Below are 42,861 nucleotides of genomic sequence, written 5' to 3'. Positions count from 1 at the left end.
CTGGATTGCTTCGCTGCGCTCGCAATGACGACGTGGATGCAGACGAGCAGGTCAGACACAGCTAAAGGAAGGGACAGCACATGCCAGCCATTCTCGGCACCGGCGAGCACCGCTATCGCGTCGTCGAAGATTTTGCAAAGCTGCCGAACGGCTGGCAGCTCACCGATGTCGCCTCGGTCGCGGTCGACAGCAAGGACCGCATCTACGTCTTCAACCGCGGCGAACATCCGATGGTGGTGCTGGACCGCGAGGGCAATTTCCTGCGCAGTTTTGGCGAGGGCCTGTTCTCACGTGCGCACGGCCTGCATATCGATGCCGACGACAATCTCTACTGCACCGACGACGGCGACCACACCGTGCGCAAATGCACCACCGACGGCAAGGTGCTGCTGACGATCGGAATCCCCGCAAAGCCTGCGCCGTTCATGAGCGGCGAGCCGTTTCACCGGTGCACCCACACCGCGCTGTCGCCGAAAGGCGAGATTTACGTCTCCGACGGCTATGGCAATGCGCGCGTGCACAAATACACGCCCGACGGCAAGCTGATCAAAAGCTGGGGCGAGCCCGGCACCGATCCCGGCCAGTTCAACATCGTGCACAATATCGCCACCGACGCCGACGGCTGGGTCTATGTCGCCGATCGCGAAAACCATCGCGTGCAGGTGTTCAACGGCGAGGGCAAGTACGAGACCCAGTGGAACAATCTGCACCGCCCCTGCGCGCTGTGCTGCTGCAGCGGGGCCAAGAACCCGACCTTCGTGATCGGCGAGCTCGGTCCCGGCCTCGACATCAACCGCAAAGTACCCAATCTTGGCCCGCGGCTATCGATCGTCGATGCGCAAGGCAAACGCATCGCGCGACTCGGCGGCGAGGAAGGCCCGGGCATTGCCAGCGGCAAATTCCTGGCGCCGCACGGCATCGCACTGGATTCGAAGGGCGACATCTACGTGGGCGAGGTCGGCGTCACCAACTGGACAACGAGTTTCCCGGGCGAGGAGATGCCGGCCGTCGTCCGCGCGACGCGGTGCTTGCAGAAGCTGGAGCGGGTGCGGGAATGACAGTTACTCCACCTTCACTCCCGACGCCCTGATGATCGGCCACCAGCGCTCGGCCTCTTCCTGCTGATAGTTGCGCAGGGCGTCCGGCGACTGCTGCACGAGCGGCGAGACCTGGATGCCGAGTTCGGCGAAGCGCTGCGTCACCTGCGGGCTTGCCAAAATCTGCACCATGGCGGCGTTGAGCTTTGCGGTGATGTCCTTCGACGTCCCCTTCGGCACCCACAATCCGTACCAGAGCGAGGCGGAATAGCCTGATAGGCCCGCTTCATCCGCGGTCGGAATGTCCGGCCAGGATGGCGAACGTGCCTTGCTGGTGACTGCAAACGTCTTGATGTTGCCTGCGCCGACCAACGCCTTGAAGTTCGAGGCCGGCTCGATCATCGCATCGATCTGGCCGGCGACAAGGTCCTGCATCGCAGGACCGTTGCCGCGATACGGCACGAACTGGAATTGCGTACCGGTCTCCTTCTGGAGCGCGATGCCGGCGAGATGGCCGGTGGCGCCGACGCCGGCGATGCCGACCGATGCCTTGTCCGGATTGGCCTTCAGCCACGCGATCAATTGTTTGAGATCATCAGCGGGAAGATCCTTGCGGCCGACGATCAAAAGCGGCTCGCTGCCGATCAGGATGACCGGCTCGAGATCGCGGAGCAGATCGAACGGCAGCGCGTAGAGCCCGCCGGTCAGCATGTGCGTTGTCGAGGTTCCGATCGACAGCGTGTAGCCGTCGGGGCTGGCGCGCACGGCGCGGCCGACGCCGAGCGAGCCGGCCGCGCCGCCGACATTCTCGATCACCACCGGCTGCTTCAGCACAGCGTTGAGGCGCTCGCCGAGGAACCGCGCCAGGGTATCGGTGGCGCCGCCCGCCGGGAATGGCACGATCATGGTGACGGGTCGCGTCGGATAATCCTCAGCCGCAGCAAGGCAAATCGGCGCCGCGCCGAGCATGGCCGCGAGCAGCGCGGCGAGCCAGCCTCGCATGGTCTCCTCCCCTGACCGCGGCGTTTTTGAGCGTTTTGCCACCCCGCCGCCGCATTGCCTGCGCCTGAATAAGTCGCTCAACGGGCTTCACAATCCCGTCACGCTGCATGTAGTATGTCAACACATGCTGCTTCGCAGCGTATATTGGAGGCCGGGAGCGTTACTTGAACGCACATGTCTCGCAAGGCAGTTGGCCGGTGCTGGTCCTGAACGCGGACTTCCGGCCGCTGAGTTACTACCCACTGTCTCTGTGGTCGTGGCAGGACGCGATCAAGGCGGTGTTTCTCGATCGCGTCAACATCGTCGCGCACTACGATCAGGCGGTCCACAGCCCCACGCTGCAAATGCAGCTGCCGAGCGTCGTCTCGCTCAAATCCTTCGTCAAGCCGACCACGCACCCTGCCTTCACCCGGTTCAACGTCTTCCTGCGCGATCGCTTCGCCTGCCAATATTGCGGCTCGCCCGAAGACCTCACCTTCGATCACATCATCCCGCGCAGCAAGGGCGGCCAGACCACCTGGGAGAACGTGGTCGCGGCGTGCTCGCCCTGTAATCTGCGCAAGGGCAATCTCACGCCGGCACAGGCAAAAATGTTCCCGCGCCAGAGCGCGTTCGCGCCGACCGTGCACCAGCTCCACCGCAACGGCCGCCTGTTCCCGCCGAACTATCTGCACGATAGCTGGCTGGACTATCTGTACTGGGATACGGAGCTGGATCCGTAGGGCGGAAGCCAGCGATGCGGTTCGACGTTCCTCGTAGCATTCGACCAGCCATCTTGCTTGCCGCTTTGGGAATTGGGTGGCCGGTCACTGTCCATGGATTGGATTGTGGGCTTCCGTATCCCGCTTTTTTCGAATCAATCAACGAGAACGTCGATCCAGCCAAGAGAGCCGTTGATCTCGAAGCGCGTGTCGCTCTTGAAACTCTGAGCCCGATTGTCTTCAGTGGCCGCCTCGTCAGCCTCCGTCCCGTTTCCGGGGCAGATACGGGGATCGAGCTGCTTGGATTCAAGGACGTCACAGTCCTGAAGGGTGCTCTTCGTCGCAGCAAAATCGATCGGCAAGCGACGGTCGCGTACTATAGATGGTGTGATAGTGGTTGCGCTCACCGGCCGCTGGAGTGGGCTCCCGGCGCGTTGCTCACGATCGGGGTTTCGCCCAGCCCCGACAAAGTCATAAGCGACGGCAAGACACTGTATCGAGGGCGGGTCGATGGCCAGTTCGGACCTTGCCGTGGAGGCCCGCTTTCGCCGCTCAAGTTGCTGCTGCTGACAGCGCCGCCGGAGGAAATCTCTCGCCTCGAGCGCGACTACCCGCCGCGCAAGCGTCCCTGAGCGGAGCCTCACACCCCGATCGCATTTCGCATCACCACATCCCGATAGAACGCCGCGCTCAGCTTCGGCACGCGCGCTTGCGTCTCGAAGTCGACCCGGTAGAGCCCGAACCGCTTGCCGTAGCCGAAGATCCATTCAAAGTTGTCCATCAGGCTCCAGAGGAAATAGCCACGGATCGGGACGCCCTCGGCGGTGGCGCGCTGCATTTGGGTCAGATAGTTGCGCAGGAACATGATGCGGTCGAGGTCGTAGACCTGGCCGTCGGCGGCGATCTTGTCGTCCGACGAGGTGCCGTTCTCGCTGATGTAGATGGTCTCGATATTCCAGATCTTTGCCGCAAGGCGCGGCGCCCAGTAGATCACCTCGGGCCCGACCCGCAGCCATTCCGAATTCATGTGCGGAAACGAAGTCGGGAACGGCAGCACGTGGAAGCCGGGCGCACGGTCGGAGGCGGTGACGTAGAACTGCGGCGCGTAGATGTTGAGGCCGACAAAATCGTTCGGCGCGCCGATGATCTTCAGCTCATCAGGCGTGAACTTCGGCGCGTCCGCGCCGGCATAGGCAAGATAGCCGTCGGTGTACTTGCCTTCCAGCACCACGCCGAGGAAGCCGGCGTTGAGCTCGCGCGTCGCGATCTCGGCGGCGCGGATGTTTTCCGGCGTTGCGATCGCCGGCACGCAGGCCGCGATGTTCTCGGCCGCACCGACGCGGGTGCCGGCACGCCCGGACGCACGGATCGCCTGCACGGCGAGCCCATGCGCCAGCGCCACGTGATGCCGCGCCTGGTTGAGCTGCGCGGTCGGCAGCTTGAGGCCGGGCGCGTCGATGCCCCAGCCATAGCCGAAATTCAGGAAGCGCCCGACCTCGTTCACGGTGAAGATGGTCTTGACGCGATCGGTCAGGCGCGTGGCCACATGGGCGGCATAATCGGCAAACGCCTTTGACGTATCGCTCGACTGCCAGCCGCCGACGCGGTCCTGAAGCGCCTGCGGCAGGTCCCAATGATAGAGCGTCGCACAGGGCTCGATGCCGTTCGCAAGCAGCTCGTCGACGAGACGGTCATAGAAATCGAGCCCTTTGGGATTGGGCTGGCCTGTTCCTTCCGGAAACACCCGCGGCCACGCAATCGAGAACCGATAGGCCCTGACGCCGAGTGCCTTGATCAGCGCGACGTCTTCCCTGTAGCGACGATAATGCTCGTTGGCCCGGTCGCCGGTCGAGCCGTCCTCGATCTTGCCGGGCGTGTGGCTAAAAGTGTCCCAGATCGATTTGCCGCGTCCGTCCTCATTGACGGCGCCCTCGATCTGGTAGGACGAGGTCGCCGTGCCCCAGAGAAAGTCCTTCGGAAAGGCCGCGGGCGCGTGGCGGTCGGCCGCAGCGTCCGCCGCAGCTCTCGCGCCCGACGCGGCGCCAAGCGCGGCGAGGCCCGCGAATCTGGCAAAATCGCGCCGTGAGAATTTTGCGAACATGCCTATCTCCGCGCCTGCTCCATGTCGATCTGATAGACGGAAATCCGGTCGATCTCGAACGCGACGCTCGGCGGCGATTCTGCATCGACCGGGCTGACGCCGGGAAAGAATTTCGACCCGATCGCGAGATTGACGATCATGTACATGGGATCGTCGAAGCCGATCGGCACCTTGATGTCGGACACCGGCCTGCGGTCGATGAAATAGACCAAGCGGTCCTCCTCCCACAGCACACCGTAATTGTGAAATGCACTCGAAGCATCGCCGACCGCGAAGTCGAAGCCGCAGGACTGGATCTTCTGGGTCGACGGAATCCGCCAATGCGTCGTCATCACGAGATCGCCGGGCCGCTCGCCGCGGCCCTCCAGCACGTCGACCTCGGGCGGCCAGCCGCCATCGTCCGCCAGCATCCAGAACGCCGGCCACACGGCATGGCCGACCGGCACCTTGGCACGGATTTCGAAGTAGCCGTGCTTCTGCGCGAACGTGCCCTGCGTGGTCAGGATTCCCGAGATGTACTCGTTGTTGAACAGCACGGGCTTCAATTCCGGCGGCGTGCGGCTGGCGACGATCGAGAGCACGCCATCCCTCACCCTGAACGGATCGAGCCCGAGCGGCGTCCCCGCACGCCCCGCGTAGCGCGGGTCGACATAGATCTGCTGCTCGCCATTGGCGCTGGTCTTGCGCTTGAAGTCGGAGCCGTCGCCGCCCCAGTAGCGCGCCTCCGGCCACGCCGCGCCGCCGGCGTAGTGCGGCACCCAGCGCCCTCCGGCGAGCGGATGCTCGTTGAAGTCGTCGTTGAATGTCCGGCGCAGCGGCAGGAACGCGAGCGAGGCCGGATTGACCGCCTCCAGCTTGCGGCATTCGATCATGGACGGATCGGTCGTCACCTGCAGCGACATCATGCCGGGCGCGCCACCGAGATCGTCCTGCGCGACGCCCGATGCAGGCGTGGCGGACAGGCCGATTGCGACCAGAGCGCTCCTCGTCCAACGGTCGATCATCACCGCACATCGAAGGTGCCGGGAAACGGTTGAGGCTAACTCGCCCGCATCGGAGCGAGCAAGGGCAGCCATCCCGCGGACCCCGCATTTGCGGAGGCCGACCGCTCACGCGAGCCATATTTTCGTGCGCTTCCACAAACTGGGACCCCTGCCCCGATCCTTGTCCTTTCCTGATCGTGCTTTGCGCCTTGGACGGGCAATCTCGGCGGCGGCGACACCGATCATGGAAACGACCGGGAACCCGAGCCGCGGGCGGCCGTTCACAGTGAAGGCCCAACGCTCTCGAAGACGCAGTGAGAGCCGTATCCGGCCCGCCACAACATAAGGGGAGACGCACCATGCCCACAGCCGAGAAGGATCACGTCTACAAGATCCTCGAACTGGTCGGATCATCCGAAACCTCGATCGAGGATGCGATCAAGAACGCGATCAGCCGCGCCGCCAAGACCATCCGCGAAATGAAATGGTTCGAGGTGGTGCAGACGCGCGGCCACGTCGAGAACAACGCCGTACGCCACTATCAGGTGACGCTGCGCGTCGGATTTACACTGGAGGAGTGAGGCGGGAACGCCGCCGCGCCGGCCCGTGAGACCGGCGTGGTTAACGCGCTCCGACGATAACCCTCGGAAACATCGAGCACCGGTTCCGGCTGAATACGGGATTCGCGCAATCTGCCGGGATGACGCAACAGGCCGTTAAGGCCAAAGTGAAAGGTTTGCGCCGAAATGGAGCAAGCCTGATGCATACGGGCCGCGAATTCGGAAAGACGCGTCTTCCGCTCTGGGCGGCGAGTTTCGTGGCGCTGGCCTGCTTCGCCATCCTTGGCTTGAGCGGCTGGCGCGAATGGGAAACGCGCAACGCCGACCTCAGAACCGCCGAAGTCGACGTCGCCAATCTCGCGCATTCGCTGGTCCAGCATGCAGACGACACGTTCGAACTCGTGGATACCATCCTGGTCGGGCTGGTCCACCGGCTCGAGATCGATGGAACGGGTCCGGACACGATCGCAAAACTCCAGGCCTATCTGCCGACCCGGAAATCGTCGGACCGCATCCGCGGCATCTTCATCTATGACGCCACGGGCCGGTGGCTTGCCACGACCGAGCGCGTGGACTTCTCCAGGCTGAACAACAGCGACCGCGAATACTTCCAGCACCATCGGGACTCGACGGATCCCGGCACGCTGATCGGAAGCCCGGTCAAGAGCCGCGCCGGGGGTCAATGGATCATCACCGCGTCCCGCCGGATCAATGATCCCGACGGCGGCTTCGCCGGCGTTGCCCTGATCACGATCGACGTCGGCTATTTCGTCAAGTTCTACGAGCGCTTCGATTTCGGCCCGAACGGCTCGACCTCGCTGCTCAGCAATGCCGGCATCATGCTGGCGCGCAGCCGCGACGAGAGTGGCGCCTTCGTCGGGCGCGACTTGTCCAACACGCCATTGTTCAAGGGATGGGACAGCCGGCCGGCCGCGGCGGTCTACTATTTCAAGTCGCCACTCGACGGCGTGCAGCGGCTCAGCTACTACCAGCGCAGCAGCCACTATCCCCTGATGGTGCTGGCGAGCAAGTCGCAGGACGACGTGCTGGCTCCCTGGCGACGCGCGGCGACGATGCGCATGGCCTTCGTCCTCGGACTCGTCCTGCTGATCGCCGTGATCGGCTATTACCTGGTCCGCCAGCTCTCGCAGCGGCAGCGGATGGCGCACGCTTTGGTCGCCAAGGAAGCCCATTTCCGCATGTTGGCCGAGCAGTCCAGCGACATGGTGACCCGGATCGGACTGGACAACCGGCTGCTCTACGCCTCGCCGTCATGCGCGCGCATCATCGGCTGGTCTGCCGAACAACTGCTGGGCACGTCGGCGGTAGCCGGCATTCACGCCGAGGACATGGGGCGGGTCGAGCAGGCCATCGTGGCGCTGAAGAACGGCGAGGCCGAGGAGGCGCGGCTCGTCTATCGCCAGCGCCATCGCGAGAAGGGCGAGATCTGGGCCGAGGCGGCCTTGCACGTGACGCGGGACTCCGGCAGCGGCGAGGTCGACGGCGTCGTCGCGGTTGTGCGCGACATGACCGAGCAGAAGGACCTCCAGGACAAGCTCGCCTCGCTCGCAACCACCGACGGCCTGACCGGGCTCGCCAACCGGCGGACATTCGACGAGCGCCTCGCGGACGAATGGGCGCGCGCCCGACGTGACGGCACGCAACTCTCGCTGCTGCTGATCGACGTCGATCATTTCAAGGCGTTCAACGACCATTACGGGCACGTGGCCGGCGACGGCTGCTTGCGTGCGCTGGGCCGGATTCTGTCCGCCCATGCGAGGCGCCCGGCCGACCTCGCGGCGCGCTATGGCGGCGAGGAATTCGCCATCCTGTTGCCGAACACCGATGCGAACGGCTGTGCCGGGGTCGGCGAGGAGATCCGCGAGGCGCTGCACGATCTGGCCATGCTGCACGCCCAGAATCCGCCCTCGCGGCTCGTCACGGCGAGCCTCGGCGCCGCAACGGGTCTCCCGTCCCAGACCACGACGGACTGCAGCGCCCTGGTGACGGCCGCCGATCGTGCGCTCTACGCCGCAAAGGACAGCGGCCGCGACCGGCTGGTGATGTCGGGGCAGGTCGTCCCCTGGCCCGCGAAGAGCGCGTGACGAAGTCACCGGCCGGCGGCTTCGCGAGATCGCGGCGTCCGGCCTCATGCCGGGATTTGTCGCCGACATTCTCTCGGGATATGACAGCGATCATGGCCGGATGTTCGGCCAATCCGCGAGTGTTGCTGTGACTGACGGGATCAAGCTTGTCCTCTTCGACATGGACAATGTCCTCTGCGACTACGACAGGGGAAAGCGTGTCGCATGGCTGGCGGAACTTGCGGGGACGACCAGCGAGTTCGTCCACGAGGCGATCTGGGAGAGCGGCTTCGAGCTGCTCGGCGATTCCGGCACGCTCGATGCCGCCGATTATCTGCGCGGCTTCGGCGAACGCATCCGCTATCCCCTGTCGCTCGACGAGTGGGTGGAGGCGCGGCGCCGTGCGATGCAGATCGATCGCGCGATGCTGGAGATCGCCCGCCGCCTGCGTGATACCGTCGATATTGCCGTCCTGACCAACAACACCACGCTGGTCGCCGACCATATCGACACGCTGCTGCCGGAATTGCGTCCGGTGTTCGGCACCAAAATCTACACCTCGGCCCAGTTCAAGGCGGCGAAGCCGGACCCGCACTGCTATCGTCTCTGCCTGTCGGAGCTCGACGCGAAGCCCGAAACCGTCCTGTTCGTCGACGATCTCGCCGACAATGTTGCGGGAGCGCGCGAGGCGGGCCTGTTCGCGCATCACCACAATTCGGTGGAGGCCTTCAGGCGAGCCCTTCTAGAGCATGGTCTGCTTCACCACGAATGAACCGTGCGCCGCCTCAGTCGATCTCAGGCGAGATGACACGCCACGAAGTGGCCGCCCGCCCCTTCCCTCAGCTCCGGCGCGCTTTCCGCACAGCGCGGCTGGGCGATCGGGCAACGGGTGTGGAAGTGGCAGCCGGACGGCGGCTTCATCGGGCTCGGAACGTCGCCCTTGAGACGGATGCGCTCGCGCTTGAGTTTCGGATCGGGTACCGGCACCGCCGACAACAGCGCCCTGGTGTAGGGATGCTGCGGGTTGCGGTAGAGGTCGTTGGCTTTCGCGAGCTCGACGATGCGGCCGAGATACATCACCGCGACGCGGTCGGAGATGTGCTCGACCACCGAGAGATCGTGCGCGACGAAGAGATAAGTGAGGTTCAGCTCGGCCTGGAGATCCTCCAGCAGGTTGATGACCTGGGCCTGGATCGACACGTCGAGCGCGGAGACCGGCTCGTCGCAGACGATCAGCTTCGGCTCGACCGCGAGCGCGCGCGCGATCACGATGCGCTGGCGCTGGCCGCCGGAGAATTCGTGGGGGTAGCGGCGCATGTGCTCGGCCTTGAGTCCGACCTTCACGAGCAGGCTCGCGACACGATCCTCACGTTCCCTGGCCGATGATCCGAGCTTGTGAATAACAAGGGCTTCGCCGAGGATGGCGCCGATCGTCATGCGTGGATTGAGCGAGGCGAACGGGTCCTGGAACACCAACTGCATGTTCCGCCGCATCGCGCGCAGATCGTTGCCGCTGAGCTGGCGTACGTCCTGGCCGTCGAACGTAACCTCGCCGTCGGTCGGCTCGATCAGACGCAGCACGCAACGGCCCGTGGTGGACTTGCCGCAGCCGGATTCGCCGACGAGACCGAGCGTCTCGCCGCGATTGACCGAGAACGACACGCCGTCGACCGCATAGACGCTGCCGACCTGGCGCGACAGCAGGCCGCCGAGCACGGGAAAATGTTTCTTCAGGCCGCTGACGCGGAGCAAGGGTTCGCTCATGACGCGGCTCCCAACTGCGTATCTCCCAGGTGACAGGCCATGCGGTGGCCGGGCGAGACCTCGCGAAGCAGCGGCTCCTTCTCGGTGCAGACGTTCATGGCAAACTTGCAGCGCGGCGCAAACCGGCAGCCGACCGGCGGATTGATCAGGATCGGCACCGAGCCGCCGATCGCCTCGAGCCGCGTCTTGTGCTCGCTGTCGAGGTCGATGCGCGGGATCGAGCGGATCAGGCCTTGCGTATAGGGATGGCGGGGATCGCCGAACAGGTCGTCGACGGGCGCCTCCTCCACCACCTTGCCGGCATACATGACGACGACGCGCTGCGCGGTCTCGGCGACGACGCCCATGGCATGGGTGATCAGCATCACCGCCATGCCGAAGCGTTCCTTCATGTCCTGGAGCAGGTCGAGGATCTGCGCCTGGATGGTGACGTCGAGCGCAGTGGTGGGCTCGTCGGCGATGATCAGCTTCGGCTTGCAGGCCAGCGCCATCGCGATCATCACGCGCTGGCGCATGCCGCCGGAGAATTGGTGCGGATAATTGTGCACGCGGCCTTCGGCGTTGGGGATCTGCACCAGCTTCAGCATCTCGATGGTGCGCTCGAGCGCTTGCTTCCTGGTGACGTTCTCATGGCGGCGCAGGCTCTCGGCGATCTGCTCGCCGACCGTGAGCACCGGATTGAGCGAGGTCATCGGCTCCTGGAAGATGAAGCCGATTTCCTTGGCGCGGATCTCGTCGAGCTGGTTGCTCGTCAGCGGCACGAGATCGCGGCCTTCGAAGATGATCTGGCCGGCCGCGATCCGGCCCGGCGGCATCGCGATCAGCTTGAGGATCGACATCGCGGTGACGGTTTTGCCGCAGCCGGACTCGCCGACGACGCAGAGCGTCTCGCCCTTGTTGATGGTGATGTCGACGCCGTCGACGGCCTGCAGGATGCCGTCGTCGGTGGAGAAGTGGGTTTTCAGGCCCTTGATTTCGAGCAGCGGCGCCATCAGATCACCCGCCGCGCGTCGAGCGCGTCACGCAGGCCGTCGCCGATGAAGTTGATGGCGACCACCGCGATGAAGATCGCGCCACCTGGAAACAGCGCCCAGTGCGGTCCGATATCGAGGAAGTCCTTGGCATCGTACAGCAGCCGCCCCCAAGTCGGGGTATCCGGCGGGAAGCCGAGGCCGAGGAACGACAGCGTCGATTCCGCGATGATGGCGGCGGCGACGTCGATGGTGCCGGCGATGATCACCGGACCGAGCGCATTGGGCAGGATGTGGCGCACGACCTGCCGCACCGGACTGGCGCCGAGCGCACGCGCGGCTTCGACGAATTCCTTTTCGCGAATCGACAGGAACTGCGCACGCACGAGGCGCGCCACCGGCATCCAGCGCAGGCCCCCGATCACGAGCACGATCAGGATGAAGATGCCGCCCTCGGGGCCAAACGCGACCTTCAGCCCGTCGCGGAAGAGATAGATGAGCAGCAGCAGCAGCGGCAGTTGCGGCAGCGACAGGAACAGGTCGGTGAGCCACATCAATCCATGACCGAGTGCACCGCGCGACATGCCGGCGAGCGCGCCGATCAGCACACCGATAATGACCGAGACCAGCATTGCGGCGAGGCCGACCGCAAGCGAGATGCGCCCGCCATAGATCATGCGGGCCAGGATGTCCTGTCCGAGATCGTCGGTGCCGAAGGGATGGGCAAGCGACGGCCCCTGCATGCCGGCCACGATATCGATGTCGTCGATCTTGACCCGCCACAGGAAGGGGCCGGCGACCACCGCCAGGACCAGAACGAGGAGCAGGAACGCGCTGACCACGGCAAGCTTGTGGCGGCTATAGCGCCGCCACGTCTCGCGCCAGGGCGAGTAGACGCGCCGCTCAGCGGAGGGAGATGCGAGGGTCAAGCCAGCCATACAGGACGTCCGCGATGAGATTGAACAGGACCACAAGGCACGCGAAGACGAAGGTGACGGCCATCACGACCGGCGTGTCGTTGGAAAGGATGGAGGAGATCAGCAGCGAGCCGATGCCGGGAATGCGGAAGATCTGCTCCGTGACGATGGCGCCGCCGAACACGGCAGGCATCTGCAACGCGATCAGCGTGACCACCGGGATCATGGCGTTACGCATCACGTGCTTGACGATCACCTTCGCCTGCCCGAGGCCCTTGGCCCGCGCCGTGGTGACGTAGTCGAGCCTGATGACGTCGAGCATGGCCGAACGCACGAAGCGCGTCATCGACGCCGCCTGGAACAGGCCGAGCACCGCCACCGGCATGATCGCCTGACGGATCATCTCGAGCACCCAGCGGATGCCGGTGCCCTTGACGTCGGTGGTGTAGACGAAGGGCAGCCAGTCCAGCGTGACCGAGAAGATCAGGATGAACAGGATGCCGGTGAAGAAGGTCGGCAGCGAGAAGCCGACGAAGGCGAGCGTGTTCGCGATCTGGTCGAACAGCGAGTAGGGCTTCGTCGCCGCATAGACGCCGACGGGAATCGCGATCAGCAGCGCCAGGAGCTGCGCCGAGCCGATCACATAGAGTGTGGCCGGCAGGCGCTGAAGGATGAGCGTATCGACGTTCATCCGGCTGACGAAGGAGAAGCCCCAATCGCCATGCGCCATGGCGGAGAGCCAGTGCAGGTAACGCAGATAGATCGGATCGTCGAGGCCGAACCTCGCCCGAAGCGCAGCAGCGACTTCGGGCGGCACGTTCGGATTGGTCGCCAGTTCCGAGAATGGATCGCCGGGGGCAAGCGCCAGCACGACGAACAGCACCAGGGAGATTCCGAGCAAGCTCGGAATCGCGATCAAAAGACGACGCAGGACATACTGACTCATGAGGGAGAAACCCGTCTAGGCCTGCGTGATCATTCCTCCCGGTACCAGTCGAACAGGTTGTCCGTTTCGTTGGCCCAGCCCGAGATCACCGGGCGCAGCGTGTTGGCGGCCGCCTCCACCTTCAAGCGATGCTGCGCCGGGATGAAGACGGTGTCGTTGAACAGCAGATCATTGGCCTTGATGTAGAGCGCCGTACGCTTGACCGGATCCATCTCGCCGTCGGCGGCGTCGATGGCCGCGTCATAGTCCCTGTTGACCCAGCGCGGGAAATTGGTGCCCTGCCACTTGTTCTCCTTGGTCGCCACATTGCTCGAATGATAGCGGCGCATGTGCTGGGCGGGATCCGGCTGGCTCATCGGGATCTGGAACATCTCGATGTCGGCGTAGAACTTGGCGTAGGTGTCGGGGTTGGCCACGTCCGAGGAGAAGAACACCGAAGCCACGACGGACTTCAATTCCACGTCGATGCCGGCCTTCTGACAGGCCTGCTTGACGATCGCCTGGGTCTTCTGGCGCGGGCCGTTGATCGAGGTCTGGTACAGCAGCTTCAGCTTCTTGCCGTCCTTCTCGCGAATGCCGTCCGCACCCGGCTTCCAGCCGGCATCGTCCAGGATCTTCGAGGCCTTCTCGATGCTGAACTCCCAGGAGGTGTTCTTGGAGACGAACTTCTCCGGGCCGTTGAGGAAGTTCGCCGTGGTGCGGCCGGCACGGCCGTAGATGGCCTTCTTGATCGATTCGCGATCGACCAGGAACGAGAGCGCCTTGCGCACCGCCGGATCGGAGAACAGCGGATGCTTGGTCTTCATCGAGGAGCGCTCGCCGTCGACCTCGGTATTGGGATCGGTGAAGTTCAGCGCGATGAACTCGGTATCGCCGCCGACGGCGTAGATGGTTTTACCCTTGCCGCCCTTCTCCAGACGAAGCAGCACGTCGTCCTCGACCTGGATGTTCCAGCCGAAATCATATTCGCCGGTCTGGATCACCGCGCGCGCCGCCGAGACGGCATCGCCGCCACCCTTCATCTCGATCGTATCGAAATGAGGACGGTTCGCCATGTGATAGTCGGGATTGATCACGCCCCGGATGAGATCGCCGGGCTTGAACTCGACGAACTTGTACGGGCCGGTGCCGACCGGGGCGAGGTTGGTCGGGGCCTCGCGGGACTTCGAACCCTTGAACTCGGCAAACAGGTGCTTGGGCAGAATCTGTCCGGTCGCGCCGACGAAGGCGTCGGCCCAGAACGGCGTCGGCTTCTTGAAGTTGAGGCGGATCGTCAGATCATCCACCTTCTCGACCGTGATGTCGCGGTAGGTCGCGACGGTGACCGCCGCGGTCGCGGGATCGATGATGTATTCCCAGGTGAAGACCACGTCATCAGCGGTGAAGGGCTTGCCGTCGTGCCATTTGACGCCGGGCTTCAGCTTCCAGGTCACCGATTTGCCGTCGGCGGCGAGCAGGCCGTTCTGGGTCGACGGAATTTCGGTCGCCAGAACCAGCTTCATGTTGCCATCGGGATCCCAACAGGCGAGCGGCTCATAGAACAGGCGCGAGCCGTCCTGGTCCTTGGTGCCGGTGGCGAAATGCGGATTGAGCAGGGTCGGGCCCTGCCACCACAGCAGCTTCAGCGCACCGCCGCCGCCACGCTTGGTCGGCTTGTACGGCGAGGCCCCCTCGGCCATCGCGACGCCGCCGAGCGCGAGGATCTGGTTGGCCAGGGGCGCGGTGAGGCCGACAGCGGCCAGGCGCTGGATGAAGGCACGGCGATCCATCCGCCCGCCCTTCACGTCACCGATCATCGAACGCAGTTCTTTATCCAGCATGGTTGTCCCCCGTCTGGTTCCCGTATGGATGCAGGCGGCCGCGAGGCGACCGCCGGGTTTGGCTGGCGGTAGATGGCACACTGAATAGGCCGCCCGTCAACTGCGACCGTATGTATGCAAACAGTGTTCTGGCTGTCTGTTGGGCAAAACGACGTTCCACAGCCCAAGCGTTCGGCAATCCGGCGTCAAAACACGCCGGATTCCGCGTTGCACTGCGGAAAATTTGTTCGCCGGATCAGACGAAGTATCGAGACGAAATTCTACGCCACGGACATCGTCAGCGGGGGCGCGACGTGGTCGGGCAGCGGGCAAACATAAGGAGTCTTGGCGGTCCGCCTCACCAGGTCCGCCTTCGCGGCCTCGATCAGCTTCGGCTCTGTCAGGGCCTTGATGCCGAGCCCCGCCATGGCCTTGGCCGCCTGCACCATCGCCTTGTGCGCGTGTGCGCTCTTGCCCTGCGCCACCACCTGCCAAGTGTGGAACGGCGTGCCGATTGCAACCGTTGGTGCGTGAACCTGCACGGTCGGCACCACCCAGCTCACGTCGCCGACGTCGGTCGAGCCGACCAGCGGATTGCGCTTGGCATCGAGCGGCACCAGGAAGTCGGCCAGCGGCCGATCGGTCGGCTCCATGCCGATCGCGTAGTAGACCGAGGCGATGTCCTTGTCGCTCAGCGTCGCGCGGATCTGGCTGGCAAAGCCCTTGTCCGCATCGTCGAAATGCGGCGGCCCGAGCTCTTCCATGACCCGGTGCAGCGCCTGCTCCAGCGGCGTATTCGGCAGGATGTTGGAGACCGCCGAGATGATCTTCATCTCGACCTTGGTCTCGGTCATCAGCGCCGCACCCTCTGCAATCTTGCTCACGCGTCCGACCAGTTCGTTCATGCCGGGAAGATCACGGGCGCGAATCGAATAGCGCACGCGCGCATGCGCCTGCACCACGTTCGGCGCGATGCCGCCGGTGTCGAGCACCGCGTAATGCACGCGCGCGTCGCTCGGCATGTGCTCCCGCATGTAGTTGACGCCGACATTCATCAGTTCCACCGCGTCGAGCGCGGAGCGGCCGAGATGGGGCGAAGCCGCCGCATGCGAGGTGCGGCCGGTGAAGATGAAGTCGGCGCGGGTGTTGGCGAGCGACGGCGTCACCGCGACTTCCCAGAAACTGTGCGGATGCCAGGTGATGGCGATGTCGGCATCTTCGAATGCGCCGGAGCGCACCATGAACGCCTTTGCCGCGCCGCCCTCTTCGGCCGGGCAGCCGTAATAGCGCACACGGCCCGGCACCTTGTTCTGGGCCAGCCAGTCCTTCACCGCGGTCGCGGCGAGCAGCGCCGCAGAACCAAGCAGATTGTGGCCGCAGCCATGGCCATGGCCGCCGGTTTCGACCGGACGAGGCTCGGCGACGCCGGCCTCCTGGCTGAGGCCCGGCAGCGCGTCATATTCACCCATGAAGGCGATGACCGGTCCGCCCTCGCCCCATTCGCCCATCACCGCGGTCGGGATACCGGCGACGGTCTCGGTGATGCGGAAACCCTGGTGGCGCAGCTCGGCGAGATGCTCGGCGGCGGACCGCGCCTCGGTGTAGCAGACCTCCGGCATGCCCCAGACCTTGTCGCTGAGGTCGATGAAACGCGCCTTGATCGTGTCGACGCCACGCCAGATGTCGCTGCGGTTATCCATTGCTTCGGTCCGTGATCCCTTGGTCAAACGAAGCGGCAATGGTTAGCAGCTTCATTGCGGGTCGCCTAGCACCTCGCGGGACACCAGCCATGCGGCCGATGCCTGATGGAGCACCGCCTGCCACCTATGCAGGCATTGCCGTGCCTTCTCGGGATTTCGCGCTGTGTTCTCAGGAATAGTTGGGGACCAAGGCTTTCAAGACGGCCTGCTCCGGCCTAAATTATGCGTGCTTCGCGCGTCGTTCCGCCAGCCGCGGCGGCGTGATGCACTCAGCCAGGAGAACTCCATGCCCGCCCTGACCGAATGGAGAGTGCCGCCGGCCAATCAGCCGCGGGCGAGCGATTACGGTTTCGATCTCGACCGCGCGCTCGGATCCGTCGTCGGCCTGCACGCCATCATCCCGCCTGACGCCTTCAGCGCCGAGACGCTGGGCACCGAACGCGCCGGCAACGGCGTCGTGATCGACGACGGGCTGGTGCTCACCATCGGCTATCTCATCACCGAGGCGGAATCGGTGTGGCTGCATCTCGCCGACGGGCGCGTCGTCGAGGGGCATGCCCTCGGTTTCGATTCCGTCACCGGCTTCGGCCTGGTGCAGGCACTCGGCGAGCTCGACGTCGAACCACTGCCGCTCGGCAAGTCGGCAGACACGAGGCTCGGCGACCGCGTCGTGGTCGGCGGCGCCGGCGGCCGCACGCGCTCCGTCGCGAGCCAGATCGTGGCCAAGCAGGAATTCGCCGGCTATTGGGAATATCTGCTGGACGAAGCCCTGTTCACCTATCCCGCCCACCCGAACTGGGGCGGCACCGCACTGCTCAACGAGCGCGGCGAATTGATCGGCATCGGCTCGCTCCAGCTCGAGCGTGAGCGCGACGGCAAGGCCGAGCACGTCAACATGATCGTGCCGATCGATCTGTTGAAGCCGATCCTCGACGACCTCCGCAAGTTCGGCCGCGTCAACAAACCGTCGCGCCCGTGGCTCGGGCTTTATTCGACCGAGATCGACAACCGCGTGGTGGTGATCGGGATCTCCGCCAATGGTCCGGCCGCGCGCGCCGAGCTCAAGACCGGCGACGTCATCCTCGCGGTCGACGGCGACAAGGTCACGAGCCAGACCGCCTTCTACAAGAAGATGTGGGGGCTCGGCGCCGCCGGCGTCGACGTGCCGCTCACCGTGCATCATGAAGGCGTCACCTTCGACGTCACGGTGACGTCGACCGATCGCTTCAAGCTGCTCAAGGCGCCGAAGCTGCACTGACAAAACCGAACTGACCCAAGGAAGCGGCGATGACCGAGGCCGTCGTTGACGACATCGTGACCGTGCTGCCGCCGCTGCTGAACGCGCTGGAGGCGCTCGGCTTCTTCCAGCGGAATTTGCACCCGCCAGCGTTCGCCTCCGTGATGAATGAAATCGGGGCGCCGGACGAGACGCTTCAATCCGCACGCGCGGCGATCGGCGAGTGGCCCGAACAATTCGCCGGCTTGCGCAGCCGGCTCGATGCGGCCTGCAACGAGACGCTCGCGGCCTTTGCGGGGATTCGCGAGGTCGAGCGCGGCAACGGCGACCTCGTCGCCGTCTTCCGCGCGCTGCGCCATCTACCGCGCGCGCAGGAGGCCCTCTATCCGCTGGCCGTGCAGTTTCCGCCGGTGAGCAGCTTCTTCCTCAACACCGCCAATCGCGAGAACGAGGACCTGCTGGCGCGGCTGGGGACAGGTGCAAGCGAGGACACCGGTATCTTCCACGACCACAACGAGCCTGGCAGCCGCGGCGGCTTCTCGATTTACGTCCCCGAATATTACACGCACGATCGCGCCATGCCGCTGGTGATGGCGCTGCACGGCGGCAGCGGCAACGGGCGCGGCTTCCTGTGGAGCTGGCTGCGCGATGCCCGCAGTCTTGGCGCGATCCTGGTGGCGCCGACTGCGACCGGATCGACCTGGGCGCTGATGGGCGACGATGCCGACACGCCCAACCTCATGCGCATCCTGGAGACCGTGCGCAACCGCTGGACGATTGATGTCTCGCGCGTGCTGCTGACCGGCATGAGTGACGGCGGCACCTTCAGCTACGTCACCGGGCTCGACGGCGCCTCACCCTTTACGCATCTCGCCCCGGTGTCGGCGACCTTCCATCCGTTGATGGCCGAGATGGCGGATGCCTCGCGCCTGCAGGGCCTGCCTATCTTCATCACCCACGGCAAGCTCGACTGGATGTTTCCGGTGCAGACCGCGCGGCAGACGCAAGCAGCGCTCTCCGCCGCCGGCGCCGACGTCAATTATCGCGAGATCGACGATCTCAGCCACACCTATCCGCGCGAGATCAATGCGGAGCTGCTGGCGTGGCTGAACGGAAAATGAACAACCTCTCCTTAGATGCGCCGCATGGCCGCGGAACCATCACCCCGGGCCGACGTTATCGCCCGTCACCGGAGGTTGCTATGCGGACTTTTTTTGGAATGATCTTGGGCGCGCTGCTTCTTGCTGGCGGCGTCTATGTCTATGACTCCATGCAGACCTCGTCCGTCGCCAACGGCGAAGTTGCGACCAGCAATCGCACCATCGTGAACTGGGACGTGGCCAAGGCCGACTGGGATGCACTGCGCGATCGCGCGCACAAGGACTGGGTCCGGATCTCGTCGAAGTAATTTCGAAGTATTCTCGACCTGCCAGACATGAACAGGGCGCCGTCGCGGGTTCGCGGCGGCGTCCTTGTGTTGGCTGTGATCTCATACGGCCAGCGTCAGTTCATCTTGGCCTTGCGTGCATCGGCGATGACCTGCTCGAACTCGTTCATGCTGAGCACGCCCGGCACGCGGTACTTGCCGACGATGAAAGCCGGGGTGCCGCGGAAGCCGAAGGCTTCAGCCTGCTCGTTGTTGCGCTTGAGGATGGCGTCGATGTCCTTGGCGCGATCGGCGAGATCGCGCTTGAGGCGATCCATGTCGACGCCGGCGGCCGCGAGCAGCTCGTCGATGCGCGGCTCGGTCAGGCGCGAGCTGACCCCCATCATGGCATCATGGGCCTGGTGATACTTGTCCTGGAATTTCGCCGCGAGCGCGATCCGCGCCGCGGTGACCGAGACCGGCCCGAGGATCGGCCAGTCCTTCATCACCAGCCTGACCTTGCCGTCGTCCTGCACGACCTGGCGCAGTTCGGGCTCGAGCTTGCGGCAATAGGGACAATTGTAGTCCGACCATTCGACGATGGTGATATTGCCGTCGGGATTGCCCGCGACAGGCGTATCGGGATCTCGCAGCACCTTGCTTTCGGTCAGCACCTCGTCGTTGTCAGCGGCAGCCGGCACCGAAGCGAGGCCGCCCGCTGCGAGGGCGCCTGCCCCGATCAGCGTCAACGCCCTACGGCGCGTCGGCACGAGGCCCTTGTTGCCAGATCCAGCCATATCTCGTCCTGTTTCGGTCCCATCTTCGCAAATACGGCTCGGAACCGGGAATTGTTACCGATCATATAGAGGGTCGCAGCCGCAATGTCATCGCACCAGCAGCGTGACCGCCAAGGGGACCAGGAAGGAGGTCACCAAGGCGTTCAGGCTCATGGCGATGCCGGAGAACACGCCGGCGATCTCGTCGACCTGGAACGCGCGGGCGGTGCCGATGCCGTGCGCGGCAAGGCCGGCGGCAAAGCCGCGCGCGCGGTAGTCGGTAACGCCGGTCCGGTTCATCAGCGGCGTCACGATGATCGCGCCCATGATGCCGGTGAGGATGACCGCGACCGCCGCCAGCGACGGATCGGCATGCAGCGATTCGGCGATACCCATGGCGACGCCCGCCGTGACCGATTTCGGCGCCAGCGAGAGCACGACGTCGCGCGGCAGCCCGGCGAGCTCGGCGAGCAGCACGACTGAGACGATGGCCGTCACCGAACCCGCGACCAGTGCCACCAGCATCGGCACGATCGAGACAACCACGCGCTTGCGGTTCTCGTAGAGCGGCACGGCGAGCGCGACGGTGGCGGGTCCCAGCAGGAAGTGCACGAACTGCGCGCCGGCGAAATAGGTGGTGTAGGACGTACCGGTTAGAAGCAGGAACGCGCCGATGATCCACATCGCGTGCAGCACGGGATTGGCAAACGGATGCCGCCGCGTCGCCAGCGACACCGCATCGGTGCTCGCATAGACCAGCAGCGTCACGGTCAGCCAGAGCAGCGGCGACTGCGAGAGATAGACCCAGAGCGAGAATGGATTGTCCTTCATCGCGCGTCCTGTTGCTTCAACAGGCGGCTGACGAGACGGAAGGTGAGCACGGTCGCGAGCAGGGTGACGACCACCGAGAGCGCCAGCACGAGGACGATGGCAATGCCGTGCTCCGCGAGCAGATCGAGCTTCTGCACGACGCCGACGCCGGCCGGCACGAACAACAGCGACAAATGCGCGAGCAGGCCCTTGCCGGCCGTCTCCACGCCATCATTGCGCAGCGGTCCGCGCGCGAGCAGCGCAAAACGTTCGCGGGCGAGCAGCAGCATCAAAAGCAGCAACAGGCCGAGCACGGGACCCGGCAATGGCAGGCCGAGACCGCGCACGACCACTTCGCCGATCAATTGGCAGAGCAGAATGAGACCGAGACTTGCGAGCATGACCGCCGCATCAAGGGATGCGCCGGCAGGCTTGTCAATCGCCGTGCAAGGCCCGGGACATGCCCGACGGCTGCGGCGCCTGGCGCGGCAGCATCGCCATCAACGTTCCGGTCATGGTCGCGATCAGCGTGGTCTTCCCATCGTGCTCGGCAAAGGCCCTGGCCTCGCAGAAAGTGAGCGTACGACCCGGCTTGACCACCTCCGCCTTGAACACGAAACGCTCGCCGCGGGCGGGGGCCAGCAGCGTGGTCTTGAACTCCACGGTGAGGATATCGGCCTCGCGCGGCATCAGGGTGAAGGCGGCAACGCCGCAGGCGTTGTCGAGCCCCGCCGTGATGATGCCGGCATGGACAAAGCCGTTCTGCTGCGTGAATTCAGCCGAATGCAGCATGGACAGCTCGACCTCGCCCGGCGCAAGGCGGACGATCACGATGCCGAGCCTATGCATCGCCGGCTGGCGGTCGAACAAGGCGATGGCCGCGGCGCGATAGCCCGGGTTTTTCGGTTCGAACGCAGCCATGGCTCAGGCCTCGGCCGGCTCGGCAAGATGCCTGCGCGCGATCTCGCGGACCACATCTTCGAATGGCACCGATTTGCGCTGGCTGCGGTCCACGTGCACGCCCGTGATCTCGCAGGTTGCGGCGATCTCGCCGGTCTCGGCATTGACCATATCGTGCCGGAAGCGGATCGATTTTTCGCGGACCTCGAGCAGATGGCTGCGGATCTCGACGATGTCGCCGGCGAGCAGCTCGCGCTTGTAGGTGATGTTCTGCTGGACGGCGGCCATGCCGCGGCCGGAGGAGCGCAAATAGCTCGGCGTCAGCCCGAGACGGGCGAACAGATTCCAGTTGGCCTCGTCGAATTTGCCGACATACCACATGATGTTCATGTGACCGACGTGATCGCACTGCCACGGATACACCGTGCCGCGATAGGTCGCCGCCTGCTCCATCGCCATTCCCCGCCCTGTCGATTGATTCTGATACGGTAGCGTATCAGGCATGAGACGCGTTAGCAATACGGCACCGTATCAAGAACCGGTGAGGCTTCCTTCATGAGCGACGGCAAGGGCGATGTCTGGGTCGAGGCAGGGTTTACCGAGCTCGCCCGGGCGGGCGTCGAGGGCATCAGGGTCGAGGTGCTCGCAAAGAATCTCGGCGTCACCAAGGGCGGCTTCTATCGCCGCTTCGCCGACCGCGCCGCGCTGCTCGATGCGATGCTGGTGCGCTGGCGCGAGGGACGCGCGGCGTCCATCGCGCAGCAGACGAGCCTCGATGGCGAGCCCCCCCGCGAGCGGCTGAAGGCCGTGATCCAGCTCTATTCCGAGCGGCTCAATCCGGAGGGCATGGCGATCGAGCTTGCGATCCGGCAATGGGCCCGCTCGGACGAGAACGCAGCGGCGGCGGTGGCGAGCGTCGATGCGGCGCGGCTCAAGCATGTCGCCGAACTCTATCGCGCGACCGGCCTCGAGGCCGAGGCGGCCGAGGCGCAGGCCTTTCTGTTCTACTGCTTCATCTTCGGCCAGAGCCTGCTGTTCGTCGAACGCGGTCCGCGCAAACGATCGCAGCTGGTGGCGAAATCGGCCGAAAAGCTGCTGGACTGAAACGCAAGAGGCCGGAGCCAGGCTCCGGCCTCTGCATCGTATCGAAGCCTCAGGCGGCGCCCTTCAGCTTCTTGTTGCATTCGCTGTAGTAGCCGCCGCCCTTCTCGATCCACTTCATGCCGCCATTGCCGTTGGTGGTCTTGTTGGCATTGTACTGGTCGACGCAGGTATGGAGGCGTGCCTTGCCGGCGGTCTCCTTGGAATATTTCGGATCGACCGCGTTCGGGTAGATCGCGGGGCCGGCCGGCAGGGTCGGCGCGGCAGCGGGGGCGGCCTCCTTCTTCGCCTGCTTCGGCTCGGCGGGGGCCGCCGGAGCGGCCGCAGTCGGCGCAGCAGCCGGCGTCGCGTCCGCGCCGCACTGGGCCTTGCGGAAGTCATTCCACTTCGTCGTGCCGAGCGAGCCGTCCTTCTTGGCAGCCTGATATTTCGCGCTGCACTCCTGCGAAGTCAGCGCCTGGGCCGGCGCGCTCGCCACCAGCGCGGCAAAACCCGACAGCGCAACAGCACACAGCAATTTCGATTGAATGGTCATCCTGAGGTCTCCTCCTTGGTCTTTCCCGAGCTTGATCTTCCGGGGGAAGTGAAACGAGGATTGCTATCCTAGCGTGCCGGCCATCGGCGACAAGGAAGTGATGGCTCCTGCCGCCAAAATATAGTGATCCCACCGGTTCGGATTATTCATGTCGCGTTCAGCAAGACGGGCCGACGTTCCCAACCCTTCGCAATTCTCCCAAGAGTGCAACATCATGACCTTCACGTCTCGCCTCGCCGTCGTCGCCCTCGCCTCCCTGCTCGCCGCCGGCCCGGCCTTCGCGCAGACCGCCGCGCCGGCGGCCAAGACCGACACGGCTGCCACAGCCGACAAGAAGGTTACCAAGGAGCGATCGGCCGAGTCGCTCGAGTGCTCCAAGCAGGCGGACGCCAAGGGACTGAAGGGCAAGGAGCGCAAGAAATTCCGTCGCGACTGCAAGAAGGAAGCGAAGGCCGGCAATCCCGCTCCCGCCGCCGACAAGAAGTAAATCCGGCGCGATCCTTCGCGCGCCTTGGCGAGACGCGTACGCATTGCGGCATGACGAGCCAGCAATTGTGCGCCTCTCGCTGATTTGCGATAAGGTGGCGTGAAGCAAATCACCGCCTCCCTGCCGTTCGAATGGCCCAGCCGTGCCGAGATCTTGAGCACGGTGGAGACGCTCGTCATCGGCGCCGCCGGCGGCCTCGTGTTTCTGCTCGCCGGCCTTCCCGGCGGGCTGATCTCGGGCTCGATGATCGCGGTCGGTATCGCCGCGATCGCCGGACGCAAGCTCACGCTGCCGCCGATACTGACCCAGACCGTGCTGGTGCTGCTCGGCATTTCGCTGGGCTCGGTCGTCTCGCGCCACCTGATCCAGCAGGTCAGCGCCTATCCCCTCACCATCGGCCTGCTTGCGCTCGCCACCTTCTGCTCGACCTTCGGCTCGAGCTACTATCTCCAGCGCATCCATGGCTGGGATCGCACCTCGGCCTTCCTTGCCGGCAGCCCCGGCGCGCTGTCGCAGATCACCATTTTGGCGGTCGAGCGCGGCGCCGACCTGCCCGGCATCGCGGTGGTGCAGACCATGCGCGTCATCATCCTCACCGCGGCGCTGCCGATGGTGCTGGCGATCGCGGGCATCGCACCTTCCACGGCGCCGACGCTGACGACCGCGATCGCCTCGCCGCTCGACCTCGTCGAACTGGTCGCGGCCTCGCTCGCCGCGGCGCTGCTGCTGCGGCTGATCAAGTTTCCGGCAAGCTGGATGTTCGGCGCGATGATCGCCTCCAGCGTCCTGCATGGCGCAGGCTGGGTCGAGGGCGGATTGCCGGATTGGGTACGCGGCGTGGCGCTGATCGGCATCGGCGCCCTGATCGGCAGCCGCTTCGCGCGGATGCGGATCAAGACGCTGGCGGGCCACATCAATGCGGCGCTGGGCTCGTTCGCCGTGGCGATTGCCGTCTCCGCGATCTTCGTCGTCATCGTCGCGCTCACCACGCAGGTGAAGTTTTCCGACGTCGTGGTCGCCTTCGCGCCGGGCGCGATGGACGCCATGCTGGCGCTGGCCCTGACGCTGCACATCGACCCGATCTTCGTCGGCGCCCATCATCTGTCGCGCTTCGTGTTCGTGACGATCGCAACGCCGGGCATCGTGCACCTGTTCGGGCGCACGCAGGACGATGTGGACGATTAGCTAGCGCTTCGCCGTCGCCACAAATCCCGACGCCGAAATCGCGGCCATCAAGAGCGAGATCAGGACGTTGTAGCCGGCGAGCGAGAGGCCGAGGAAGCGCCATTGCACCTCGTCGCAGCGCACCACCTTCACGGTGTCGAGCTTGGACAGCAGATCGGCGGCGCTGCCGAGATTGACGACGGGACCGGAGCAATCGGTCGGCCCCTTCCAGAACCCCCATTCGACGCCGGAGTGGTAAGCGCCGAGGCCGGCATTGGCGAGCGTTGCCAGCGCGAGGATCGCGAGCCCCGCCAGCAGCAGCGGCCGCGGCGCGCCGCTCCTGGCCGCAAGCGCGGTGAGCGCACCAAGCGGGACCGCGAGGTAATAGGCGTAGCGCTGCTCGAGGCAGAGCGGACAGGGCACGATCCCGAGCACGAGCTGGAAGAACCAGGCGCCAGCGATGGTCGCCGCGGCGATCAGCGTGACGAGCAGCGCGGCAGTCAGGGCAGGGCTCGCGGCCGCCGGTTTGAATGCAGGTATTGCGGCACTCTGGGTCGTCACGGCAGCCTCTTTTCGATGGGTCGCTTCGTTAGGCTCTAACCCCGGGCCATGCAGCTGTCGAGAACGGCGGGGATCACTTTGGCGCGGGTTGACCCCGCTTTGTCCATGGCTATAGTCCCCCGGCTTCGCGACGCCCGCTTTGGGGGGCCGACCGAGGGCCCCTGTGGCGGAACTGGTAGACGCGCTCGACTCAAAATCGAGTTCCGCAAGGAGTGCTGGTTCGATTCCGGCCAGGGGCACCACGCTTCGCCCTTTGGGCTTCGCGTCGCGCAGCCGCGCTGAGCCGAAAAGGCGAGGCGTGTCCGGCGAAGCCTCTTGGCGAAGACTGACTGTCTCAGCAATCCCCTCCCCTTCCAATCTTCACATCCCGCCTGTATAAACCGGTAGCTTCTTCCGCAATTCGAAGGAGCTCATATGAACGACCTGCACGCGTGGCTTTCAGAGCAGCACCACGGCCTGCGCACCTTCCGGACATTCCAGCAAAAGCTCGAGACGCTCGGCCGGGACGATCCCGCCCAGCGCGGCCTCTGTCGCCTGCTCAGCGGTCTCATCGGCAGCTATGTCGAAGCCTTTGACGAGGCCCCGCTGCCAGTCGACATCGCCGAGGGCGCCTATCACCGCCTGCTGACGCTGGTCGAAAGCATCGACCTGACCGCCGACGCCGATCGCCGGCTCGCCGACATCAACCGCGTGGCGGAGAGCCGCCTCTGGCAGTGAAACGCGGCACGGACGTCACCATCGCGCCGGCTTGATCACGCGAGGGGCGTATAGGTCGTGTTCATCGTGTAGTCCTTGCCTGGACCCGACACCACGTGACGGATGGCAAACGTCCCATCCGGCAGGAACATGTAGGCCGACTGATACTCGTCGCGCTTGCAGAGATGTCGCGCGCACCCGCGCAGCTCTCCTCCCAAGGAGGCGGACAGCGAAATCTCGTGAAACAGCCGCGGTGGATCTTCCCTGAAGAAGACCTTGAATCCACCGGCGCTGCTGCTGAAGATGTATTCGCGTTCAGCCTGCACTGTGGTGCCGTTCGCAAGCTTCAGATCTCCCTGCTCGCGATAGGCCAGCCGCTCCCCGTCCAGTGGCGTGAAAGTCGCAAGACCCTGCATCGTCGCCTGGTTTTCGATGACCCGGCTGAGGGACCACGAGCCGATCAGCTTTTTCGTGACGTCCGAAGCGTCACCCCAGCCAACGATCCCGGCTTCGTCCATATCTTCAGGCCTGTACATTAACCAACCGGTCGAGCCCCTACAGGATCGGCAGCCGGGAGTTCGACTTCAGCGAGCCGATACCTATATCCTACCGCAACGGATAGCGATGCAGCGAGCAGCTTTGATGGCCAGGAGACGCACGACGGAAGCCGACGCCGACGACCTCCCCCGCTATTTCGTCTGGGTCCGGGGCCTCGAAGGCCCCGAGCCGCAGAAATGGACCGCGATGGATTTCGGCATCGGGGACTGGAAGCGGCCGCAAGTGCTGGCCTTCCTGGAGCTGCCGGAGGGCGAGCGGCATCTGCCGCTGTCGGCGCTGGCGCGGCGCTATCCGCCGCCGCGGGCGGATGTTTCGTCTTGATCACTCACTTCCCGCGCGCCGCGGTCGGCGTCAACCCGAACCGCCTGCGGAAGCAGCGGTTGAAATAAGAGAGATCGTTGAAGCCGCAGGCAAACGCGATGTCGCTGATGCGACCCTCGCGGTGTGCGAGCAGGTCGGCGGCCTTGCGCAGGCGCAGTTCGTTGAGGCGTGTGGTGAAGCTGGCGCCGGCCTCGAACAACAGCTCGTTGACATAGCGTTCGGACAGACCGGCGGCGACGGCGAGCTTTTGCGCGGAAAAATCCGGCTCGTGGAAGCGCATCTCCAGGATCGACAGGACGGCCTTGAGCCGCACGGCGCGCAGGCCCCGGCGCCGCGCAGCGGCGGCGATATCGCTGCGGGCGCCGAGACCGATCGCGGCGAGATCGAGCAGATGGGCGGCGATCGCCATGCCGGCCTCGTCGGCGGCGGCGGGATGGTGGAGCAGGAGATCGCTGTAATCCATCGCCAGCGACAGCGCGCCGCCGGGCTCGAGCTCGCAGCCGACGAGATCGTCGACATCGGGCACCATCGCCCGCAGCGTATCGACCGGCAGATGCACATTGGTGAAGCGCTTGTGGCTGGCACCGTCGGCGGCGAAGAACGGCTCGTCGAGCTTGAGCAGCACCATCGCGCCCGGCCGCATGGTGAATTCGCGGCCGCGATGGATCACTTGCGAGGGAAGATCACCGGTGTTGCGCGCGAGGCAAAAGCGGTCGTCGCCGGTCTCGATCACCTGGCGCTTCTCCCGCCGCACCGTGACGAAGCTGCCGTCGCAACGTCCGAGCATGGTGGTGCCGACATGGATCGAGTTCATCGCGGCGCGGAACGGAACGTCGGAGGCCGGATCGAGCTCGCCGGTGTTGGAGAAGTGCTCGAACAGTTCGGCGAAGCGGATGAAGCGCTGCCGGTCGGACAAGCCTTGCGGCAACATGTCGGTCGAGAGCGTTTTCCTGATGACGGACATCGCAAGGACTTCCAGAAAAGGCTTTTTCGAAAAATGTCGCGCGCGAAATCGGCCGAAGCTCGCAGGCCAAAGATGCATCCGTGCCGAAGGCCGTCACCACAGGCTATCAGCACGCCAACGTGAATCAAGCTGCGCCGGTCAGTCCAAACCCTCGCCCCGTCAGCGCCGGACAGTCCAAGACGCTCCGCACAAGCGGGCCCTATGCAGGCTGCGGAGGCAGCATCCCGCCACAGAGCGGACTGCATCCGGGCAAACGGGCCGCCTGACGCCCGCTGGAGGAGACAAAGACATGCGAACCTCTCTATCCCGCAGCCTCGTGCTCGGCGGCGCCATCGCGACCAGCCTCTGCATCGGTTACGCGCTGGGCGCGCAGCCGCACATGGACGAAGCCATCGCGATCCTGCAATCGGCCCACGCCGAGCTCGGCAAGGCCGAGCCGAACAAGGGCGGTCATCGCGAGAAGGCGATCGGGCTGATCGACCAGGCGATCGCAGAAGTGCGCGCCGGCATCGCCTTCGCCGCGGGCCATTGAAGCAACCCCGTTCGGGAGAACACCACATGATGCGCACTCTGTTTGCCGCGGCTCTCGCGCTCGGCGCGGTCACCGGCGCTGCCGAGGCCATGCCGCTCGCCTCGCTCGACACAAACGCGAATGGCGACGTCATCGCGATTGCCGGCGGCTGCGGCCCCGGCTGGCATCGCGGCCCCAATGGCGGCTGCCTGAGAAACTACGCCAACCCCGCCGCGCATGCCTGCCCGCGCGGCTACCATATCGGCCCCGGCGGCGCGTGCCGCGGTAATGGCAGATAGAAGCCGAACATCCCGCCTCTCCCCGTCCAACGGGAGAGGCGTCCGCCGTCACGGCTTTCTCCGAGCCCCCAGCCACACCGAGCTGCAAGACGGTTGTCTTCCGCGACCCGTCATCCCGCGGCGACCGGCCACGGCGGACCGGCGCGCTCCCGCTTGCTACCTCAGCGGGTTTGTGCACAAACTGCATCTGTATTTCATGACGCAATCATTGAGTGAATCGGGAGAGTGCTGCCCGGCTCGAGCCTGAAGCGCTTGCCCGTCAAATTGCCGGAGGGGCCCCATGTCGCACGATGATGGTGCGCGGAACGCGGATGTGCGTAGCGCGGATTCCGCCGCCAGGCCGGAGGATGCGCATGTCGCTGCGATCGCTGGCGGGACGACGGCCGCAGCACCGGCGGGACGCAAGCTGGTGCTGTTCGCCGACGGCACGGGCAACGCATTCACCACCCAGGAATCCAGCGTCTGGCGCCTCTACGAGACGCTGGACCATACCCAGCCGGACCAGATCGCGCATTACATCAAGGGTGTCGGCACCGCCGGCTGGGCACCGCTCGCCGCGCTCGACGGCGCCACCGGCATCGGCGTCCCGTCCAACGTCCGCAAGCTGTATCGCTTCCTGTGCTGGAATTGGCGTCCCGGCGACCAGATCTACATCTTCGGCTTCAGCCGCGGCGCCTTCACCGCGCGCACGCTCGCGGCGCTGATCTCGAACCAGGGCCTCGTGCCTGCGGTGATCGACAACACGCCGGTGTCGCACGCCGAGATGGAACGCAATGTCATGGCCGCCTGGCGCGAATACCGGCGCCACACCGTGCCATGGACCAGGAGCCTGCCGACGATCTGGATCACGCGCTGGATCCGCGACTTCCTGCTCTTCGTCTATCACTGGCGCCACCGCCCCTATGCCGAAGTGCGCCGCCACATGGGCGAGCGCCAGGACGTCAAGATCGAGTTCCTCGGACTGTTCGACACCGTCGAGGCGTTCGGCGTTCCGATCGAGGAGCTCCGTCGTGCCATCGACCTCGCGATCTGGCCAATCTCGTTCCGCAATCACCGGCTGTCGCCCAAGGTGAAGCAGGCCTATCACGCGCTCGCGCTGGACGATGAACGCACAACCTTCCATCCGCTGCGGATCGACCAGAGCGCTTTGGCCGAGGGTCAGGTCGTCAAGGAGGTGTGGTTCGCGGGCGTTCATTCCGACATCGGCGGCGGCTATCCGGAATCCACACTGTCTTTCGTGCCTCTGGTCTGGATGGTCGAGCAGCTCGGCGACCGGCTGCGCTTCCAGGACGGCGAGATCGACCACTTCAAGGACTATCAATCCGCCATCGGGCCGAGGCATGATTCACGCGGCGGCGCGGCGGTGCTGTACCGCTACGGACCGCGTCCGATCCTTTCGAACGCCGAGGATGGTGGCCGGCCCGTCGTCCACTTCGCCGTCATCGAGCGCATGCTGTTCGGCTGCGACGACTATGCACCGATCATGCTTCCGGCCGACTGCCTCGTGCTGCTGCCGAACGAAACGACGCTTCCGGACGAAACGGTACTGCCGGAGGGAACGGTGTTGCCCGACGGAACGACGCTACCCGACGGAACGGTGCTACCCGGCGGAACGGTGCCGCCCGACGGAGCGACCTTTCCCCGCGGAACCGTGCTGCCCGGCGGAACGCGGCTGCCGCTGCAATCGAAGAAAGAGGACGCGAACGAGAAGGAACTCGAGGAACAGGCTGCCCGCGCAATCATGAAGGTCGCCTATCTCACAAAGGCCACGGGCCCGCGCCGCGAGCTGGAGGCCAGGGCCTTCACCACGATGAGCACGCCCGACCCAGCGATGTCGACACTGACGCGCGATACCGTGTGGTGGCGGCGCGTGGCATATTTCTTTCTCCTGTTCATGGTCGCCTTCATCGCCGTGTTTCCCTGGGTCGCGCGCGGCCTGGTCGGCTCGTCCGAGGACAATGGTCTGCAGGGCACCTGGTTCTTGAGACTTATCACCGACGCCGATTGGCTGCTCAGCGCGGTCGTAGCACCGCTCACCAACATCCTGAGGAACGTGCTGCCCTCATATGCGACGCCCTGGCTCGACATCGCCACCTATTATCCCGTCCTGACATCGGCCGTACTGCTGGTCACACTTTTGGCATGGAGCAGGAATTCGGCGCTGCGCGACAACATCCAGGAACGCGCGCGGCTCGCCTGGAACACACCACGTCGCAAAGCGAGCCGGGAGCACGTTGCAACATCCAGTCGCGCGCTCACCTTCGCCAACTGGATGCGGCACCACGCCATGCCGGCCCGCAACCTGTTCGCCAGATGGGTGCTGCCGTTCGCTTTCCTCTTCATCATCTTCAGCTCGGTCTTGCTGATGGTGTCCACCAGCTACTTCACCGGCCGCGTCGCGCTCGGCAAAGTCTGTTCGCCGCCGGAGATCAAGGGCGGCAGCGGCATTCGCCTCGAACGCGGCAAGCCGGTGCTCGACGAGCCCTTGCCTGCCGGCAGCATATTCGAGACCAGGGACTTCTGCTGGTGGAGCGGATTGGCCGTCGAGAAAGGCCGCAAATACCGCGTCTGGCTCGACATCGAGGACCCCTGGTTCGACCGCACCATCATGACCGGGGTCAACGGCTTCCAGACCGACTTGCCGCGCTACATCTTCCTGCCGATGCGCCGGCTCTACGGCGCCGACTGGTTCCAGCCGGTGGTGCGCGTCGGCTCGAAAGGCGTGAACGACATTCCGCTCACAGCCGTCAACGTGACGCCGGCAGATGAACTGCCGCGCCGGAAGAATCCGACACTGCCGGCGGAGGACGACCTGACCAAGGATAGCGACCACCGGTATCCCGTTCGCGTCGAGCAGGACCCCAGGGTCGTCGATCCGCTCAAGCAGAGGCTGATCGACTTCGGAGGTTTCCAGCCGATTCCGGTGGATGACCTGCCTGCTGCCCAGGATGTGTGGAAGAAGCAGAATCTGACCGGCCGCCTCGTCGCCGAGTTCGTCGCGCCCGATTCCGGCGAGCTGTTCTTCTATGTCAACGACGCCGTCCAGATCTTTCCGACCGTGCTGCCCTGCTGCATCACTCCATGGTGGCTCGCTCCCTTCCAGGGGCGAACCGAGAAATTCTATGACAACAACAGCGGCACGGCGCGGATCAGGGTGCAACGGCTCCCGGTGCCCGGGGCGCCGCCGAAACCCGTGGAAGCACAGAAGGCAGCCGAGACGAAACCATAGTTGATGGGGAGACGAGCAAGTCGGCACGACCCGTCCAGACCGCGGGATTTTCTGCCCCATGATTATGGGTGTCGCGGCGCCCCCGCCGCGGCTAAGCTTGGCCTTGCGCCGCGGGGGACACGCGGTGCGGGACGATGATCATGAGCAAACAGGGCGAGACGGGTGAATCCATCACCATCCTCCTCGTCGAGGACGACGCACCGACCTGCTGGCGGCTCCAGGACGCGCTGGTCAAGGCCGGCTACGAGGTGCGCAGCGCGGCTACGCTTGGCGAGGCGCGTCAGGCCCTGGCCGCCGGCGCGCCACGCGTGCTGTTGACCGACCTCCGGCTGCCCGACGGCCACGGCATCGAGCTGATCCGCGAGATGAGGCAGCGCTTTCCCGACACCGAGATCATGGTGATCTCGGCGCTCGGCGACGAGGAGAGCGTGATCTCGGCGATCACGGTCGGCGCCACCGGCTATCTGCTCAAGGATGCCTTCCCGACCGACATCGCCACCACCGTCCGCGACCTGGTCGCCGGCCATTCGCCGATCTCGGCCTCGATCGCCCGCTTCATCGTACGCAGGACGCAAGGCGCCGCACAGAACGCGGCGGAGCCGCCGCCGGGCCCCGCCCTCAACACGGCAAGATTGACTCCCCGCGAGATCGACATCCTCTGGGGCATCGCAAAAGGCTTCAGCTACGCCGAGATCGCGAGCCATCTCGGCCTCTCCAAGCAGACCGTGCCCGGCCACATCAAGAACATCTATCGCAAGCTCGAGGTGCATACGCGCAGCGAGGCGGTGTTCGAGGCGGTTCAGCAGGGCCTGATCAAACTGTGAGCGAGATCGCGGCGAAGGCACCTGCACGTCCGCGGCGCCGGCTGATCGTGTCGCGCCTCGTGCCTTATCTGCTGCTCCAGGCGCTGATCGCGATCGCCACCATCCTCGGGCTGCGGCTGCTCCAGCCCAGCGACCCCGAAGACTTTGCGCTGAGCGGATTTTCGCTGCGCGAGGACGGCACGACGCGCGCGGTGACGCTGCCGCATTTCACGTCGTCGCGCTATTCGCTCGCCGACCCGCCGCTCTACGCCGGAGCCTTCACGTTCCGGCGCGCCGACGCGGCGGCGGGATGGTCGGTGTACCTGCCACGCTTCAGCAACGCGGTCGAAGTTGCCGTCAACGGCGTCGTCGTGCTCGACTCCCGCCGCGATTTCAACGCCAACCGGCCGGACCGCAACACGCCGCAGATCGCGCTCATCCCGGCCTCGCTGCTGCATGACGGCAGCAACGAGATCACGGTGCGGCTGTTCGTGTGGGGCCCGCTGAAGGGATTTCTCGACAACGTCTATGTCGGACCGGACACCGCGCTGCGTCCGTCCTACGAAACGCGCACGCTGCTGTTCGTCACGCTGCCCGTGGCGTTCTCCGCCTGGCAATCGATTCTCGCCGTCATCCTCGCGATCATGTGGCTGATGCGGCGGCGAGAGCCGGTTTATGGCGTGCTGGCCGTGGCAATGGTGCTCGGCGTCGTGCAGGCATTCTCGCCGCCGCCGGTGCCGCCGGCCACCGTGTCCCGGCTCGCCGCTGTTCTGCTCGCATCCGCGCCGATCGAGAGCGCGCTGGTCGTGGTGTTCGGCGTTCTGTTCTTCGGCTGGCGCTGGCCGCGCTACGGCGCGCTGCTGTTCGTGCCGGGGCTGGTCGTGTTCGTGGTGGGACTGATCGCGGGCCCGCCGCTGCCGCGTATTCTGTTTCTTGTTCTTGGCATCCCCACGGTCGGAATCTGCCTGTTCCTGATGGCAGGCGTCACCGCGGCCGCGGTAGTGCGGCGGCAGGACGCGGCAAGCTTTACGATCGGCTGCGCGGTGACCATCGTGTTCGTCTGCTGGGTCCATGACATGCTGGCGGCGTTCGAGATCATGACCAATGAGCGCATCTTCGTTTCGCGTCTGTCCTATTCGGCGATGCTGGTCGCGATCGGCGCGGGGCTGACCTGGCGTTTTGCGCGCGCGCTGAACCAGGTGGACAGCTTCGCCGGCCAGTTGGTGGCGCGCGTGCGCGAGGCCGAGGAGCGGTTGAAGGCGAGCTTTGCCCGCGAGGAGGAGCGCGCCCGCGCCGCCGCGCTCGCCAACGAGCGCACCCGGCTAATGCGCGACCTGCATGACGGCCTCGGCGGCCAGCTCGTCAGCATCGTCGCGCTCTCCGAGCGCGGTCATGAGGGCGCGACCATCACGGACGCCGCCCGCGCCGCGCTGAAGGATCTCCGCCTCGTCATCGATTCCATGGACGACATCGGCGGCGACCTCATGCTGGCGCTCGGCTCCTGGCGCGAGCGCGCAGCGATGCAATTGCGGCCACACGACATCGCGCTCGACTGGCGCGTGGCGACGCCGCAGGGCCTGCCGCTGCATCCGGAGCTGCGGCCCTGGCACGTGGTCCAGATTGTGCGCATCCTCGACGAGGCCGTGACCAATGCCGTCAAGCACGCGCAGGCCCGCAATATCGCGGTTGCCATCGAGACAGTGGACGGAGACCGGGGGCCGTACGGCGTGATCAGCGTGACCGACGACGGCCGTGGTTTTACGCCGACCGGCAATGACGCGGCCGGCAGCGCGGGCCAGACCGCGCGGGGCTTGCGCAACATGAGAAGCCGGGCCGCGCGCTGTGGCGCGATGCTCGATCTCAGCTCGGATGCCTCCGGCACCCGGGTGCGGCTGCAATTGCCGCAAGTGTTTCCCGACAGCGACGCGGCTGCGGGCTGAAAAGCCCCCTCCCCGAACGCGTGGGACGTACGGAGAGAGGGAACGGGCCGGATTGTTTGCCCGCGGAGGACGGGGGGTTCGTCCGCATGGCTCCTGCGCCCGAAGCGATGCAATCAACTCAATCGAACGAAATCGTCAGCGCACGCCGACGCGATTGACCGGACCGCCGCGATTCATCGGCGTGCCCGCGCGCACGCCGACGCCGGACGCACCGACGCCAGGCGTGGCGACCGCGGCCGCTGCGACCGGCGCTCCCGGCGCAACCACCACTGCCGCGGTCGGCCGCACCACGCAGCCCTTGGGCACGCCGACCGTCTTGCAATAAACCACCGCCTGCGCCGGGCTCGTGCCCAGCGACACCATCGCCGCACCTGCCAGCACCATGATCGTCAGCCCGGCGCTCAGCGCTCCCGCTTTTTTCGACATCTTGCTCTCCTGCTTCCCGTTCGGCGGCCCGATGCAATCACCGGGTTTCGCAGCCGACGTGCAGCTGTGAATGGCAAAAGACGGCGCGTGGATACATGCCATGAAGATGGGGGTGCAGCGTCCCGACAGTACGAGCCGATGCCATGAACATGGCATGGACCGGCACCGGGCCTTTGCGAGATGGTCCGGCCTGCTCGATCCCGAACGGGACCACCGACATTCCCAAAGAGGTGCTTTATGAAGATTTCGGTTCTTGCCGCGCTGCTGCTCGCCGCCACCGTCCTGCCCGCCGCAGCGCAATCCGGTCCGACGCTGCAGGAACAGATGGCCTGCCGCGGCGACGCCAGCAAATTCTGCGCCGAGCATGTGGGCAAGCCGCCGCAGATGAACGCCTGCCTGCGTGAGAACAAGTCAAAACTCTCGGACGCCTGCCGCAAGGTCGTGGAGTCGCACGGCGGCTGAGCTGGCACATGCTTCACGCTCTCCTGGAGGCCCCCTCCGGGAGAGGGTGAAGCAACGGACGACCATTCCAAAAGCACAGATCTTGCAAGCAATCCGCTGCGTAAATTTCTCGGCGGAGTGCTCCTCAATGTACGACACGATCATCGTCGGCGCCGGCTCGGCCGGCTGCGTCCTGGCCAACCGGCTGTCGGCCGATCCGCACCGCAAGGTGCTGGTGCTGGAAGCGGGCCGGGCCGCGCCGCTCGCATCCGACATTCCCTCGGATTGGCCGACCATGTTCAACACGTCGGTCGACTGGGGCTATTACACCGAGCCGCAAGCCGGCTGCCGCGGCCGGCGCATCTTCTGGCCGCGCGGCAAGATGGTCGGCGGCTCCGGCGCGATGAACGCCATGATCTATATCCGCGGCCTTCCTTCCGACTACGACGGCTGGGAGAGGGCGGGCTGCGCAGGCTGGGCCTGGCGCGACGTGCTGCCGAAATTCATCGCCTTCGAGAACAATGCGCGCTTCATCGACGATCCCCTGCACGGGAGCAGCGGCCCGCTGCACGTCGCCGACGTCCCCCATGTCGACCCGAACGAATTGAAATGGCTGGAGGCGGCACAGGCGGCGGGGCTTCCGCACAATCCCGATTTCAACGGCACCACCCAGGAAGGCGCGGGCTTCTTCCAGTTCGTGATCAGGGATGGCGAGCGCTTCGGCACCGGCAAGGCCTATCTGCGCCCGGCGCTGACGCGCGCCAACCTCACGCTGAAGACGGGCGTGCGCGTCACCCGCGTCATCATCGAGCGCGGCCGTGCGATCGGCGTCGAATATCTCGAGAACGGGCAGCCGAAGAGCGCCTTTGCCACCAGCGAAGTCGTGCTCGCCTCCGGCGCCATCGGCTCGGCGCAGCAGCTGCTGCTTTCAGGGGTCGGACCAGCTGACGAATTGAGGGCGGTCGGCGTGGACGTCGTGCACGACCTGCCGGGCGTCGGCAGGGATCTCCAGGATCACATCAACATTCCCATCACCTTTTATACCAGGGAGAAGATCGGCGTCGGCGCCTGGACGGAGGAGAGCCTGGCCGCGAGCCTTGCCGAGTGGGAAACCAGCCGCAGCGGTCCGCGCAGCTCGCCCTGGGTCGCCGCCGGCGCGCATGTGAGGAGCCGCCCGGACGTCGAACCGGACCTGCAGCTTTACGGCGCGATCAGCCCGCATCGCGACTACGTCCGCTTCCTGTCGTCGAAATCCGGCATCACCCTGCATGCGACATTGCAGCGGCCGAACAACCGCGGCCGGATCACGCTGCGTTCCGCCGACCCGATCGAGCATCCCGCGATCGACCCCGGCTATTTCATATCCGATACAGGCGGGGACGACATCGCGACCATGATCGAGGGCGTGCGCATCAACCGCCGCATCGCCGCGCAATCGCCGCTGAAGGAGATGATCGAGGGCGAGGTCACGCCGAGCGCGGAAGCGAACAGCGATGCCGAGATCGCCGATTATATTCGGGGACACTGCACCACGCTCTATCACGCCGCCGCGACCTGCCGGATGGGTACAGACGACCTCGCCGTCGTTGATCCGCAGCGGTTGCAGGTGCGCGGCGTCGACGGCCTGCACGTCGCCGACGCCTCGGTGATCCCGGTCATGATCTCAGGCAACATCCAAACGCCGACAATCCTGATTGCGGAATGTGCCGCCGCCGCGATCCTTGGCTAAGGGCTAGTCGTCGTCAGGTCCGAACAACATGATCCGCGCGCCGCGCGGACGGCTGGCAACATCCCGAGACTCGGAATCTTCGCGGACGTTACGCGCAACGTCGTCCCAATCGGTGTGGTTGCGCGTGCCGCGTTGCTCGCGGGGATCGTAGCGGCGACGGTCGGCCCAATGCTCGCGGCGATCGATCCGGCGCCGTTCGGACGCGGCACGCTTCACGTCGGAACTCCTCGCCTTGGCATAGGCGTTGTCAGGTGAGGAGGATGGCTCTGTCGCAGCCTGCTGCTCGGCTGGTTTGGCGACTGGCGCAGGAGGCGGCGCCTGTTTCGGCGGCTCGACCGCGGCCGCTTGCGATGGCTGCGGGGCTGGCGGTTCAGCGTTCGCCTGCGTGCTCTGAGCGTCGGGCTTTGCCTCGCCCTGCGCCTGCGCAGGCGCGGCGATCATCGCGCCGAAGGTTTGCGAGCCGGTGAGATATTGCACGCGCTCGGACGGCGCATTCGTGGTCGCCGGTGTGGCGGCGGCTTCGGCGCGCTGCGCCATCTTGCTGGTATCCGGCCCGTGCTTGGCCGCGATCGGATTCATGATGTTGCCGGCGACGATGCCGCCGCCAAGACCAATGGCGATGGCCGCGACGATGGTTCCGGCACCGACGAAATAGGCTGTCGAGGCGCGCATTGATCCGCTCCCTGTTTGGGGCGGGCAACGCCTGAGGATTGCCGGATGTTCCTGATATCTGCGGTTCCCTAGCGTGCTCGGGAACCACGCATCAGATCTGCTGCGCGACCTTTTCCAACCCGATGATGCGGGCGAGCTTGCGCACTTCTTCCTTCTGGTCCTCACGCAGCTGGAACAGCAACGGCATCGCCGCCGACTTCAGCTGCTGGACCTCGTCGCAATTCGGGTCGATCGGCACGCCCGGCGCATTGGGATTGGAGAGCTTGTTGGCCGAGATCTTGCGGACGACGTTGCGCAGAGCGGTTTCGACCTCAGGCCAGTAATATTCCTGCGACGATGACAGCTTCAGGCGATCCCTGATGCCCGCGATCTGCACGTCGGACAGCAGCGAATAGTTTTTCTGCGGCTGCGGCTTGGCCGTGACCTTTGGCTTGGCCGGAGCCTCCGCGGCAGCGGGCGCCTCGTTGACATTCGCCTTCGGCATCGGGAAATCGGACGGCGTGGCCGCGGCGAAGGCTTGGCGCAGCGGCTCGGTCAGAACCGGCATCTGCGACAGCTTGTCGGCCGGCACCTGGACCGGCTCGATCGCGGCCGAAGCCAGCGCCAGAGTCGGAACCAGACGGTCGGCCTTGGCGGCGCGGTTGGTGGCGAGCGGTTTCGACGGGGCCTGGGTGATCATCTCCGGGGAGACGCTGGGCACGCTGTCGCGTCCGAGAATGGCAGTGGTGGCAGCGCCGAGGACGAGGAAACAGGTCAGCACGACGATGGTGATGGCTCTGGACAAACGTCTCTCCGAAGGGGCCGGTTCACGATGTTGTCAACGGTGCCCGGGAAAATGGAACGAATTAAGGCTTGAGTGTGCTTTTGCGGCGACAATCACCATGCCTGTGGCGACGCAGCTGAAAAGCCAAGTAAAATCAAGCAGCTGAGGCCAGGTCGTAGGCATCCTGGATGTCCGCAACGATCTCGGAGGCCTCCCAGACCGCGCGCGGCTCGACCGATTGCAGCGTCACCGTCCAGTTGCCGCCCCGGCGGGTGCGGGGGACGCTGAGGATGTCGAAACGGACATTGCGGCACAGCGGGTGGCGGGCCAGCGCATGGGCCACGCGGACGCGGATTTCGTCCAGCGTCGCGGCTGTCTTGCTGTTGAGAAAGTCGAAATCCATCGCCTGTCCCTCTCGGTCCTGATTGGCGGCCGTGAGGGGATTCTTGGCGGGCGTTGGTTAATCTGCCGTTAAATGAGGGGCCTCGGAGCCATGCGGGATTAACTGTGATCGATGCGGCGCGTCTCCTCTCCTCCCCGTTCTTACGGGGTGAAGGGGTAGATTCCGCCTACCGCCTCCCTGCCTCGCGGTACTCCGCGACGGTCCGTGCAACGAGATCGTCGACTGCCAGCACATCGGTCACGCCGGACGTCGAGTGCCCGCCGCTCCAGATATCGCGCCAGCGCTTTGGCCGGTTCTCGCGCGCGGCGACGTCGATATCCTCAGCGATGTCGATCGCCCCGCGCGCCGGCAGGTCGTCGGGATCGAGGCCCGCGGCCACGATCGACGGCTTCAGCATGTTGGTCTGAAGTCCCGTGAACGCGGTGGTCAGCAGGATGTCGTCGGCGCTGCTTTCGACCAGCATCCGCTTGTAACGGACATCCGCCATGCTCTCGCGTGTCGCGATGAACTTCGTGCCCATGTAGCCGAGATCGCAGCCGAGCATCTCGGCGGCACGCAGCGCATGGCCGTCGCTGATGCCGCCCGCAAGCACGATGATGCCGTCGTAGAACGCACGCACCGCGCGGACGAAGGCGAATGGATTGAGCCAGCCGGTCTGGCCGCCCGCGCCGGCCGTGAGCAGCACGAGCCCGTCGGCCCCCGCTTCCGCGGCGCGTTCGGCGTGGCGGATCGAGGCGACGTCCGCCAGCACTAGTGCGCCGGCATCACGCAGCGGCTTGAGCACCGGTGCGGGCGAGCCGACCGAAGTGATGACGATCTCGGGCTTGTGCTGCAGCAGCACGGCGAGATCCTGCTCCAGCCGAACGTTGGAGCGATGCACGATCAGGTTCGGGCAGAGCGGCGCGGCCTTGCGGCCGGTCTGGCCTTCGTGCTGCCGCAGCCGCGCGTCGATGTCGGTGAGCCATTCGTCGAGCTGTTCCGTGCTGCGGCAATTCGCGGTGGGGAAGCTGCCGATCACGCCGCTCCGGCAGGCTGCAACCATGAGCTCGACGCCCGACACCAGAAACATCGGCGCGGCGATCAGCGGCAGGGTGAGACGATCGCAGAAAGGTTGCAGTCGATCAGACGTCACGCAAACCTCCCTGTCACGCACGCCTCCTTCGCGCGGGCTTTGGCATTCCATCCCGCATTCCCTGTGCTAGCGTTACGGCAAACATTGGCACGCCAGAAGCCGATGAGAAAGCAACGAGGAAACATATGTCCGATCCGCTCCACGCATCGTCCCCGACTTGCGCGCAGGCGCTGCGGGCACTGTCGCGCTATCCCGACCGCACCGCTTTCGCGTGGCCCGGGGGATCGCTGAGCTATCAGGGCACCATCGACCTGATCGGACGCATCCAGGCCGTGTTCATACGGCTGGGATTGCAGCCCGGTGCGCGCGTTGCCTTCCTCACCGCGAACCGCGCCGACACCTGGTGCGCCGGCGTCGCCGCGCAATTGTCGCGGCTCTGCGTCACCTGGCTGCATCCGTTGGGATCGCGGGCGGACCAGCTGTTTCAGCTCGAGGATTCCGGGGCCGAGCTGCTGGTGGTCGATGCGGCCGCCTTCCGCGATCGTGGCGGCGAGCTCGCCGCGCAGGCGGACTGGCTCAAGGCGGTCTTCACCATGGGGCCGGCCGGCTATGGCATCGACCTGTTGCAGGCGATCGAGATCGAAGGCCATGCCAGCCCGCTATGCCTTGCCGGCCCCGACGATCTCTCCACGCTGAACTACACCGGCGGCACGACCGGCAAATCCAAGGGTGCGCTGCGCTACCACCGCGAAAATGCCGGGGCCGCGGCCGCGATCCTCGCCGACTTCGAAATTCCTGATGCTGCGCGCTTTCTCGCGGTCGCGCCGATCAGCCATGTCGCCGGCACGAAGGTGCTGCCGACGCTGATGCGCGGCGGCACCGTGCACATGCTGAAGGGTTTCGATCCGGAGGCCGTGCTGGCGACGATTGCGCGCGAGCGCATCAACTTCACGCTGTTCGTGCCGACCATGATCTACGTGCTGCTCGACTATCCCGCATTGAGCAGGACCGACCTGTCCGCGCTCGAGCTGGTGCTCTATGGCGCCTCCGCGATGTCGCCGAGCCGGCTGGTCGAGGGCATTGAACGGATCGGGCCGGTGTTCTCGCAGCTCTACGGCCAGACCGAATGCTATCCGATCTCGGTGCTGCGCAAGGCGGATCACGATCCCAGAACGCCCGAACTGTTCCTGTCCTGCGGCTTTCCGATCGCGGCCTGCGAGGTGCGGATCCTCGACGACAACGACCAGGAGGTGAAGACGGGCGAAGCCGGAGAAATCTGCGTGCGTGCTCCGCATGTGATGGCGGAGTACTGGAAGCGGCCCGACGTCACCGCCGAAACGCTGAAGAACGGCTGGGTCCACACCGGCGACATCGCGCGCAAGGACGAGCGCGGCTACATGTTCATCCTCGATCGCAAGAAGGACATGATCGTCACCGGCGGCTTCAACATCTTTCCGCGCGAGATCGAGGACGTGCTGTCGCAGCACGCGGACGTGGCGATGGTCGCGGTCGTCGGCATCGCCGACGAGAAATGGGGCGAAGCCGTCACCGCCATCGTCGTGCCGCGCGAGGGCGCAAAGCCTGATCCAGACGAGCTGATCGACCTGGTGAAGACGCGAAAGGGTTCGGCGCATGCGCCGAAGCAGATCCGGTTCGTCAAGCAATTGCCGATGACCGGCGTCGGCAAGGTCGACAAGAAGGTGCTGCGCGCGGGCTTCTGGAGCGGACGAGACCGGATGGTGGGGTAAAGCCCCGGAATTCTACGGGGCCGCTGTGGCACCGGCACCACAGCGCGCGACGGAGTGCCTGCCCGGGCCGGCCAGGCGATTGCCCGCGAATCGGGGAATCAATTAGACCGCTGACGGGGCTGGGAAGCGGAGTAGGACATGAGAGTCGCTTCCCTGGAAAGTGCAGTCGCCGCGGTCACGTTGATCACGGCCATCATCGTGATGCTGTGGGAGATCAAGATCTTCTACGGCATTTGAACAGGCAGGATGCCTGCGTCGAACAAGAGACCTCGGGGCAAGACGAGGCTCGCGCCCTGGCATCCCTTCCGCGGCGGCGGAAGCCTGCCGTTCGAGCCGACGAACATCGTAGTGAAGGCACTGCCAGCAAGTGCGGCACCGCCGGTGATGTGGAACGTTCGCAGCGGGTCATTCTCGTGGCCACTCAGCCAAGCATCTGGTCGAGGCGATCGCGGAGCTGATCCTGGTGGTAGGGCTTGGCCAGCCTCGGCAGATCGAGTTGAGACCCCTCGGGCAGCTCGGCATATCCGGTGGCCAGCAGAATCGGCAATGACGGTCGCAACTGACGCGAGGCAGCCGCGAGTTCGAGCCCGGTCATGCCGGGCATGACGTGGTCGGTGACCATGAGATCGATCGGCTGCTCGCTTCGGATGACGTCGAGGGCGTGGCGCGCCGAGCTGACGCCGATCACGCGATGCCCGAGATCCTCGAGCATTTCCGTGGTCGACATCGCGATCAAGGGATCGTCGTCGACAAAAAGTATGACGGCGGATCGACCGGCCTGCCG

46 protein-coding genes and 1 tRNA gene are annotated in these 42,861 nt (G+C 65.4%); 23 read left to right on the top strand and 24 right to left on the bottom strand.

Annotated elements, in window-relative coordinates; translation table 11 throughout:
• Positions 1-80: 80 nt before the first annotated feature.
• A complete protein-coding gene (locus PMI42_RS32625; RefSeq protein ID WP_008142966.1) occupies positions 81-1,058 on the top strand; it encodes a peptidyl-alpha-hydroxyglycine alpha-amidating lyase family protein in 978 nt (325 codons plus the stop codon).
• Between the two features lie 3 nt (positions 1,059-1,061).
• Here PMI42_RS32625 and PMI42_RS32620 read toward each other — a convergent pair whose 3' ends face one another.
• Positions 1,062-2,039, bottom strand: coding sequence for a Bug family tripartite tricarboxylate transporter substrate binding protein (locus PMI42_RS32620; protein WP_008142964.1), 978 nt, complete (start codon positions 2,037-2,039; stop codon positions 1,062-1,064).
• A 164-nt stretch (positions 2,040-2,203) separates the two neighbouring features.
• On the opposite strand from PMI42_RS32620, the gene PMI42_RS32615 reads away from it, so the two are divergent.
• Both PMI42_RS32615 and PMI42_RS38255 read left to right on the top strand, forming a co-directional pair.
• Positions 2,204-2,761: an HNH endonuclease gene (locus tag PMI42_RS32615; RefSeq protein ID WP_008142962.1), complete on the top strand. Its 558-nt coding sequence runs from the start codon at positions 2,204-2,206 to the stop codon at positions 2,759-2,761.
• A gap of 14 nt (positions 2,762-2,775) precedes the next feature.
• Positions 2,776-3,372, top strand: a complete 597-nt coding sequence (locus PMI42_RS38255; RefSeq protein WP_008142960.1) for a hypothetical protein — start codon at positions 2,776-2,778, stop codon at positions 3,370-3,372.
• A gap of 8 nt (positions 3,373-3,380) precedes the next feature.
• Here the strand turns inward: PMI42_RS38255 and PMI42_RS32605 are convergent, their stop codons facing one another.
• Both PMI42_RS32605 and PMI42_RS32600 read right to left on the bottom strand, forming a co-directional pair.
• Positions 3,381-4,841: a GH1 family beta-glucosidase gene (locus tag PMI42_RS32605; protein ID WP_008142957.1), complete on the bottom strand. Its 1,461-nt coding sequence runs from the start codon at positions 4,839-4,841 to the stop codon at positions 3,381-3,383.
• A 2-nt stretch (positions 4,842-4,843) separates the two neighbouring features.
• A complete protein-coding gene (locus PMI42_RS32600) occupies positions 4,844-5,845 on the bottom strand; it encodes a glycoside hydrolase family 16 protein (RefSeq protein ID WP_008142955.1) in 1,002 nt (333 codons plus the stop codon).
• 338 nt (positions 5,846-6,183) lie between these two features.
• On the opposite strand from PMI42_RS32600, the gene PMI42_RS32595 reads away from it, so the two are divergent.
• The 3 genes from PMI42_RS32595 (at position 6,184) to PMI42_RS32585 (ending at position 9,240) form a co-directional block, all read left to right on the top strand.
• On the top strand, positions 6,184-6,405 hold the full coding sequence (locus tag PMI42_RS32595; protein ID WP_008142954.1) for a dodecin: 222 nt from the start codon (positions 6,184-6,186) through the stop codon (positions 6,403-6,405).
• A 179-nt stretch (positions 6,406-6,584) separates the two neighbouring features.
• Positions 6,585-8,489: a sensor domain-containing diguanylate cyclase gene (locus tag PMI42_RS32590; RefSeq protein WP_008142953.1), complete on the top strand. Its 1,905-nt coding sequence runs from the start codon at positions 6,585-6,587 to the stop codon at positions 8,487-8,489.
• Between the two features lie 100 nt (positions 8,490-8,589).
• Positions 8,590-9,240, top strand: a complete 651-nt coding sequence (locus PMI42_RS32585; RefSeq protein ID WP_035967285.1) for an HAD family hydrolase — start codon at positions 8,590-8,592, stop codon at positions 9,238-9,240.
• A gap of 23 nt (positions 9,241-9,263) precedes the next feature.
• Here the strand turns inward: PMI42_RS32585 and PMI42_RS32580 are convergent, their stop codons facing one another.
• The 6 genes from PMI42_RS32580 to PMI42_RS32555 all read right to left on the bottom strand — a co-directional run bounded on the left by PMI42_RS32580 (position 9,264) and on the right by PMI42_RS32555 (position 16,565).
• The gene (locus PMI42_RS32580) at positions 9,264-10,232 is read right to left on the bottom strand and encodes an ABC transporter ATP-binding protein (RefSeq protein ID WP_008142950.1); all 969 of its coding nucleotides are present in this window, start codon (positions 10,230-10,232) and stop codon (positions 9,264-9,266) included.
• Positions 10,229-11,224, bottom strand: coding sequence for an ABC transporter ATP-binding protein (locus tag PMI42_RS32575; protein ID WP_008142949.1), 996 nt, complete (start codon positions 11,222-11,224; stop codon positions 10,229-10,231). The genes PMI42_RS32580 and PMI42_RS32575 overlap by 4 nt, the downstream gene beginning before the upstream one ends.
• Entirely contained in the window at positions 11,224-12,141 is a 918-nt protein-coding gene (locus PMI42_RS32570) for an ABC transporter permease (RefSeq protein WP_008142948.1), read from the bottom strand. Before PMI42_RS32570 ends, PMI42_RS32575 begins: the two co-directional genes overlap by 1 nt.
• The gene (locus PMI42_RS32565) at positions 12,107-13,066 is read right to left on the bottom strand and encodes an ABC transporter permease (RefSeq protein ID WP_008142947.1); all 960 of its coding nucleotides are present in this window, start codon (positions 13,064-13,066) and stop codon (positions 12,107-12,109) included. Before PMI42_RS32565 ends, PMI42_RS32570 begins: the two co-directional genes overlap by 35 nt.
• A gap of 29 nt (positions 13,067-13,095) precedes the next feature.
• Positions 13,096-14,886 (bottom strand): peptide ABC transporter substrate-binding protein, encoded by a 1,791-nt coding sequence (locus tag PMI42_RS32560; protein ID WP_008142946.1) that lies wholly within the window; start codon positions 14,884-14,886, stop codon positions 13,096-13,098.
• A gap of 260 nt (positions 14,887-15,146) precedes the next feature.
• The gene (locus PMI42_RS32555) at positions 15,147-16,565 is read right to left on the bottom strand and encodes a M20 family metallopeptidase (RefSeq protein ID WP_008142944.1); all 1,419 of its coding nucleotides are present in this window, start codon (positions 16,563-16,565) and stop codon (positions 15,147-15,149) included.
• Between the two features lie 286 nt (positions 16,566-16,851).
• On the opposite strand from PMI42_RS32555, the gene PMI42_RS32550 reads away from it, so the two are divergent.
• The 3 genes from PMI42_RS32550 (at position 16,852) to PMI42_RS32540 (ending at position 19,210) form a co-directional block, all read left to right on the top strand.
• Positions 16,852-17,823, top strand: a complete 972-nt coding sequence (locus PMI42_RS32550; RefSeq protein ID WP_008142942.1) for a S1C family serine protease — start codon at positions 16,852-16,854, stop codon at positions 17,821-17,823.
• A 29-nt stretch (positions 17,824-17,852) separates the two neighbouring features.
• Entirely contained in the window at positions 17,853-18,923 is a 1,071-nt protein-coding gene (locus PMI42_RS32545; protein ID WP_008142941.1) for a carboxylesterase family protein, read from the top strand.
• An 80-nt stretch (positions 18,924-19,003) separates the two neighbouring features.
• Complete coding sequence (locus tag PMI42_RS32540) at positions 19,004-19,210, top strand: hypothetical protein (RefSeq protein ID WP_008142940.1); 207 nt, start codon at positions 19,004-19,006, stop codon at positions 19,208-19,210.
• 95 nt (positions 19,211-19,305) lie between these two features.
• On the opposite strand, the gene PMI42_RS32535 is transcribed toward PMI42_RS32540, so the two are convergent.
• From PMI42_RS32535 to PMI42_RS32515, 5 genes are all read right to left on the bottom strand, one after another.
• Positions 19,306-19,965, bottom strand: coding sequence for a DsbA family protein (locus PMI42_RS32535; protein ID WP_008142939.1), 660 nt, complete (start codon positions 19,963-19,965; stop codon positions 19,306-19,308).
• A gap of 87 nt (positions 19,966-20,052) precedes the next feature.
• Entirely contained in the window at positions 20,053-20,775 is a 723-nt protein-coding gene (locus PMI42_RS32530) for an LrgB family protein (protein ID WP_008142937.1), read from the bottom strand.
• Entirely contained in the window at positions 20,772-21,155 is a 384-nt protein-coding gene (locus PMI42_RS32525) for a CidA/LrgA family protein (RefSeq protein ID WP_008142936.1), read from the bottom strand. The genes PMI42_RS32530 and PMI42_RS32525 overlap by 4 nt, the downstream gene beginning before the upstream one ends.
• A gap of 34 nt (positions 21,156-21,189) precedes the next feature.
• Positions 21,190-21,675 carry a PaaI family thioesterase gene (locus tag PMI42_RS32520; RefSeq protein ID WP_008142935.1) on the bottom strand — a complete coding sequence of 162 codons (486 nt, stop codon included), beginning with the start codon at positions 21,673-21,675 and terminating at the stop codon, positions 21,190-21,192.
• 3 nt (positions 21,676-21,678) lie between these two features.
• A complete protein-coding gene (locus tag PMI42_RS32515; RefSeq protein ID WP_035967283.1) occupies positions 21,679-22,107 on the bottom strand; it encodes an acyl-CoA thioesterase in 429 nt (142 codons plus the stop codon).
• A 102-nt stretch (positions 22,108-22,209) separates the two neighbouring features.
• On the opposite strand from PMI42_RS32515, the gene PMI42_RS32510 reads away from it, so the two are divergent.
• Positions 22,210-22,758, top strand: coding sequence for a TetR/AcrR family transcriptional regulator (locus PMI42_RS32510; RefSeq protein ID WP_008142933.1), 549 nt, complete (start codon positions 22,210-22,212; stop codon positions 22,756-22,758).
• A gap of 49 nt (positions 22,759-22,807) precedes the next feature.
• On the opposite strand, the gene PMI42_RS32505 is transcribed toward PMI42_RS32510, so the two are convergent.
• Positions 22,808-23,290 (bottom strand): hypothetical protein, encoded by a 483-nt coding sequence (locus PMI42_RS32505; protein WP_008142931.1) that lies wholly within the window; start codon positions 23,288-23,290, stop codon positions 22,808-22,810.
• A 214-nt stretch (positions 23,291-23,504) separates the two neighbouring features.
• Here PMI42_RS32505 and PMI42_RS32500 point away from each other — a divergent pair, with 214 nt between their 5' ends.
• On the top strand, positions 23,505-23,777 hold the full coding sequence (locus tag PMI42_RS32500) for a PsiF family protein (RefSeq protein WP_008142930.1): 273 nt from the start codon (positions 23,505-23,507) through the stop codon (positions 23,775-23,777).
• A 99-nt stretch (positions 23,778-23,876) separates the two neighbouring features.
• Positions 23,877-24,962 (top strand): AbrB family transcriptional regulator, encoded by a 1,086-nt coding sequence (locus tag PMI42_RS32495; RefSeq protein WP_008142928.1) that lies wholly within the window; start codon positions 23,877-23,879, stop codon positions 24,960-24,962.
• Here the strand turns inward: PMI42_RS32495 and PMI42_RS32490 are convergent, their stop codons facing one another.
• Complete coding sequence (locus PMI42_RS32490; protein ID WP_008142925.1) at positions 24,963-25,502, bottom strand: disulfide bond formation protein B; 540 nt, start codon at positions 25,500-25,502, stop codon at positions 24,963-24,965.
• Positions 25,503-25,659: 157 nt separating this feature from the next.
• Here PMI42_RS32490 and PMI42_RS32485 point away from each other — a divergent pair.
• Positions 25,660-25,744: transfer RNA gene (locus PMI42_RS32485), tRNA-Leu, on the top strand.
• Between the two features lie 172 nt (positions 25,745-25,916).
• Positions 25,917-26,219: a hypothetical protein gene (locus tag PMI42_RS32480; protein ID WP_008142924.1), complete on the top strand. Its 303-nt coding sequence runs from the start codon at positions 25,917-25,919 to the stop codon at positions 26,217-26,219.
• A 35-nt stretch (positions 26,220-26,254) separates the two neighbouring features.
• Here the strand turns inward: PMI42_RS32480 and PMI42_RS32475 are convergent, their stop codons facing one another.
• Positions 26,255-26,716, bottom strand: coding sequence for a DUF6314 family protein (locus PMI42_RS32475; RefSeq protein WP_008142923.1), 462 nt, complete (start codon positions 26,714-26,716; stop codon positions 26,255-26,257).
• A 124-nt stretch (positions 26,717-26,840) separates the two neighbouring features.
• On the opposite strand from PMI42_RS32475, the gene PMI42_RS32470 reads away from it, so the two are divergent.
• The gene (locus PMI42_RS32470; RefSeq protein WP_008142922.1) at positions 26,841-27,077 is read left to right on the top strand and encodes a hypothetical protein; all 237 of its coding nucleotides are present in this window, start codon (positions 26,841-26,843) and stop codon (positions 27,075-27,077) included.
• Positions 27,078-27,081: 4 nt separating this feature from the next.
• On the opposite strand, the gene PMI42_RS32465 is transcribed toward PMI42_RS32470, so the two are convergent.
• Positions 27,082-28,041, bottom strand: coding sequence for an AraC family transcriptional regulator (locus PMI42_RS32465; protein WP_008142921.1), 960 nt, complete (start codon positions 28,039-28,041; stop codon positions 27,082-27,084).
• Between the two features lie 289 nt (positions 28,042-28,330).
• Here PMI42_RS32465 and PMI42_RS32460 point away from each other — a divergent pair, with 289 nt between their 5' ends.
• The 5 genes from PMI42_RS32460 (at position 28,331) to PMI42_RS32440 (ending at position 34,823) form a co-directional block, all read left to right on the top strand.
• Entirely contained in the window at positions 28,331-28,573 is a 243-nt protein-coding gene (locus tag PMI42_RS32460) for a hypothetical protein (RefSeq protein ID WP_008142920.1), read from the top strand.
• A 26-nt stretch (positions 28,574-28,599) separates the two neighbouring features.
• Complete coding sequence (locus tag PMI42_RS32455; RefSeq protein ID WP_008142918.1) at positions 28,600-28,851, top strand: GCG_CRPN prefix-to-repeats domain-containing protein; 252 nt, start codon at positions 28,600-28,602, stop codon at positions 28,849-28,851.
• Between the two features lie 280 nt (positions 28,852-29,131).
• On the top strand, positions 29,132-32,080 hold the full coding sequence (locus PMI42_RS40580) for a T6SS phospholipase effector Tle1-like catalytic domain-containing protein (RefSeq protein ID WP_008142916.1): 2,949 nt from the start codon (positions 29,132-29,134) through the stop codon (positions 32,078-32,080).
• 140 nt (positions 32,081-32,220) lie between these two features.
• Entirely contained in the window at positions 32,221-32,904 is a 684-nt protein-coding gene (locus PMI42_RS32445) for a response regulator (protein ID WP_008142915.1), read from the top strand.
• Positions 32,901-34,823 (top strand): sensor histidine kinase, encoded by a 1,923-nt coding sequence (locus PMI42_RS32440; RefSeq protein WP_008142914.1) that lies wholly within the window; start codon positions 32,901-32,903, stop codon positions 34,821-34,823. Before PMI42_RS32445 ends, PMI42_RS32440 begins: the two co-directional genes overlap by 4 nt.
• A gap of 135 nt (positions 34,824-34,958) precedes the next feature.
• Here the strand turns inward: PMI42_RS32440 and PMI42_RS32435 are convergent, their stop codons facing one another.
• Positions 34,959-35,249, bottom strand: a complete 291-nt coding sequence (locus PMI42_RS32435) for a hypothetical protein (RefSeq protein WP_008142912.1) — start codon at positions 35,247-35,249, stop codon at positions 34,959-34,961.
• A gap of 237 nt (positions 35,250-35,486) precedes the next feature.
• Here PMI42_RS32435 and PMI42_RS32430 point away from each other — a divergent pair, with 237 nt between their 5' ends.
• Together PMI42_RS32430 and PMI42_RS32425 are read left to right on the top strand one after the other, a co-directional pair.
• The gene (locus tag PMI42_RS32430) at positions 35,487-35,711 is read left to right on the top strand and encodes a cysteine rich repeat-containing protein (protein WP_008142911.1); all 225 of its coding nucleotides are present in this window, start codon (positions 35,487-35,489) and stop codon (positions 35,709-35,711) included.
• A gap of 127 nt (positions 35,712-35,838) precedes the next feature.
• Positions 35,839-37,419, top strand: coding sequence for a GMC family oxidoreductase (locus PMI42_RS32425; RefSeq protein ID WP_008142910.1), 1,581 nt, complete (start codon positions 35,839-35,841; stop codon positions 37,417-37,419).
• Between the two features lie 3 nt (positions 37,420-37,422).
• On the opposite strand, the gene PMI42_RS32420 is transcribed toward PMI42_RS32425, so the two are convergent.
• The 4 genes from PMI42_RS32420 to PMI42_RS32405 all read right to left on the bottom strand — a co-directional run bounded on the left by PMI42_RS32420 (position 37,423) and on the right by PMI42_RS32405 (position 40,389).
• A complete protein-coding gene (locus tag PMI42_RS32420; RefSeq protein ID WP_008142909.1) occupies positions 37,423-38,091 on the bottom strand; it encodes a hypothetical protein in 669 nt (222 codons plus the stop codon).
• A 91-nt stretch (positions 38,092-38,182) separates the two neighbouring features.
• Positions 38,183-38,875, bottom strand: coding sequence for a hypothetical protein (locus PMI42_RS32415; RefSeq protein ID WP_008142908.1), 693 nt, complete (start codon positions 38,873-38,875; stop codon positions 38,183-38,185).
• A gap of 133 nt (positions 38,876-39,008) precedes the next feature.
• The gene (locus tag PMI42_RS32410; RefSeq protein ID WP_008142906.1) at positions 39,009-39,257 is read right to left on the bottom strand and encodes a hypothetical protein; all 249 of its coding nucleotides are present in this window, start codon (positions 39,255-39,257) and stop codon (positions 39,009-39,011) included.
• A 166-nt stretch (positions 39,258-39,423) separates the two neighbouring features.
• Positions 39,424-40,389, bottom strand: coding sequence for an NAD(P)H-dependent flavin oxidoreductase (locus PMI42_RS32405; protein WP_008142904.1), 966 nt, complete (start codon positions 40,387-40,389; stop codon positions 39,424-39,426).
• Positions 40,390-40,514: 125 nt separating this feature from the next.
• On the opposite strand from PMI42_RS32405, the gene PMI42_RS32400 reads away from it, so the two are divergent.
• Positions 40,515-42,077: an AMP-binding protein gene (locus tag PMI42_RS32400; protein WP_008142903.1), complete on the top strand. Its 1,563-nt coding sequence runs from the start codon at positions 40,515-40,517 to the stop codon at positions 42,075-42,077.
• 421 nt (positions 42,078-42,498) lie between these two features.
• Here the strand turns inward: PMI42_RS32400 and PMI42_RS32395 are convergent.
• A partial coding sequence (locus PMI42_RS32395; protein ID WP_008142900.1) for a response regulator occupies positions 42,499-42,861 on the bottom strand: 363 nt, incomplete at its 5' end.

The organism is Bradyrhizobium sp. YR681, from assembly GCF_000282615.1.
Taxonomy (GTDB): Bacteria; Pseudomonadota; Alphaproteobacteria; order Rhizobiales; family Xanthobacteraceae; genus Bradyrhizobium.
Note: the sequence above shows the minus strand (reverse complement) of the source record. Positions and strands in the feature narration are given on the sequence as shown.

Coding starts and splice junctions, on each gene's coding strand:
- PMI42_RS32620 (WP_008142964.1), bottom strand. CDS start 2,039: ATGCGAGGCTGGCTCGCCGCGCTGCTCGCGGCCATGCTCGGCGCGGCG.
- PMI42_RS32570 (WP_008142948.1), bottom strand. CDS start 12,141: ATGGCTGGCTTGACCCTCGCATCTCCCTCCGCTGAGCGGCGCGTCTAC.
- PMI42_RS32540 (WP_008142940.1), top strand. CDS start 19,004: ATGCGGACTTTTTTTGGAATGATCTTGGGCGCGCTGCTTCTTGCTGGC.
- PMI42_RS32600 (WP_008142955.1), bottom strand. CDS start 5,845: ATGATCGACCGTTGGACGAGGAGCGCTCTGGTCGCAATCGGCCTGTCC.
- PMI42_RS32605 (WP_008142957.1), bottom strand. CDS start 4,841: ATGTTCGCAAAATTCTCACGGCGCGATTTTGCCAGATTCGCGGGCCTC.
- PMI42_RS32455 (WP_008142918.1), top strand. CDS start 28,600: ATGATGCGCACTCTGTTTGCCGCGGCTCTCGCGCTCGGCGCGGTCACC.
- PMI42_RS32430 (WP_008142911.1), top strand. CDS start 35,487: ATGAAGATTTCGGTTCTTGCCGCGCTGCTGCTCGCCGCCACCGTCCTG.
- PMI42_RS32580 (WP_008142950.1), bottom strand. CDS start 10,232: ATGAGCGAACCCTTGCTCCGCGTCAGCGGCCTGAAGAAACATTTTCCC.
- PMI42_RS32480 (WP_008142924.1), top strand. CDS start 25,917: ATGAACGACCTGCACGCGTGGCTTTCAGAGCAGCACCACGGCCTGCGC.
- PMI42_RS32525 (WP_008142936.1), bottom strand. CDS start 21,155: ATGCTCGCAAGTCTCGGTCTCATTCTGCTCTGCCAATTGATCGGCGAA.
- PMI42_RS32590 (WP_008142953.1), top strand. CDS start 6,585: ATGCATACGGGCCGCGAATTCGGAAAGACGCGTCTTCCGCTCTGGGCG.
- PMI42_RS32410 (WP_008142906.1), bottom strand. CDS start 39,257: ATGGATTTCGACTTTCTCAACAGCAAGACAGCCGCGACGCTGGACGAA.
- PMI42_RS32545 (WP_008142941.1), top strand. CDS start 17,853: ATGACCGAGGCCGTCGTTGACGACATCGTGACCGTGCTGCCGCCGCTG.
- PMI42_RS32500 (WP_008142930.1), top strand. CDS start 23,505: ATGACCTTCACGTCTCGCCTCGCCGTCGTCGCCCTCGCCTCCCTGCTC.
- PMI42_RS32520 (WP_008142935.1), bottom strand. CDS start 21,675: ATGGCTGCGTTCGAACCGAAAAACCCGGGCTATCGCGCCGCGGCCATC.
- PMI42_RS32435 (WP_008142912.1), bottom strand. CDS start 35,249: ATGTCGAAAAAAGCGGGAGCGCTGAGCGCCGGGCTGACGATCATGGTG.
- PMI42_RS32460 (WP_008142920.1), top strand. CDS start 28,331: ATGCGAACCTCTCTATCCCGCAGCCTCGTGCTCGGCGGCGCCATCGCG.
- PMI42_RS32420 (WP_008142909.1), bottom strand. CDS start 38,091: ATGCGCGCCTCGACAGCCTATTTCGTCGGTGCCGGAACCATCGTCGCG.
- PMI42_RS32505 (WP_008142931.1), bottom strand. CDS start 23,290: ATGACCATTCAATCGAAATTGCTGTGTGCTGTTGCGCTGTCGGGTTTT.
- PMI42_RS32425 (WP_008142910.1), top strand. CDS start 35,839: ATGTACGACACGATCATCGTCGGCGCCGGCTCGGCCGGCTGCGTCCTG.
- PMI42_RS32465 (WP_008142921.1), bottom strand. CDS start 28,041: ATGTCCGTCATCAGGAAAACGCTCTCGACCGACATGTTGCCGCAAGGC.
- PMI42_RS32565 (WP_008142947.1), bottom strand. CDS start 13,066: ATGAGTCAGTATGTCCTGCGTCGTCTTTTGATCGCGATTCCGAGCTTG.
- PMI42_RS32595 (WP_008142954.1), top strand. CDS start 6,184: ATGCCCACAGCCGAGAAGGATCACGTCTACAAGATCCTCGAACTGGTC.
- PMI42_RS32625 (WP_008142966.1), top strand. CDS start 81: ATGCCAGCCATTCTCGGCACCGGCGAGCACCGCTATCGCGTCGTCGAA.
- PMI42_RS32560 (WP_008142946.1), bottom strand. CDS start 14,886: ATGCTGGATAAAGAACTGCGTTCGATGATCGGTGACGTGAAGGGCGGG.
- PMI42_RS40580 (WP_008142916.1), top strand. CDS start 29,132: ATGTCGCACGATGATGGTGCGCGGAACGCGGATGTGCGTAGCGCGGAT.
- PMI42_RS32530 (WP_008142937.1), bottom strand. CDS start 20,775: ATGAAGGACAATCCATTCTCGCTCTGGGTCTATCTCTCGCAGTCGCCG.
- PMI42_RS32585 (WP_035967285.1), top strand. CDS start 8,590: ATGTTCGGCCAATCCGCGAGTGTTGCTGTGACTGACGGGATCAAGCTT.
- PMI42_RS32515 (WP_035967283.1), bottom strand. CDS start 22,107: ATGGAGCAGGCGGCGACCTATCGCGGCACGGTGTATCCGTGGCAGTGC.
- PMI42_RS32470 (WP_008142922.1), top strand. CDS start 26,841: ATGGCCAGGAGACGCACGACGGAAGCCGACGCCGACGACCTCCCCCGC.
- PMI42_RS32510 (WP_008142933.1), top strand. CDS start 22,210: ATGAGCGACGGCAAGGGCGATGTCTGGGTCGAGGCAGGGTTTACCGAG.
- PMI42_RS32550 (WP_008142942.1), top strand. CDS start 16,852: ATGCCCGCCCTGACCGAATGGAGAGTGCCGCCGGCCAATCAGCCGCGG.
- PMI42_RS32445 (WP_008142915.1), top strand. CDS start 32,221: ATGAGCAAACAGGGCGAGACGGGTGAATCCATCACCATCCTCCTCGTC.
- PMI42_RS32575 (WP_008142949.1), bottom strand. CDS start 11,224: ATGGCGCCGCTGCTCGAAATCAAGGGCCTGAAAACCCACTTCTCCACC.
- PMI42_RS32555 (WP_008142944.1), bottom strand. CDS start 16,565: ATGGATAACCGCAGCGACATCTGGCGTGGCGTCGACACGATCAAGGCG.
- PMI42_RS32475 (WP_008142923.1), bottom strand. CDS start 26,716: ATGGACGAAGCCGGGATCGTTGGCTGGGGTGACGCTTCGGACGTCACG.
- PMI42_RS38255 (WP_008142960.1), top strand. CDS start 2,776: ATGCGGTTCGACGTTCCTCGTAGCATTCGACCAGCCATCTTGCTTGCC.
- PMI42_RS32535 (WP_008142939.1), bottom strand. CDS start 19,965: ATGGCTGGATCTGGCAACAAGGGCCTCGTGCCGACGCGCCGTAGGGCG.
- PMI42_RS32400 (WP_008142903.1), top strand. CDS start 40,515: ATGTCCGATCCGCTCCACGCATCGTCCCCGACTTGCGCGCAGGCGCTG.